Source organism: Sphingopyxis panaciterrulae (assembly GCF_014199295.1).
Lineage (GTDB): Bacteria > Pseudomonadota > Alphaproteobacteria > Sphingomonadales > Sphingomonadaceae > Sphingopyxis > Sphingopyxis panaciterrulae.
In genome coordinates this window covers 56,425-114,095 of record NZ_JACIJH010000008.1, presented here as the reverse complement: position 1 = coordinate 114,095, position 57,671 = coordinate 56,425, and the positions used below count along the sequence as shown (strand labels likewise).

The 57,671-nt window shown below is 68.1% G+C and carries 45 protein-coding genes and 1 tRNA gene (2 of these 46 only partly in view); 19 read left to right on the top strand and 27 right to left on the bottom strand.

Annotated features, from left to right (window positions below):
• Positions 1 to 1,849: the 5' portion of a TonB-dependent receptor gene (locus tag FHR21_RS12830; RefSeq protein WP_184098910.1), read on the bottom strand. The gene continues 770 nt to the left of window position 1, outside the view; the window shows 1,849 of its 2,619 coding nt (coding positions 1-1,849); the start codon lies at positions 1,847 to 1,849; the stop codon falls past the left edge of the window.
• A 172-nt stretch (positions 1,850 to 2,021) separates the two neighbouring features.
• Between FHR21_RS12830 and FHR21_RS12825 the strand changes: the two genes are divergently transcribed.
• The 3 genes from FHR21_RS12825 (at position 2,022) to FHR21_RS12815 (ending at position 4,930) form a co-directional block, all read left to right on the top strand.
• The gene (locus FHR21_RS12825; RefSeq protein ID WP_184098908.1) at positions 2,022 to 2,702 is read left to right on the top strand and encodes an HAD family hydrolase; all 681 of its coding nucleotides are present in this window, start codon (positions 2,022 to 2,024) and stop codon (positions 2,700 to 2,702) included.
• A 106-nt stretch (positions 2,703 to 2,808) separates the two neighbouring features.
• Positions 2,809 to 4,038 carry an FAD-dependent oxidoreductase gene (locus FHR21_RS12820; RefSeq protein WP_184098906.1) on the top strand — a complete coding sequence of 410 codons (1,230 nt, stop codon included), beginning with the start codon at positions 2,809 to 2,811 and terminating at the stop codon, positions 4,036 to 4,038.
• A gap of 13 nt (positions 4,039 to 4,051) precedes the next feature.
• Positions 4,052 to 4,930 (top strand): alpha/beta hydrolase, encoded by an 879-nt coding sequence (locus tag FHR21_RS12815; RefSeq protein ID WP_184098904.1) that lies wholly within the window; start codon positions 4,052 to 4,054, stop codon positions 4,928 to 4,930.
• A 170-nt stretch (positions 4,931 to 5,100) separates the two neighbouring features.
• Here FHR21_RS12815 and FHR21_RS12810 read toward each other — a convergent pair whose 3' ends face one another.
• Positions 5,101 to 5,574 (bottom strand): hypothetical protein, encoded by a 474-nt coding sequence (locus tag FHR21_RS12810; protein WP_184098902.1) that lies wholly within the window; start codon positions 5,572 to 5,574, stop codon positions 5,101 to 5,103.
• A gap of 481 nt (positions 5,575 to 6,055) precedes the next feature.
• On the opposite strand from FHR21_RS12810, the gene FHR21_RS12805 reads away from it, so the two are divergent.
• Together FHR21_RS12805 and FHR21_RS12800 are read left to right on the top strand one after the other, a co-directional pair.
• Positions 6,056 to 6,526, top strand: coding sequence for a cupin domain-containing protein (locus FHR21_RS12805; protein ID WP_184098900.1), 471 nt, complete (start codon positions 6,056 to 6,058; stop codon positions 6,524 to 6,526).
• Between the two features lie 4 nt (positions 6,527 to 6,530).
• Positions 6,531 to 8,465 (top strand): NAD(P)-binding protein, encoded by a 1,935-nt coding sequence (locus FHR21_RS12800; RefSeq protein ID WP_184098898.1) that lies wholly within the window; start codon positions 6,531 to 6,533, stop codon positions 8,463 to 8,465.
• A 17-nt stretch (positions 8,466 to 8,482) separates the two neighbouring features.
• On the opposite strand, the gene FHR21_RS12795 is transcribed toward FHR21_RS12800, so the two are convergent.
• The 5 genes from FHR21_RS12795 to FHR21_RS12775 all read right to left on the bottom strand — a co-directional run bounded on the left by FHR21_RS12795 (position 8,483) and on the right by FHR21_RS12775 (position 15,843).
• Positions 8,483 to 9,778 carry an MFS transporter gene (locus FHR21_RS12795; protein WP_184098896.1) on the bottom strand — a complete coding sequence of 432 codons (1,296 nt, stop codon included), beginning with the start codon at positions 9,776 to 9,778 and terminating at the stop codon, positions 8,483 to 8,485.
• Between the two features lie 171 nt (positions 9,779 to 9,949).
• On the bottom strand, positions 9,950 to 10,711 hold the full coding sequence (locus tag FHR21_RS12790; protein ID WP_221235163.1) for an IclR family transcriptional regulator: 762 nt from the start codon (positions 10,709 to 10,711) through the stop codon (positions 9,950 to 9,952).
• Between the two features lie 57 nt (positions 10,712 to 10,768).
• Positions 10,769 to 11,533 (bottom strand): SDR family NAD(P)-dependent oxidoreductase, encoded by a 765-nt coding sequence (locus FHR21_RS12785; RefSeq protein ID WP_184098894.1) that lies wholly within the window; start codon positions 11,531 to 11,533, stop codon positions 10,769 to 10,771.
• Between the two features lie 11 nt (positions 11,534 to 11,544).
• Positions 11,545 to 13,026, bottom strand: coding sequence for an aldehyde dehydrogenase (locus FHR21_RS12780; protein ID WP_184098892.1), 1,482 nt, complete (start codon positions 13,024 to 13,026; stop codon positions 11,545 to 11,547).
• A gap of 111 nt (positions 13,027 to 13,137) precedes the next feature.
• Positions 13,138 to 15,843: a helix-turn-helix transcriptional regulator gene (locus tag FHR21_RS12775; RefSeq protein WP_184098890.1), complete on the bottom strand. Its 2,706-nt coding sequence runs from the start codon at positions 15,841 to 15,843 to the stop codon at positions 13,138 to 13,140.
• A gap of 220 nt (positions 15,844 to 16,063) precedes the next feature.
• Here FHR21_RS12775 and FHR21_RS12770 point away from each other — a divergent pair, with 220 nt between their 5' ends.
• The 4 genes from FHR21_RS12770 to FHR21_RS12755 are packed head-to-tail and all read left to right on the top strand — an operon-like array spanning position 16,064 to position 20,911.
• A complete protein-coding gene (locus FHR21_RS12770; protein WP_184098888.1) occupies positions 16,064 to 17,662 on the top strand; it encodes a hydantoinase/oxoprolinase N-terminal domain-containing protein in 1,599 nt (532 codons plus the stop codon).
• A complete protein-coding gene (locus tag FHR21_RS12765) occupies positions 17,652 to 18,755 on the top strand; it encodes a DUF917 domain-containing protein (RefSeq protein ID WP_184098886.1) in 1,104 nt (367 codons plus the stop codon). Before FHR21_RS12770 ends, FHR21_RS12765 begins: the two co-directional genes overlap by 11 nt.
• Positions 18,752 to 20,020 (top strand): cytosine permease, encoded by a 1,269-nt coding sequence (locus FHR21_RS12760; RefSeq protein WP_184098884.1) that lies wholly within the window; start codon positions 18,752 to 18,754, stop codon positions 20,018 to 20,020. The genes FHR21_RS12765 and FHR21_RS12760 overlap by 4 nt, the downstream gene beginning before the upstream one ends.
• A gap of 18 nt (positions 20,021 to 20,038) precedes the next feature.
• Positions 20,039 to 20,911, top strand: coding sequence for an alpha/beta hydrolase (locus FHR21_RS12755; protein ID WP_184098882.1), 873 nt, complete (start codon positions 20,039 to 20,041; stop codon positions 20,909 to 20,911).
• Positions 20,912 to 20,923: 12 nt separating this feature from the next.
• Here the strand turns inward: FHR21_RS12755 and FHR21_RS12750 are convergent, their stop codons facing one another.
• Positions 20,924 to 22,660 (bottom strand): amidohydrolase, encoded by a 1,737-nt coding sequence (locus tag FHR21_RS12750; RefSeq protein ID WP_184098880.1) that lies wholly within the window; start codon positions 22,658 to 22,660, stop codon positions 20,924 to 20,926.
• A 338-nt stretch (positions 22,661 to 22,998) separates the two neighbouring features.
• Between FHR21_RS12750 and FHR21_RS12745 the strand changes: the two genes are divergently transcribed.
• Both FHR21_RS12745 and FHR21_RS12740 read left to right on the top strand, forming a co-directional pair.
• Positions 22,999 to 23,628, top strand: a complete 630-nt coding sequence (locus FHR21_RS12745; protein ID WP_184098878.1) for a hypothetical protein — start codon at positions 22,999 to 23,001, stop codon at positions 23,626 to 23,628.
• Positions 23,629 to 23,646: 18 nt separating this feature from the next.
• On the top strand, positions 23,647 to 24,318 hold the full coding sequence (locus FHR21_RS12740; RefSeq protein WP_184098876.1) for a Fe2+-dependent dioxygenase: 672 nt from the start codon (positions 23,647 to 23,649) through the stop codon (positions 24,316 to 24,318).
• Between the two features lie 407 nt (positions 24,319 to 24,725).
• On the opposite strand, the gene FHR21_RS12735 is transcribed toward FHR21_RS12740, so the two are convergent.
• Complete coding sequence (locus FHR21_RS12735) at positions 24,726 to 26,681, bottom strand: TonB-dependent siderophore receptor (protein ID WP_184098874.1); 1,956 nt, start codon at positions 26,679 to 26,681, stop codon at positions 24,726 to 24,728.
• 418 nt (positions 26,682 to 27,099) lie between these two features.
• On the opposite strand from FHR21_RS12735, the gene FHR21_RS12730 reads away from it, so the two are divergent.
• Entirely contained in the window at positions 27,100 to 28,287 is a 1,188-nt protein-coding gene (locus tag FHR21_RS12730; RefSeq protein WP_184098872.1) for a CaiB/BaiF CoA transferase family protein, read from the top strand.
• Here FHR21_RS12730 and FHR21_RS12725 read toward each other — a convergent pair whose 3' ends face one another.
• From FHR21_RS12725 to FHR21_RS12690, 8 genes are read right to left on the bottom strand one after another with little or no spacing between them, the layout of a single operon-like run.
• Positions 28,288 to 29,241, bottom strand: a complete 954-nt coding sequence (locus tag FHR21_RS12725; RefSeq protein ID WP_184098870.1) for an alpha/beta hydrolase fold domain-containing protein — start codon at positions 29,239 to 29,241, stop codon at positions 28,288 to 28,290.
• On the bottom strand, positions 29,238 to 32,447 hold the full coding sequence (locus FHR21_RS12720; protein ID WP_184098868.1) for an amidohydrolase family protein: 3,210 nt from the start codon (positions 32,445 to 32,447) through the stop codon (positions 29,238 to 29,240). Before FHR21_RS12720 ends, FHR21_RS12725 begins: the two co-directional genes overlap by 4 nt.
• A 25-nt stretch (positions 32,448 to 32,472) precedes the next feature.
• The gene (locus FHR21_RS12715; protein WP_184098866.1) at positions 32,473 to 33,522 is read right to left on the bottom strand and encodes a YncE family protein; all 1,050 of its coding nucleotides are present in this window, start codon (positions 33,520 to 33,522) and stop codon (positions 32,473 to 32,475) included.
• Positions 33,523 to 33,547: 25 nt separating this feature from the next.
• Complete coding sequence (locus FHR21_RS12710; RefSeq protein WP_221235161.1) at positions 33,548 to 34,843, bottom strand: MFS transporter; 1,296 nt, start codon at positions 34,841 to 34,843, stop codon at positions 33,548 to 33,550.
• A 7-nt stretch (positions 34,844 to 34,850) separates the two neighbouring features.
• Positions 34,851 to 35,621: a pyrroline-5-carboxylate reductase gene (proC, locus tag FHR21_RS12705; protein WP_184098864.1), complete on the bottom strand. Its 771-nt coding sequence runs from the start codon at positions 35,619 to 35,621 to the stop codon at positions 34,851 to 34,853.
• Entirely contained in the window at positions 35,621 to 36,883 is a 1,263-nt protein-coding gene (locus FHR21_RS12700) for an amidohydrolase family protein (RefSeq protein WP_184098862.1), read from the bottom strand. Before FHR21_RS12700 ends, proC begins: the two co-directional genes overlap by 1 nt.
• The gene (locus FHR21_RS12695; RefSeq protein ID WP_184098860.1) at positions 36,880 to 38,268 is read right to left on the bottom strand and encodes an amidohydrolase family protein; all 1,389 of its coding nucleotides are present in this window, start codon (positions 38,266 to 38,268) and stop codon (positions 36,880 to 36,882) included. The genes FHR21_RS12700 and FHR21_RS12695 overlap by 4 nt, the downstream gene beginning before the upstream one ends.
• On the bottom strand, positions 38,255 to 38,866 hold the full coding sequence (locus FHR21_RS12690; protein ID WP_184098858.1) for an FMN-binding negative transcriptional regulator: 612 nt from the start codon (positions 38,864 to 38,866) through the stop codon (positions 38,255 to 38,257). Before FHR21_RS12690 ends, FHR21_RS12695 begins: the two co-directional genes overlap by 14 nt.
• A 223-nt stretch (positions 38,867 to 39,089) precedes the next feature.
• On the opposite strand from FHR21_RS12690, the gene pdxR reads away from it, so the two are divergent.
• From pdxR to FHR21_RS12655, 7 genes are all read left to right on the top strand, one after another.
• On the top strand, positions 39,090 to 40,550 hold the full coding sequence (pdxR, locus tag FHR21_RS12685) for a MocR-like pyridoxine biosynthesis transcription factor PdxR (protein ID WP_184098856.1): 1,461 nt from the start codon (positions 39,090 to 39,092) through the stop codon (positions 40,548 to 40,550).
• A gap of 86 nt (positions 40,551 to 40,636) precedes the next feature.
• Complete coding sequence (locus FHR21_RS12680; protein ID WP_184098854.1) at positions 40,637 to 41,140, top strand: hypothetical protein; 504 nt, start codon at positions 40,637 to 40,639, stop codon at positions 41,138 to 41,140.
• Positions 41,137 to 42,804 (top strand): amidohydrolase, encoded by a 1,668-nt coding sequence (locus FHR21_RS12675; protein WP_184098852.1) that lies wholly within the window; start codon positions 41,137 to 41,139, stop codon positions 42,802 to 42,804. The genes FHR21_RS12680 and FHR21_RS12675 overlap by 4 nt, the downstream gene beginning before the upstream one ends.
• Before the next feature lie 172 nt (positions 42,805 to 42,976).
• A complete protein-coding gene (locus FHR21_RS12670) occupies positions 42,977 to 45,136 on the top strand; it encodes a TonB-dependent receptor (protein ID WP_184098850.1) in 2,160 nt (719 codons plus the stop codon).
• 158 nt (positions 45,137 to 45,294) lie between these two features.
• The gene (locus tag FHR21_RS12665; RefSeq protein ID WP_184098848.1) at positions 45,295 to 46,401 is read left to right on the top strand and encodes a PepSY-associated TM helix domain-containing protein; all 1,107 of its coding nucleotides are present in this window, start codon (positions 45,295 to 45,297) and stop codon (positions 46,399 to 46,401) included.
• A gap of 120 nt (positions 46,402 to 46,521) precedes the next feature.
• Positions 46,522 to 47,832: a putative porin gene (locus FHR21_RS12660; protein WP_184098846.1), complete on the top strand. Its 1,311-nt coding sequence runs from the start codon at positions 46,522 to 46,524 to the stop codon at positions 47,830 to 47,832.
• A complete protein-coding gene (locus tag FHR21_RS12655; protein WP_184098844.1) occupies positions 47,832 to 49,037 on the top strand; it encodes a carbohydrate porin in 1,206 nt (401 codons plus the stop codon). The genes FHR21_RS12660 and FHR21_RS12655 overlap by 1 nt, the downstream gene beginning before the upstream one ends.
• Positions 49,038 to 49,119: 82 nt before the next feature.
• Here FHR21_RS12655 and FHR21_RS12650 read toward each other — a convergent pair.
• From FHR21_RS12650 to xrtA, 10 genes are all read right to left on the bottom strand, one after another.
• Positions 49,120 to 49,195: transfer RNA gene (locus FHR21_RS12650), tRNA-Phe, on the bottom strand.
• A gap of 109 nt (positions 49,196 to 49,304) precedes the next feature.
• On the bottom strand, positions 49,305 to 49,499 hold the full coding sequence (locus FHR21_RS12645; protein ID WP_184098842.1) for a DNA gyrase inhibitor YacG: 195 nt from the start codon (positions 49,497 to 49,499) through the stop codon (positions 49,305 to 49,307).
• Positions 49,489 to 50,457: a ribonuclease gene (locus FHR21_RS12640; RefSeq protein ID WP_184098840.1), complete on the bottom strand. Its 969-nt coding sequence runs from the start codon at positions 50,455 to 50,457 to the stop codon at positions 49,489 to 49,491. Before FHR21_RS12640 ends, FHR21_RS12645 begins: the two co-directional genes overlap by 11 nt.
• Positions 50,450 to 51,040 carry a Maf family nucleotide pyrophosphatase gene (locus FHR21_RS12635; RefSeq protein WP_184098838.1) on the bottom strand — a complete coding sequence of 197 codons (591 nt, stop codon included), beginning with the start codon at positions 51,038 to 51,040 and terminating at the stop codon, positions 50,450 to 50,452. Before FHR21_RS12635 ends, FHR21_RS12640 begins: the two co-directional genes overlap by 8 nt.
• Positions 51,037 to 51,255: a translation initiation factor IF-1 gene (gene infA, locus FHR21_RS12630; protein ID WP_003049127.1), complete on the bottom strand. Its 219-nt coding sequence runs from the start codon at positions 51,253 to 51,255 to the stop codon at positions 51,037 to 51,039. The genes FHR21_RS12635 and infA overlap by 4 nt, the downstream gene beginning before the upstream one ends.
• Before the next feature lie 124 nt (positions 51,256 to 51,379).
• Entirely contained in the window at positions 51,380 to 52,375 is a 996-nt protein-coding gene (locus tag FHR21_RS12625) for an IS30 family transposase (protein WP_184098836.1), read from the bottom strand.
• Between the two features lie 119 nt (positions 52,376 to 52,494).
• Positions 52,495 to 53,361 carry a cupin-like domain-containing protein gene (locus tag FHR21_RS12620; protein ID WP_184098834.1) on the bottom strand — a complete coding sequence of 289 codons (867 nt, stop codon included), beginning with the start codon at positions 53,359 to 53,361 and terminating at the stop codon, positions 52,495 to 52,497.
• Positions 53,358 to 54,548, bottom strand: a complete 1,191-nt coding sequence (locus FHR21_RS12615) for a GNAT family N-acetyltransferase (protein WP_184098832.1) — start codon at positions 54,546 to 54,548, stop codon at positions 53,358 to 53,360. The genes FHR21_RS12620 and FHR21_RS12615 overlap by 4 nt, the downstream gene beginning before the upstream one ends.
• Before the next feature lie 82 nt (positions 54,549 to 54,630).
• Entirely contained in the window at positions 54,631 to 56,526 is a 1,896-nt protein-coding gene (locus FHR21_RS12610; RefSeq protein ID WP_184098830.1) for an XrtA/PEP-CTERM system amidotransferase, read from the bottom strand.
• 10 nt (positions 56,527 to 56,536) lie between these two features.
• On the bottom strand, positions 56,537 to 57,671 hold the 3' portion of the coding sequence (xrtA, locus tag FHR21_RS12605) for an exosortase A (protein ID WP_184098828.1). Its footprint extends 377 nt past the window's final position; the window shows 1,135 of its 1,512 coding nt (coding positions 378-1,512); its start codon lies off the right edge, out of view — the gene reads right to left on this strand; its stop codon occupies positions 56,537 to 56,539.

Sequence of the window (57,671 nt, the reverse complement as noted above, 5' to 3'; positions counted from 1 at the left end):
TCGCATAGGTCGCATAGACGTTGACCGTGTCGGTCAACTCGTACGCCAGCCGCGCGCTCCACGCGAGGTCCTTGTCGTGCGTCTTGCCGGGTTCGACCGCGTTCGGCACGTTGAGGAAAGGCGGCAGGAACTGGAACGCCTTCAGCCCGTTCAGCGGATTCGCCGCCGGATTGCTGTCGTTCGCATTCGCAAAGGCGACGAACTGCTGGAAGATCGCCGCCGTCGCGGGGTTGGTCGCAAAGGCCGCGATCGCCGCAGGGTCGTTCGGGTTGACGCCCGCCTGCTGGAGCGCCCCGCCGAGGATCAACTGGTTGCGGAACGGCGCATATTGCGGCGCATCGAGGTCGATGGCCGAGAAAGTATCGGTACTCACCACATCGGTCGAGAAACGCTTGCGATCCTGCGTATAGTTGGCGCCGACGGTGAAGGTCAGCCGGTCGGTAATGTCGAAATCGAGCGTGCCGAAGATCGACCATGACGTGTTCTTGAGGCGATAGGCCTCGTCGAACCCGTCGCCCGAACGGAAGAAGCTGTCGATATATTGGGCCGGATCGCCGTCACGGGCACCCAGCGCCGCCTCAAGCGTCGGAACGTTGAGCGCACCGCCGCTCGCGGCCTGGATCAGCGCATTGCCATAGGGGCGGAAATCGTCGCCGAAGAAGAGCTGGTTCTTCTGGTCGATCTTCTCGTTGAAATAATAGCCTCCGACCAGGAAATTGACCGGGCCGTCGAAATCGGAAGCGAGGCGCACTTCCTGGGTGAAGGTGTTGATCGCGACGTCGTCGCTCTTGCGACCGATCAGGTCGGCGGCGGTGAAGTCCGAATCCTGGTTGGCGAAGGAGCGCACCTCGCGATAGGCAGTGATCGAGGTCAGCGCCATATTGCCCAGATCATAGTCGATCTGCGCCGATCCGCCGTAATTCTTGATCCGGTTCTCCGACAGGAAATTATTGTAGACGTCATAGGAGAAGGGGTTTTCGCGATCGACGCTCGGCCCGCCGACCAGCGCGTCGGTGATGCCCATCGTCGGGCCGGCGACGATATTGGCCGCGATGCAGCAATTCTCGTCGATCTTGTCGTAATCGCCGATCAGGCGGATCGACAGCGCATCGCTCGGTTCGAACAGGAGCTGGCCGCGCACGCCCCAACGGTTGCGGTCGTTGACGTCCTGATCGAGATGAAGGTCGCGGGCATAGCCGTCGCGGCGGTTGTAGTTGCCGCCGATCGAGAAGGCGACGGTGTCGCTGATCGGGCCGGTGACGTCGCCCTTGACGACGATCGCGTCATAATTGCCATAGCTCGCCTCGAGCGAGCCGCCGAAGTCGAACTGCGGCTTCTGCGTGATGATGCTGATGACGCCGGCCGAGGCATTCTTGCCGAACAGGGTCGATTGCGGGCCGCGCAGCACCTCGATCCGCTCGACGTTCGGCAGGTCGCCGACCTGGGCGGCCGAGCGCGAGCGATAAACGCCGTCGATGAAGACGCCGACCGAGGGCTCGATGCCGGCGTTGTTGGCGCCATTACCGAAGCCGCGGATGATGAAATTGGTGTTGGCGCTCGACTGGAGCTGGCCGACGCGCAGGCTGGGAACCGAGGATTGCAGGTCGATCAGGTCGCGGATCTGCGAATTCTGAAGGTCGGCGGCCGAGGTAACCGAAACCGCGACCGGCGTGTCCTGCAGCGTCTGCGACCGCTTCGAGGCGGTAACGATGATCTCGTTGCCATAATCATAGCTTTCGGCGGGCGCAGCCGCATCGTCGGCGGGCGCGGCGTCCTGGGCAAAGGCATAAGCGGGGGCGGTCGCGGCGCACAGCATCGTGGCGCCCAACAAAATGTTGCGCAACGTCATTTTCTCTCTCCATACCGGCGAGCCTGGCCCGATGGCCTAAGGAGGGGTCGCTCTACCGGTGACTGACTGCTCTAATACGCCGGCCCGCCGCGTCAACGCGGGCACCCCGATATGCGGGATTTTAGGGGATATAAGTGACTAAAAAGCCACAGTTTCCGTTACGGCCTTCGCTATGAGCCCCCTTCCCCGCCCCCGCGCGCTGCTGCTCGACCTCGACGGCACGCTGATCGATTCGGCGCCCGACATCGCCCGCGCACTCGCGGAAACCCTCGCCGCATACGGCTTGCCGCCACTCGACGAAGTGGCGGTGAGGCAGCGCGTTGGCCATGGCGTCGCCCGGCTCGTCGAAAGTGGCTTCGCGGCCGTGGGGCGCCCGCTGGCCGAGGCCGACCTCGCGGCGGCGACCGCGGCGATGATGGGCGCCTATCGCGCCCGGCTGATCGACCGGACGCGATTGATCGACGGCGTCGAGGTGCTGGTCGCCGTCTGCGAAGCACGCGAAATCCGGCTCGCCTGCGTCACCAACAAGCCCGAAGCCATGGCGCGGACGATCCTCGACCATTTTGGATTGGACGCGGCGATCCCCGTCGTCATCGGCGGCGACGGCCCGCTGCCCCGCAAGCCCGCCCCCGACCCGCTGCTCGCCGCGCTCGCCCGACTTGGCGTCGCGCCAGACGAGGCCTGGATGGTTGGCGACGGCCGCCCCGACATGCAGGCCGCGCGCGCCGCCGGCGTCGCCGCGGTCGCGGTACGAAGCGATTACGGCGAGCCGCTGACGCCCGACCTCTACGATCGGCTGGCGGACGATCCCGCGGGCGTCGCCGCGCTGATCGAGGCGACCGCCCGCCGCTAGATTACCCGAATCCCGCGCAGATTACCTTTCGGCCATCTGGCGGGGGCGGCCCTTCTGCGTCATCTCCGAAACCATGGGGAAAGAAGCAGCGAGGGCCGGCAACTCCGTGCCGCGACGCCATGTGCTGGAAGGGCTGGCGGCCACCGGAGCGGCGATGACCGGCGCCGCGGCCGGAGCGCGAACGGCTGTCTCGTCCTCCGCCGCATGGGACGCCATCGTGATCGGCGCCGGCGTCTTCGGAAGCTGGACGGCCTGGACCCTCCAGCGCGCAGGGCACAAGGTCCTGCTGCTCGACGCAGGGGGGGCGGCACACAACCGCGCCTCCTCGGGCGGCGAAACGCGCCTGATCCGCACCGAATATGCGGGCAATGCGCTCTACACCCGCTGGGCCTGGGCCTCGCTCGCCGAATGGCAGGCGCTGTCGAAGCGCCACGAAAGCCCGATCTTTCACTCCACCGGCGCGCTCTATCTCTATCCGCAGGACGGCGCCGGGATCGACCACAGCATCGCGATCCAGCGCGGCCTCGGCATCCCGATCGAGAAGTTGACCGCCGGCGCGATGGCGCGGCGATGGCCGCAGGTCGATTTCGGTGGCATCGCGGTCGGCGTGATGCAGCCGACCATGGGCACACTGATGGCGCGCCGCAGCGTGCAGGCGCTGGTCGGCGAGTTCGTGGCCGCGGGCGGCGGCTTCCGGCCGTTCGCGGTCGATCCGCCGCGGTCGGACGCCGCCTCGCTCGGCTCGATCACGGGTTCGGGCGGCGAGACGCTGCGCGCGGGTCGTTTCGTCTTCGCCTGCGGCCCCTGGCTCCCCAGACTGTTCCCCGTGGTCGTCGGCGATCGCATCGTGCCGAGCCGCCAGGACGTGTTCTTCTTTGCGCCCGCCGCCGGAGATGCGCGCTTTGCGGCCGGCGAACTCCCCGCCTGGGTCGATGTCAGCAGCCCCGACCTCCACTATGGCTTTCCCGATATCGAAGCGCGCGGGTTCAAGATCGCGCTCGACGCCCATGGCCCGCGCTATGATCCCGACAGCGGCGAGCGGCGCGTGTCCGACCAGGCGCTCGCCGACGTCCGCGCCTATCTTGCACGGCGTTTCCCCGACCTCGCCCGCCGTCCGCTCGCCGAAGGGCGGGTTTGCCAATATGAGAATAGCGACAACGGCCATTTCCTGATCGACCGACATCCGCAATGGAAGGATTGCTGGATCGTCGGCGGCGGCAGCGGCCACGGGTTCAAACATGGCCCGGCGGTCGGACGCTACGTCGCCGACCGGCTGCTCGGCATCGGCGAGCCCGAACCCGCTTTTGCGCTGGCCGCGCACCGGATTCACGGCTGAAGGGGAGGCGATTATGGCAAGATCGGAACGGCCGCTGGCATCGATCATGGCGGCGGCGGCATTTTCCCTGGCGGCGCCCGCACAGGCGCAAACCGTACCGGCCTCCGCGCCGGACCGCTATGCCATGCCCGCCACCGCCGTGTGGGACATGACCTCCGAGGCCGGCCGGACCTATCGCATCTTCGTCTCCTTCCCATCGCAGGGAGAGTCCCCGGAGCGCGGCTATCCGGTGCTCTATGTGCTCGACGGCAACGCCGCCTTCGCGGCCTTCGCCCAGGCCCGCTGGGTTCAGGAACATGACGCCGTCGGCCAGTCGATCGTCGTCGGCGTCGGCTATCCGACCGATCAGCCCTATGCCGCGCAGCGCGCGGAGGATTTCATCGTGATGGACAATCCGCCGCCCGGAACACGCCTCGGACGAACCGCGGGGAGAAGCGGGCGCGACGAATTTCTGGATTTCCTGACCGGCAAGCTGCGCGCCGAAATCGGCAAGCGCTACCGGATCGACCCCGATCGCCAGGCGCTGTTCGGTCATTCCTTCGGCGGTCTGTTCGCGCTCCACGCGCTCTACAGCAAGCCGCAGGCGTTCCATTCCATCGTCGTCGCCAGCCCCTCGCTCGAACTCGACGGCGGCGTGCTTCGCGACGAACACGCCTTCGTGGCCCGGCTCGAAGGCGGAAAGATCGGCCGAACCAGCCGTCTGATGATCGTGGTCGGCGACCGCGACGTCGACGACGATCCCGAGCCCGCCCGCGCGCTGGCCGACCGCTTCGACCGCCTTTCGGGGCTGGGCCTGCGCGTCCGTTTCCAGCGCTATGAAGGGGAAGGCCATATGACCGTCCCGACGCGCGCGGTGACCGACGTGCTGCGGTTCGCATTCGCGATACGTTAGGACGGATCGCCATTCGGTCCCCGGCGGCCTGCGAATGGCGGCCTTCCCAGAGCCCGCCTCCCTGCCGCCCGCTCCCCGGCGAACCGTCGTACCTCGGCATCGCCGTGGAGTATCATCGAGCCGCAGGGAGGCGGATATCGAATGCCAGCTTTGCGCCCGCGGGAGTCCAGTTACCCGGCCGGCTTTCGCCCTGCGCGCTGGCGATCGATTTCGGCAACCCACTGATCGGCGGTCATCGGGCCCGAGGCCTCGAAATGCACATGGTCGGCCATCATCTCGCGCACGCCGACGAAATAGAGCGCGCCGGTGGGCAGGCCGAGCTCGGCGATCTTCGCGGCCATTGCCGCCTCCTGATCGGGTGTCGGCTTCGGCCGCGCGGGCTTGTAGAGCAGCACGTCCCAGCCCTCGCCCCCGGCGTGCAGGAAAAGCTGCGTCGGCGGCTGGCCGCCCGCAACGCTGACCTTGTCCCAAAGCGCCATGTCGCGAATGAACGCCTCGGTCTTCCCGGGCGCCAGACGAAACATCTCGAAGGTAGGAATGGTCATTCCGGCGGCGGCTTCGGACGCCTCCGGCGCCTTCTCCTTCGCAGCCGACGGTGCGGCGAGCGCCGCGGCGCATAGGATAAGCAAAAGACTGCGAAACATCCGATCCTCCCCTGCTCGATCGCCCGATCGTGCCGCCGTGCCTCCCTCGCGACAAGCGACGCGGTGGGTCAGACCGCGGCACAAACGGGTAACGCCGGCGCGCGCCTGATACCAAGGTGCGGTGATCTTGACCGATGAGGACGGTTTCTGGCGGTTTTCGGCAAGGAGGCTGCGCCGGGACGATGTGGTTCATCGTCCCAAGCAGGCGACGCTGTCCGAGAGCCGCCAGAAACCGCCCGCCGGGTTGCCAGTCCCGCCCGCTGGACCGCGTCGGCGCGTCGCAGCGATGGAACCACATCGCCGCTTCCGCTCCTCCTCGCCAGCAAGCGGGACTGGCAATCCTCATCGGTCAGGATCACCGCACCTTGATATTACCCTTATTCGCCGGGGTTACCCGTCTCGGCCGTTTCGGGCCGGGCAGCGCCTGCCCTATTCTGGACGCGCAGCGGCGGACGCTGCCGCGCGCTGGGAGACGCCATCGATGAAAGAGCTGGATCGCCGCACCCTCCTGGCCGCCGCCACGCTCGGCTCGATGCTCGCGCCCGCATCCTCGGCCGGTGCATCGCCCCGGAAATTCGGGCTCGAAGCCGCGTCGAAGGGTATCGCGACATTTCAGGCGGTGCATGAAGGGCTCGGCTCGATTGACGTCCGCCTCTTCGACTTCGGGGGCGCACCCGCGCCCGCTGCCTTCCTGATCTATGACATTCCGGTCGGGGCGAGCGAAGGCGTCCACCTTCATAATCTGACCGACCCGCAGCTCGGCGCCTTCGACGAATATTATTACATCCTCGAAGGACGCGGAAAGATGACGATCGACGACGAAGCGATAGCGGTGACCGCGGGCGATCATGTCCACGCCCCGCTCGACTGCTGGCGCGGAATCGAGAATATCGACGACGAACGGCGCCTGAAGATATTCCTTACCTATATCGACCGGTCGTCGAAGAGCTAGAGCCATGTCCCATCGCAAAATTGCGAGCGATCCGCTCGGCATGACGAGCGCCATCACCCGGCGCGATTTCATCAACGGCGTGGCAGCGGGCAGCGGGGCCGCGCTGCTCGGTGCGTGCAGCGGCGGCGACGGGGCGAGCGATCCGCTGTCGCCGTCGGGATCGCCGTGGACCGGCTTCGGCGGGGTGGGCGATTATCGCTGGTCCAACGGCAATACCCAGGCCGTCATGGAGGCCGCGCACCGCTTTCGCGACGGCGCCTATCCCGACGCATCGACGGTGCCGGTCGACGAAACGGTCGATCTCGTCATCGTCGGCGGCGGCTTTTCCGGCATGACGGCCGCTTATGAATTCTCCAGGCGCGCAGGACCCGGCCGCACCTGCCTGCTGCTCGAAAACCATCCGATCGTCGGCGGCGAGGCCAAGCAGAATGAATTCCTCGTCGACGGCCGCCGCCTGACCGCACCGCAGGGGTCGAACGGTGCGCTGCTTCTGAAGGACGGCTACGTCAAGGGCAGCTATGGCGGCGAACTCTACGACGTCTACACCGACTATTATCGCGAACTCGGCATCCCCGCGCACGCCGAGCTGGAGCCGGTCGCGGGCGGAGCAGAGCGCTATAATCTGACCGACTATCATTTCTCGCCGATGGCTCCGGCATCGGAGGCGGGATATGGAACCGCCTATCATTTCCCCGGTCGCGGCTGGGTCCGCGACCCGTCGAAGAATGGTTTCGCGGACACCCCCTGGCCGCCGGCCGCGCAGCGGGACATGGACGATTTCGTCCATAATCGCCGCGATGTGCTCGGCAAGATGCGCGGTGCCGAGGCCTGGCTCGATTCGATCACCTATTATGACCTTCTCGACCGGCTCGGCTATGGCGCGGAGGTCCGTCGCTATATCGACCCCTATATCGCCGTCGCGAATTTCGGCGTGTGCGGCAATGCGATCTCCGGCCTTGCTGCGCACCGGCTGGGGCTGCCCGGCACCGCGCTTCCCGGCGTCGATCACGGCGATGCGAGCCATATCGGCGTGGTTTCCTTTCCGGGCGGGAATGCGGCGATCCTGCGCATGATGCTCGCGCGGATGATCCCCGGCGCCATCGCCGGCGACGGCCGCCTCGCCGCCCTCGCCTCCGGGCCGATCGATTTCGCGAAGCTCGATCGCGCGGGCGCTCCGCTGCGCATCCGCGGCGGCGCGACGGTGACGCAAGTGGTCCACGAGGGCGGCCCCGCCGACGCCGAGCATGTGCTGGTGACCTATGCCCGCGACGGAAAGCTGCGCAAGATACGCGCGCGGTCGGTCGTCATGGCATCGGGCGGCTGGGTCAACCGCACCATCGTCGGCGACCTGCCCGACAGCCATCGGCAGGCCTATCGCGCCTTTCATTATGGCCCGGTGATGATCGCCAATGTCGCGCTTCGCAACTGGCGCTTCTTCGACAGACTCGGCTTCACTGCGGCGCGCTGGTTCGAGGGGCTGGGGTGGCAGGTATCGGTCCGGCGCAACGTCGCGCTCGGCCCCACCCGTGCGCTGACCCCCGACGATCCGACGGTGCTGACCTTCTACATCCCCTTTCTCGATGCGAGCCTGCCCGCCTCTGCCCAGGGCCCGGCGGCGCGGACGCGGTTGTTGGCGGCGAGCTACGGCGATTTCGAGTGGCAACTTCGCGAACAGATGACCGAGATGTTCGGGGCCGCCGGCTTCGACGCGCGGCGCGACATTGCCGGCATCATTCTTAACCGATGGGGTCACGCCTTCGTGGCGCCGCAGCCAGGCTTCTTCCTCGGGCGCGACGGCCTGCCGCCGCCGGCCGAGGTGCTGCGCCGGCCCCACGGCCGGATCGTCTTCGCCCATTCCGAGTTGCAGGGCCTGATGAGCATGGCCTGCGCGATGATGGAGGGCCATCGCGGCGCGCGGCAGGCGATGGCGATGCTGTGACGCCTGAGGTCAAGACCTCAGGATCGGGGTAGCATCAGGATCATCGCCGCCGCGACCAGCCCGCCGAGCCCCATCACCAGCGACACGGTGAGCAGGCTGCTGCCGCCCGCGAACAGCGCCCCGGCCACCACCGGCCCCAGCGCCGACCCACCGCGCCCGATCCCGATCACGAAGCCGGTGCCGCTCGCCCGCAACGTCGCGGGATAGGTTTGCGCCAGCACCGGATACATGCCGACGACACCGGCGTTGATGAAGAAGGCCGCAACCGCGGCGGTAATCGACAGGCGGACCAGATCGGCCCCCGCGACCCCGAACACACCGATGGCGACGAAGCCCGCAAGCATCGACCCCGCCACCAGCGGACGCAGCGCGAAACGCTGGCTCGCGAGCCCGATGACCACCGCACCCAGCAGATTGCCGACATTGGCCGCGACGAGCACCCCGCCCGCCTGCGCGGCGTCGAACCCCATATCGACGACGATCTTCGGAATCCATTTCTGGATATAATAGAAGAACAGGATCTGCGCGAAATAGGCGACCGTGAGCAGGACGGTGATGCGCGCAAAGCCGGGCGAGAAGAGTGCGGCGAGCGAGGGTTTCACCGTCTCGGCGGGCAGCGACGGCAGGTCGGAAGCGGGCGCGTGGCCGAGCCGGCCGAGGGTGCGGTTCACCTCCGCCAGCGCGCCGGCGGGACGCCGCGCGACCAGCGATTCGATCGATTCGGGCAGGAAGACGAAGGCAAGCGGGATCATCATCGTTGTGGCGATCGCGCCGAGCAGGAACACCGACCGCCAGTCGCCGGTCGCCGCCAGCAATCGCGAGGCAACCAGACCGCCCAGGATCGCGCCGGTCGAATAGCCGGCGATGTTCAGCGCGACGTTCAGCCCGCGCCGCTTGTCGTTGGAAAATTCCGCCACCATCGCGCTGGTCGAGGACAGCATGCCACCGATGCCGACGCCGGTCAGGAAGCGAATCGCCGACAGCATCGTCACCCCCGTGGCGTGAGCCGCGGCGAACATGCCGCACGCCATCAGCAGCAGGCAGCCGAGGATCGTCGGGCGGCGGCCGATGCGGTCGGCGACATTGCCGATCAGTACCGACCCTGCCGCCATGCCGAGCAGTTCCATCGACAGCACGATGCCCAGCGTCGCCTTGTCGACGCCCCATTCGTCGGCGATACCCGGCGCGGCAAAGCTGATCGCCAGCACGTCGAAGCCGTCAAGCGCGTTGAGCGCGATACAGATCGCGACCACCATGATCTGAAGCCGATGCATCGGCGCGGCGGCGATCACCGCCCGCGGGTCGTTGGTCATGGCCTATCTCCCCCGTCGGCCGCGCGCCCGGCGGAGCGCGCTGGCCCTGTGCGGATCGCGCCCGATTTTTCCAGGGCGGCGCGCATTAAATCCGCTCTCTCTCGAATCCGTTCGTGTCGAGCGAAGTCGAGACACGAACGGAAGAATGGATCAGATTGAAAGCGTGTCGCTCTATCGGAGTTGCGCGAGATGCTTCGCGACGATCGCCGCCGTTTCGGGTCGCCGCTCCAGACAGCGCGATACCGGGCCGACGACGACCACCGAAAGCCGCCGGTCGCTGCCGGGCAGCGGCAGGGCGACGCCCGCCAGGTCGGGCGTATATTCGGTGTTGCTCTGGTGCCAGCCCATCGCGGCGGCTTCCTCCAGCCGCCGCTCGACCGCTTCCGGGCTGTCGGGCGTCGTCGGCGCGTAGCGGACGAATTCGATCTTGCGATAGAGGCGCTGCCGCTCTTCGGGCGGCATCTGCGCGAGCAGGGCGCGCCCCGCCGAGGTTGCGTGGATCGGCACTCGATCGCCGACCTTGGCGAAATAGCGCACGGGCTGCGGTGATTCCGCCACGTCGATGAAGGTCGCATGGATGCCCGCGGGCGCCGACACCGCGACCGTCTCGCCAGTCGCGCGCATCAGGTCCTGCGCCAACCGCTGATATTGGTCGGGTAGCGGTTCGGCGCTGGCGACCGCCTCGGCCAGCACCAGCCAGCGCGGGCTCGGATAATAGCCGCCCCGTGCCCGCGGCTCGTAGAGATAGCCCTTCGACGCCAGTGTCCCCACCAGTTTGAAGGTGCTCGATCGCGGCCAGCCGAGATCCTCGGCGATTTCGGCCGGCGTCGCCGGCTTCAGCCGTCTCGCGAAATATTCCAGGATTTCCAGCGCATTCGCGGCCTGCCGCACGATCATGGTCTTGTTCGCCTGAAAAGGGTTGCAGACCTCCATATGGCCGAAGCGCGGCGCCCCGAAAAGCCGTCAGCATGTCGCGCCGCCGCCGCATCGTCAGCGCGCCGTGAAGCCGCCGTCGACGGGCAAGGCGACACCGGTCACGAAACTCGCCTCGTCCGAGGCCAGCCACAGCGCCGCGTCGGCCACTTCCCCCGGCCGGACGAGACGCCCCATCGGCACCGCGCCGACGATCTTCGCCTCGTTCGCGGCGGCCTCGGCCGGATCGCCGCTCCGCCCGGTGAAGCCGGCCTTCATCGGCGTGTCGGCCAGCCCGGGGCAGACGACGTTGACGCGGATATTGTCGGCGGCAAAGGCCAGCGCCAGGCTCTTGGTCAGCCCGACCACCCCCCATTTCGCCGCCGAATAGATAGGGCTCATCATCGAGCCGACGAGGCCGGAGATCGAGGCGGTGAAGATGATCGAGCCGCCGCCCCGCGCACGCATGTGCGGTGCGACCTGCCCGGCCCCAAGCGCCGCCGAGGTCACGTTGAGCGCGATCGCCTTGTCATAGGCGGCAAGGTCGAGATTCTCGACCGACGCCGGCCCCGGCATGCCGGCGTGCGCCCACAATATGTCCGCCCCGCCCAGCACCGCGACGGCTTCGTCGATGCTGCCCTTCGCTCCTTCGGGCGTCGACAGGTCGGCGACGATCGTCGACACCCGGTCGGCGCCGAAATGCGCGATCAGGTCGTCCAGTGCCTCGCGGCTGATGTCGATGGCGGCGACGCGCGCGCCTTCGCGCACGAATCGCTCGACGCCGGCGCGGCCCATGCCGGACGCGGCGGCGGTGACGATGGCGAGCTTGCCGTTCAAACGCATGGCATCGGTCCTCAGCTTGCAAAGGGGTCGGGGAAAGTCCCGGTGGTAGAGACGATGGTGGTCTTGGTTTCGAGAAAGGGGTCGAGCCCTTCGAGGCCGTTCTCGCGGCCCCAGCCGCTCGCCTTGACGCCGCCATAGGGCGTCGACCAGCGGATGTAGCGATAGGTGTTGACCCAAACCATGCCGGCTTCGATCCGCGCCGCGACGCGGTGCGCCCGCCCAGTATCGCCCGACCATAGCCCGGCAGCGAGGCCATAGGGCGTCGCATTGGCGATCGCGATCGCCTCTTCCTCGCCGTCGAAGGGGATCAGCGCCGCGACCGGCCCGAAAATCTCCTCCTGCGCGATCCGCATGGCGGCCGATACACCCGCGAACACCGTCGGCTCGACGAAATAGCCGTCCGCGAGCCCGTCGCGGTCGATCCGTGCGCCGCCGGTGACGAGTTCGGCGCCTTCCCCCCGCCCGATCGCGACATAGGACAGCGTCTTGTCGAGCTGCTGCCGGTGCGCCTGCGGTCCCATATGCGTGGCGGGATCGAGCGGCATGCCGACGCGCACCCGCCCCGCCCGCTCGCGGAACGCCTCGACCACCCGGTCATAGACCGGCCGCTCGACGAGCACCCGGCTACCGAGTGCGCAGCTTTGCCCGCACAGCGCCCAGGCCGATCCGGTCGCGGCGTTGATCGCCTGATCGAGGTCGGCGTCGGCGAAGATGATGTGCGGCGCCTTTCCGCCCAGTTCGAAGGTGCAGCGCGTCAGCGTGTCGGCGCCGGTCTTCAGGATCGTCTTCGCGGTCGCGCCCTCGCCGGTGAAGCTGATCTTGGCGACGTCGGGATGCGCGACCAGCCGGGCTCCGGCGACCGGCCCGTCGCCGGGCACGACATTGACGACGCCGGGCGGAAAGCCCGCCTCATCGAACAGGCGGGCGAGCGCGAGCGACGAGGCGGGGGTCTGCTCGGCGGGCTTGAGCACCACGGTGCAGCCCGCGGCGAGCGCCGCGCCGAGCTTCCATGCCGCCGCCATCAGCGGCACGTTCCACGGCGTGATCGCGCCGACCACGCCGACCGGATGGCGCGTGGTGAAGGCGTGAACGCTGTCGTCCATCGGGATGGTCCGCCCGCCGAGCTTGTCGGCGAGCGAGGCGAACCAGTGATAATATTGCGCGTGCATGCCGATGTCGCCGCGCGATTCGCGCACCGCGCGGCCGTTGTCGCGCGTCTCGATTTCGGCCAGCGCATCGACGCGCGTTGCATAAAGATCGGCGAATTTGCGCAGCAGTGCGGCCCGCTCCCACGGCGGTATCTTTCGCCACGGTCCTTCGAACGCCTCCTTCGCCGCGGCAACCGCGCGGTCGACGTCGCGCTCTCCGCCCCAGGCGACGTCGCCCCAGGGTGCGCCCGTCGCCGGATCGATGCTGGGCCGCACGCCTCCGTCGAGAGGCTCCACCCACTCGCCCCCGATGAAGAGGCGATCGAAACGAAAGCTGTCCGGCATGCCGCCCTCTACTATTTCTTATACGAGACTTATTTGTCCCTATATGGAAATAAGAGTCAAGATGCGGAAACGGGTAATGGCGCGGGAAGCCGGGGGGAAGCGCGGCAGACGTCAGCCGTGTGGCGACAGCGCAGCCTGCCCGCCAGCGGGAATCAGGCCCCGTTCGGCGGAGATGCGAACGGCGTCACGGCGCTTGCTGACCCCGATCTTGCGGAACACCGACTTGAGGCGATATTTCACCGTATCGGGCGACATGCCGATCAGGCGGGCGATTTCCTTGTTCGAATGCCCCTGGCTCAGATAGAGCAGCACCTCGGCCTCCGCCTCGCTGAAGACGCCGGGCATGGTCATGTTGTTGCGATAGACCGCCAGCGATTTGACGAGCGATTTCAGATATTGCGCGCGGAACCGGTCGACCTGCATGTCGGCGCGCATCGCATCGTCGAGGCAGGGCTGAGCGAACTGCCGCGCCTCGACGAACGGGCGCACGACATTCTGGAACATCGCGATCCCCACCGCCTCGTCGAAACAGCTCCGCGATTCCTCGATCGCACCCTGCCCGCGCAGCCCGGTGGCGGCGAGGATGTTGACCTCGATCAGCAGCCGCCCCGCCCCGCGCTGATCGGCCCAGCCGCGCAAGCGGGCGAGTTCCTCCAGCGCCGCGTCGCGCTCGCCTGCAAGCAGGCGAAGCTTGATCCGGCAGAGCGAGGCGGCGACGGCGACGGGGCGGTATTGTGGCGATTCGTCTGCCATCATGTCTGCAAGGCGGTCGAGCCCGATCGCGTCCGCGGCGGCCAGCACTGCCTGCGCCGGCGCACCCTGCGAAATCCGAAGGTCGATATCGCAGATGTCGGCGAGCATCTCGAGCTGGCGCAGCCGCCGCCGCGCGGCGACGCGGCGCGCGCGGGCGAGCAGGTCGCAGGCCGCATCGAACGCCCCCTCGCCGGCAAGCGCGCGCGCCTCGGTGAAATAGGCGGCGGCATAGACGTCGACCCAGCCGTCCGACTGCTCCATATGCGGCAACGCCCACGCCAGCAGCTCGCGCGCCTCCGCGACGCGATCCTGCTCGAAGAGCAGTTCAGCCTGAAAGGCCGCGCAATTGGCGGCAAGGTCCGACCGGTCGCCGAATTCGTCGACGATATTCTGCCACGCCGTCTTCAGGATCGCCTCGGCCTCTTTCGAACGCCCCTGCGCGCGCTTGATCCGCGCCTCCAGAAAGCGGGTGAACAGGTCGCTGTAGAGCGATCCGAACGCCTGATAATGATCGCGCGCGGCCAGCGTCGGCTGCAACGCGCGTTCGAGCCAGCCGCCTTCGAAATATTTGGCCCCCAGCGTCTCGCTGATATTCGCCAGCACCAGATGGTCGCTCGCCGGCAGCTTGCGGAGCAGTGCCTCGCGCGCCAGCAGATCGTCGAACGTCACCGGCTGGTTTTCATAATCGCTCAGCGTGTCGCCGACGACGCGCACCTCGGTCCGCAGATCGACGGACAGATCGCCGACGCCGCACTCGGCCAGAAAGCGGTCATATTCCACGCGCGCCGCGCCCAGCTCGCCCAGCTTGATCTGCAGATAGACCTGCGCGAGCGCCAGCCGCGGCCGCGCCCGGATCAGCGCCGGCGGCAGCTTGGCAAGGCCGCGCTCGACCACGCCCTGCAGCCCCTGCGGGATCAGGCGCCAGCCGCCGGCATCCTCCAATATTCCGGCAAGCAGCATGTCGTCGCCCGACAGGATCGCATGGCTCACCGCCTCGGCGACCAGCCCCCGTTCGGCGAACCAGCCGGCGATACGGCGCTGGAGAGCCGCGAACTGCGGCCGGTCCGACCGCTCGAAGCGGTCGCGCAGATATTCGGCGAACAGTTGATGATAGCGATATTCGCGCCGCTCCCACGTCACCGGCGACAGGAACACCCCCTGCTGCTCCATCCGTTCGAGGATCATCCAGCCGTCCTGCCGGTCGCAGAGCAGGTCGACCATCTCGCCCGTCAGCCGGTCGACCAGCGCGGTCCGCACGACGATGTCGCGCGTCTCCGGCGGCAGCGTCATCAACACCTGTTCGGACAGATAGCGCGCCAGATCGCTGCTCGAGCCGCAATATTCGTCGATCACCCGCTCGGTGCCCAGTCCGCGCTTGATCGACAGCGAGGCGAGCTGCACCGCGATCGGCCAGCCTTCGGTGCGGTCGATCAGCGTGTCGATGTCGAGCATCTCCAGCGGCCGGTCGGTCCGCGCGAGCAGGCATTCCGCCTCCTGCGCCGAAAAGCGAAGGTCGCCCGCCCCGATTTCCAGCAACTGCTCCTCGGCCGCCAGCACCGACTGGCCGAGCCACGGATAGTCGCGTGAGGCGAAGAGGAAATGGCAGTTCGGCGGCGCCAGCCGCACCAGCGATTCCAGGAAATGCCCGACCGCATCGTTGAAGGCATGATGCAGGTCGTCGAGGATCAGCACCACCGGCCCCGCCCGGTCGCCGAGTTCGTTGATGATCGCGGAGAGGGCCGCGCGCGGAGGAAGGCCGCTCGACATAGCCTGCGCTTCCCCTTCCTGCCGGTCGCGGCGCACCGCGAGCAGCAGATATTTGACGAAGCGCTTGAGGTCGCGGTCGTCGCGTTCGAGCGTCAGCCACGCGACCTTCGCCGTCCGGGGGTCGAGGCTGTCGCGCCACTGCGACAACAGGCTGGTCTTGCCGTAACCGGCCGGCGCATGAATCAGGGTCAGGCGATGGGTCAGCACCCCGTGCAGCCGCTGCAACAGCAGGTCGCGGCTGATCTGGTCCCCCATCCACATCGGCGGGTCGAATTTGGCGGCAATCAAATCCTGCATGCGGCCCAACCTCCGTACGCGCGGTCGTCGGTTCTGGTCGCGAAGGTTACGGATCGATGACGGCCCTGACAACCGCCTGTGACGCTTGGCTGCGGGGCTTACCCGTCTTCCCTTATCTCATTACCCGTTCGCATTCCGCCGCACCCGTTTTACGCGTTGCGCAGCCCCATGCCCCCCAGTGTAATCCGCCCGGCGTCACAGATGGATGGAGGATGCCCAGGTGCGAATTGGTGTCGATGTCGGGGGAACGAACACCGATGCCGTCCTGATCGATGGCCTGCGGATCGTCGCGTCGAGCAAGCAGCCGACGACGGCGGACGTCAGCGGCGGGGTTGCCGCGGCCATCCGCGCCGTGCTCGCCGACGGGGCCGCGGCGCCCGGCGCCGTCGACGCGGTGATGATCGGAACCACCCATTTCACCAACGCGCTGATCGAGCGCCGGCGCCTCGACCGGGTCGGGATCATCCGGCTGGCGAGCCCGTCCGGCGAAGCGCTGCCGCCGCTCACCGCCTGGCCCGACGCGCTCGCGCGGCAGGTCGGCGGCGAGATCTTCCTGCTGCCCGGCGGCTATGAGGTCGACGGACGCGAAATCGCCCCGTTCGACGAAGACCGGATGCGCACCGCGGCGCAGGCCTGCCGGGCGCAAGGCATCGACCGCATCGCGGTGAGCAGCGCCTTCGCCCCGATCAATCCGGCGATGGAGGACCGCGCCGCCGCCGTCATCGCCGCCGAGCATCCCGGCGCGATCGTCAGCCTCTCGCACAGCCTGGGCCGGCTCGGCCTGATCGAACGGGAAAACGGCACGATCCTCAACGCCGCGCTGTCGTCGCTCGCGGCGCATGTCATCGACTCCTTCGGGCAGGCGCTGGCCGGTCTCGGCCTTTCCGCGCCCCTCTATATCTCCCAGAACGACGGCACGCTGATCTCGGCGGCGGAAGCGGCGCGGCATCCCGTGCTCACCATCGGTTCCGGCCCCACCAACAGCATGCGCGGCGCCGCCTTCCTGACCGGCATCGACGACGCCATCGTCATGGACGTCGGCGGCACCACCTGCGACATCGGCGTGCTGGCGAAGGGCTTTCCCCGCGAATCCTCGCTGTCGATCGACATCGGCGGTGTGCGGACCAATTTCCGCATGCCCGACATATTGGCAATCGGGCTCGGCGGCGGCACGCGGATTCACCGGGACGGCGCCGACCTGCGCATCGGCCCCGATTCGGTCGGCTTCCGCATCACGCAGGACAGCTATCTCTTCGGCGGATCGACCCTGACCGCGAGCGATGTCGCGGTTGCCGCCGGTCACGCGGATTTCGGCGATCCGGCCCGCCTGCCGCCGCTCGGCGCAGAGGTGCGGGACGCGATATGGCGGCGGATACAGGCGATGGTCGCCGACGGCATCGACCGCATGAAGACCGCCCCCGGTCCGGTTCCGGTCATCGCCGTCGGCGGTGGTCATTTCCTGGTCGGCGACGGCCTGCCCGGCGTCGCGGAAATCCTGCGGCCACCCCATGCCTCGGTCGCCAATGCCGTCGGCGCGGCCATCGCCCAGGTCGGGGCCCAGATCGAACAGATCGTCGATTATGACGTCCTGCCGCGCGAAGAGGCGCTCGCCGCGATGCGGCGTGCGGCGGCCGAACGTGTCGTCGCGGCGGGGGGCGCGGCGGACAGCGTCGGGATTGTCGACATGGAGGAGATATTCCTCAGCTATCTGCCGGGCCGTTCGGCGCAGGTGCGGATGAAGGCGGTCGGCAACCTCGCCGACCTGGGTCCGCGCCAAGGCGTCGGGTCGGTGGCGATGGAGGCCCGCCATGCGAATTGAACGGTCGATGCTGGCGGACCTCGCGCGCGGTGCGGCCTTTCTGGGCTCGGGAGGCGGCGGCGATCCCTATTACAGCCTGCTTCTTGCCGAGGCCGCCATCGAACGCTGCGGCGCCTTTGACCTCGTCGCGCCGGACAGCCTCGCCGACGATGCGCTCGTCGTCCCGTGCGGCTGGATCGGCGCGCCGACCGTGTCGGTCGAGAAGCTGCCGAGCGGGCACGAGGCGCTGGCCGGGATCAGGCGGCTGGAACAGATCATGGGGCGCCCCGTCGACGCCGTGATGCCGATCGAGATCGGCGGCGGCAACGGTCTCGCCCCGCTGATCGCAGCGGCCGAGCTTGGCGTGCCGGTGGTCGATTGCGACGGGATGGGTCGGGCCTTTCCCGAATCGCAGATGGCGATCTTCAACATCCGCGGGCTGAAGGCGTGCCCGTCGGTGCTCACGGCGTCCTGCGGGGCGCTGACGGTGATCGAGACCGACGACAATCTGACCCACGAACGCATCGCGCGCGCGCTCTCGGTCGCGCTGGGCGGCATCGCGCATATGGTCGAATATCCGCTGACCGGCGCCGAAGCGCGCGCCCACGCGATCGCGGGCAGCGTCAGCGCCGCCATCGCCACCGGCGCCGCGATCCGCGAAGCCCGCGCCGCGCGCGCCGACCCGTTCGACGCGCTCGCCGAAGCGCTGCGGGCGACGGGCCTCTATCCGCATTGCGCGATCCTGTTCGACGGCAAGATCGTCGATCTGGAACGCGAAACGCGCGGCGGCTTTTCCGTTGGCCGGGTGATCGTCGACGGGTTCGGCGGCCACGGCCGCATGGAGATAGAGTTTCAGAACGAAAATCTTGTCGCCCGCGAAAATGGCGCGATAAGAGCGCTGGTTCCCGACCTTATCACGGTGATGGACCGGGAAACCGCCGATACGATCACGACCGAAAGGCTGAAATACGGCCAGCGGGTCAAGATCGTGGCGGCGGCGGCTCCCGCAATGCTGCGCGAGCCGCGGGCGTTGCGGCTGGTCGGCCCGCGAGCGTTCGGACTGGGCACCGATTTCGCGCCGCTGGAGGAACTGAACGGGATGGAAGGAACATGAGCAGCGGCGGGCATGGCGGTTCGCACGCCAGCGGCCCCTTGCCCGAGGAACTGACCGTTCCCGGCTGGCGGGTCGCGCTGATCATCGCCAGCTTCACCTTCTCCCTCCCCGGTTTCCTCAACGGCGCCCAGACGGGGCTCGCGCTCGGCCTGCATCGCGCCGTGCTGGTCGCGCTGCTCGGCGGGCTCATCCTGTGCGCGGGCGCCTGCCTGACCGCGATCATCAGCGTCCGCACCCGGCTGACCACCTATCTGCTCGTCCAGCGCTCCTTCGGCATCCGCGGCGCGGCGCTGGTCAACATCGTCATCGCGATCATCCATTTCTGCTGGTTCGGGGTGAACGTCTCCTTCTTCGGCGACGCGATGGTCGCCGCCGCGCATCAGGGTTATGGAATCCCCGGCGATTTCGGGCTGTTCGTGATCGCGGGCAGCGTGCTGATCACCCTGTCCACCATCTATGGCTTCAAGACGCTCGACCGCCTCGCCATGGTCGCGGTGCCGCTGGTCGGGTTGATTCTCGTCGCGGTCTGCATCACGGCGACGGGCGCGCATCCGGTCGATCTCGCCCCGGTCCAGGACCCGCCCGCCCCGATGACCTTCGGCATCGCGCTGTCGGCGCTGGTCGGCGCCAACATGCTCACCGTCGCGGCGATGCCCGACCTGTCGCGCTTCATCCGCAGCGAGCGGGGCGCGATCGGCGGTATGCTGCTGTCCTTTCCGCTCGCCGCGCCCCTGCTGATGCTGATCTCGGCACTGATCGCGCTCGCGACCGGACAGACCGACATCATGCAACTCGTCGTCGCCATGGGGTTCGGCGCGCCAGCGCTCCTCATGCTCCTGCTCTCGGTCTGGACGATCAACGCGCTCAACCTCTATTCGGCCGGCCTGTCGATGGCGGCGACCTTTCCCGCGGTCCGGCCGTGGATCTTCATCGTCGCCGGCGGCGCCGTCGGCTGCACCTTCGCGCTGCTCGGCATCATCGACAGCTTCGTGCCCTTCCTGATCGCGCTCGGCCTCGTCATTCCGCCGATCGCCGCCATCTATGTCATCGACGGCTTCGTGCGCTTCGGCCGCGCCGCAGGCACCGAACCGCCCGCCCCGCCGCCCATCCGCTGGCCCGCGATCGGCGTCTGGCTCGGCTCGCTGGCGGTCACGCTGCCGGCGGCGCGGATGGGCGTCACGCTGACCAGCGTCCCCGCGCTCGACGCCACCATCCTCGCGGCGGGCAGCTACGCCCTGCTGCTGCGTCTGCAACGAAATCGCTGACACAAGAGGAGAGACGCCATGCCCTTCGCCCGCGCCGTGGTTGCCGCCGCCTGCCTGCTGGGCGCCGCCGCCGGACCGGCCTTCGCCACCGAGCCGGCACCCGCCACAGCCTATGCGCTGCCCGAAACCGAAACATGGGACCTCGCGTCGGACGACGGCCAGCCCTATCGCATTCTCGTCTCCCGCCCCGCGGGCGAAGCGCCCGACGGCGGCTTTCCGATCCTCTATGTGCTCGACGGCAATGCGATGTTCGCCGCCTTCGCCGAGGCGCGCCGGATTCAGGGGCTGGGATCGAGCGGCCTCGACAAGATGATCGTCGTCGGGATCGGCTATCCCGGTGGCCAGGTCTACGACCCGCGCCGGATGTCCGATTTCACCGCCCCGATCGAGACGCCGGTGCTGAAAGCACTCTACGCCTCCGCCGGCGGCCGCGACCGCTTCGAGACCTTTCTGCTCGAAAAGCTGAAGCCGGCGGTCGAGAAACGCTATCCGGTCAACCCCTACCGCCAGACGCTCTACGGCCATTCGCTGGGCGGGCTGTTCGCGCTGCACATGCTCTACACCCGCCCCGGCGCCTTTCGGACCATCATCGCCGCCAGCCCCTCGATCTGGTGGGACAATCAGGCGATCCTGGCCGAGGAGCGCGCCTGGCGGACGCGAGTGGAGCAAGGTGCCGCCCCGACGCGCGGCACCCGCCTGCTGCTGATCGCGGGCGAGCGCGAGGAGGAGGGCGCGATAGCGGAGGACACCGCGGCGCTCGGCCGGCGGCTCGCCGCGCTATCGGGTCAGGGTCTGCGGAGCGACCTGCTCATCCTCGACGGCGAAACCCACCTCTCGGTGCCGCACCGCTCGGTCACGGCAGCGCTCCGTGCGGCCGCCCGCTGGCCCTGAAGCGGCGATTCCCTACCGACCGCTCCCCGCGTCGACATCCGCCCAGGCCCCAGCGACCGGCTTGCCCTCGAACAGGGTGAGCAGAACCTTGGTCCCCGAAATCTGATAGACCGGCAGGTCGAAGATATTCCTGTCGAGCACGACAAGGTCGGCGCTCTTGCCCGCCGCGATCGAGCCGGTGATCTTGTCGAAGCCGTTGACGATGGCGACGTTGATCGTGTGGCTCGCGATCGCTTCCTTCAGGCTGACGCCCTCGTCGGGCAGCAGCGGCCGGGCGTTCGGATCGCCCGCGGTGCGCCGCGTGATCGCGACCTCGATGCCCTCGAGCGGATTGGCGCTGCCCACCGGCCAGTCGGCCCCATAGGCGAGCTTGCCGCCCGCGCGCACGATGCTGCCCGCCGGATAGATATATTTCGCGCGTTCGGGCCCGATTGCGGCGACCGTCAGGTCCATATAATCGTACCAGGACGCCCAGGTCGGCTGGAACTGGGCAAAGGTCGACAGCCTGGCGAAGCGCGGCTGGTCCGCCGGATCGACGACGTTGAGGTGCGTCACCATATGCCAGGTCGGCTTCGCGCCATTGGCCTTGCGCGCCGCCTCGATCGCGTCGAGCGAGAGGCGGACGGCGCCGTCGCCGATCGCGTGGAAGAAACCGTGCATCCCGCGCGCGTCGATCGCGACCATCGCCTGCTTCAGCACCTCCGGCGCGATCTGCGGCGCCCCGCGCTCGTCGCTATTCTGATAGGGCGCGAGCATATAGGCGGTCTTCTGCGGGATCACCCCGTCGACATAGAATTTGACCGTGTTGGTCGGAATGCCGAGCGCATTGGCGCGCTCGGCCGCGCGCAGCAGGCTCGGCAACTGGTCCATGCCGCGCTCGTTCTTCCACTTCAGCGACACGGTGACGTGGCTCGTCAGCTTGCCCGCGTCCATCACCGCCTTATAGGCATCGACCATCGCGCTGCCGCCGTCGTCGCCGAAATCGACCCCCGCGTCGTTCCAGCTCACGATGCCGAGGCGGTTGAAATGGTCGGCGACATAGAGGATCGAATTCTGGATCTCGGCCGCGGACGGCGGCGGGATCAGGTGCCGGACCAGTTCCATCGCCGCTTCCTGCAGGCTACCCACCGGCTCGCCGGTCGCCGGGTCGCGGTCGATGGTGCCGTTCGGCGGGTCCTTCGTGTCCCGGGTGATGTTCGCGACCGCGAGCGCCTTCGAATTCAGCCAATAGGTATGCCCGCCGACCGATTCGAAGATCAACGGGCGCGTCGTCGTCACAGCGTCGAGCAGCTCCTTGCGCGGGATGCCGTTCGGCGGAAACAGCGCGTCGCTCCAGCCGACGCCATAGATCGCCCCGTCGCCCGGCGCCGCGGCGACGCATTTGGCGATCAGCGCCTGATAATCGGCGATCGTCTTGCCGTCCTGAAGCGGACAGCGCGACCGGCTGAGCCCGCCGAACAGCGGGTGGACATGCGCGTCGCCGAAGGCGGGCAGGACCAGGCGTCCGCCCAGATCGACGACCCGCGTGTCCGCGTCCCGCAGCTTGCCGACCTCCGCCGCGCTGCCGACCGCGACGATCCGGCCATCCTCGATCGCGACCGCCTCGGCCCAGGGCTGGCGCGCCTCGACCGTATAGACGCGGGCGTTGGTCAGGATCATGTCGGCCCCGGCCTGCGGCGCGGCCAGCGCCGGCGCGGCGACCGTGATGGACAGCGCCAGAACGGCGGCTCGTGCAAAGACTCTCGACATCGTCCCTCCCCGGATGAGATGAAGCGGAATTGCCTGGAATTCCGTCTATGGCTTCCCGGCGGGAATTTGCCATCCCCGCACCCGCCATAGAACAACAGCCGCCCCGGTCGGCGAACCCCCGTCGGGGGGTAAGGGACGGGGAAGACGGGTAAGCCGTCCAACGACCGACGCGACGGCCCTTTTCGTTGCCCTCGGCCGCGGCCGCTTACCCTCCACGGCGTCACCTTTACCCAACAGCCGTGCTGACCCCCCCTCCGGTTTATGGTGTCATCGGGGGATGCGGATTCGGCACCGGGGTGTCGCTTGGCTTGGTCCGCAATGGGGAGAGGTTTCGAGAGATGCAGACATTCACGATGAAGCTTTGGACCGCCGCCGCCGGCGCCGCCGCGGCCACGACGATGGCAGCGCCGCCGGCTCTCGCCCACCCGGAGGATGTGCCGACCACGGCCTCGCCGACCGATTTCGTCTATCCCACCGGCTTCGACAAGGCGCTGTCGCTGATGCTGGCGGGCGAAGGCGGCGAAAATGGCATCGGGTCGCACCGGGTATGGCCGACGCTGTCGTTTCCGGCGTTGACGACCGAACAGATTCAGAAGGCGCTCACGGGCAACACGCTCGCGATCCCCTATCATTACGCCCATCAATATGGCGCGGACGGCACGGTCGGCGGCTATAATATCCGCTACGATCCGACCGACCTCAAGAAATGCCCGAAGACGGAAATCCCCGGCGACGGCTTCCTGCTCTACGAGGGTGTTTGCAGCGCCCAGGTGAACGAGCCCGTCACCGGCAGTTGGAAGGCCGAGGATAATAAATTGTGCGTCGACATCGCCTGGGCCGGCAAGACCCAGATCACCGGCTGCTATACAGTCTTCTTCGTTATGGATAGCGTCGCGATGGTGAAGCCGGACGGAACCGTTTCCGGCAAGGCGCACGACCTCAAGAAGGGGGCGGCGCCCGACATGTAGCCACAAGAAGGACCGGCCTTGCTCATCTGCATTCCCGACATTCTGACCGGCGACCAGATCGACAAGCTGGTCGCCATGATGGATCGCCAGACATTCATAGATGGTCGCGAGACGGCCGGATGGGCAGCCGCCGGGGTAAAGGAAAACAAACAGGTCGCCAGCGATTCCAGGGACTATGCCGCAATGCAGGCCATGGTCACGGAAGCGCTGGCGGCCAGTCGCTTCTTTGCGACCGCCGCGATGCCGCGCGCGATGCGGCCGATCCTCTTCAGCCGCTACACCGCCGGCATGAGCTATGGCCCCCACGTCGACAATGCGCTGATGGGCGATGCGCCGCAGACGCGTATCGACCTCGCCTTCACGCTCTTCCTGTCCGACCCGGACAGCTATGAAGGCGGCGAGCTCGAGATCGAAGAGCCCGCGGGCACGCGCGCCTTCAAGCTGCCCGCCGGGGCGGCGATCCTCTATCCCGCCAATTCGGTTCACGAGGTAACGAAGGTGACATCGGGCCGGCGCGACGTCGCGGTCGGCTGGATACAGAGTCTCGTGCGCGGCACCGACAAGCGCCGCATACTCTTCGAGCTTGAAAATCTGCGCACGACGATGTTCGCCGAAACCGGAAAGACCGCCGCCTTCGACACGCTGACCCGCAACACCAGCGACCTGTGGCGCATGTGGGCGGAGAATTAGGCGGCGTGAACAGATTCCATGCCAGGCGAATGTCTGCTTGGAAAGAACGGGTTGGACGCGGCGAAATGGCGGGACGGGGGTGGAAACTGCCTCGCGGCCTCGTCATGCTGAACTTGTTTCAGCATCCATGGCCGGACCTCTCACCCTGCGCTGCGCCGAAGGAAACGGCAGGCCATGGACCCTGAAACAAGTTCAGGGTGACGATGATGGAAACGTCGCCTTCCGGTCGAAACCGGACGGCCCGCTTCCCATCGGGTTACAGCGAATAGCGGTCAATCGAATGTGTCCACGCCGCCCAGAGTGAGGCCCCAGCCTCTTCCTTCCTTGGCCTTCCGCATATTCAAATGAGAACGGCGGCCGGGATGCCCCGGCCGCCGCCGCGTAAAGACCGTGTCGCCGCGATCCGGTCAGAACCGATAGCTGAGCGTCCCCTGCACCGTGCGCGGTTCGCCGTTCGCGCACGAGCCGTAATAGGAACAGCCCGGATAATAGAGGTCGTCGAACAGGTTCACCGCATTCAGTTGAAGCGTCCAGTTCTTATACTCGAGGGCGGCCATGGCATCGACAAGCGTATAGCTGGGCGTCACGACCAGGAAACCGCTGAATGGATCGAACGACCGCGTCGCGCCCGTATAGCGCACACCGGCGCCAAGGCGCATCCGCACATCGTTGGCGAGTTCGATCGTCTTGGTACCGAAGAGGCCCGCAACATATTTCGGCGAACCGTCCCGCTGATAATCCTGACCCGAGAGCCGGACAGTGGAATAAGAGAAGGAGGCGGTAAGGGACAGGTCATCCCTGACGTTGTGATTGGCCTGAACCTCGACGCCCCGCGCCTTGACGGAGCCCGTCTGGATCGAATCCAGCGGATTGTCGGGATCGGGTTGAAGCGCGTTGCTTTCCTTGAGATCGTACAGGGACAGGCGCAGCATCGTCGTTCGCAGCGGCTGCCACTTGATACCGATTTCCTTCTGCTCGCCCGATAGCGGCTTGTAGGTGTTGCCGAACTGGTTGAGGCCGGAGATCGGCAGGAAGGATTCCGAATAGCTGACATAGGGCGCCAGCGTCGGCGTGACGTTGATGGTCAGGCCGGCGCGCTTGGTCGTCCTGCTGGTGACTTCCCGCGGCGCGCCGGCGTCCTGCTTCGTGTAGCGGTCGCGGCGGATGCCGAGCACCAGCGACGCCACCTCACCGAAATCGACCTGATCCTGCAGATAGAGGCCGGTCTGCTTCAGTATCTGGGTGTTGAAGAAGTCGAAAACAGGCGCGGGCGCGGTGCCATAGACCGGATTGTAGACATCGATCGAATCGGCATAGGCGACGAACGCCTGACCGGACACCTGCTTGAAATAGGAGTAGTCGATGCCGGCGAGCAGTTGGTGGCTGAGGGGGCCGGTGTCGAACTTGAACGCCAGGCTGTTGTCGGTGTTGAACGTGTTATATTTGATGTCGATCGCGAACAGGTTACGCGGAACCCTGGTGGTCCCGGGCTCGAACGGGTCCAGCGGGCCGGGGCCGTAATAGGTCGCCAGATAATATTCCGCCTGTTCGGTGTTCGCCCAGGTATAGCGGCTATTGCTGCGCAGGCTGAGCCAGTCGTTGAATTCATGCGTCGCGAGCAGGCTGAGCGCGGCATATTCCTTGTCGCCCCGGTTGATTCCCGGCTCGCCGAAGAAGCGCGAGTTGGGAATGCGTTGCCCCGGAAGCGCGAAGAGCGACCCGACGAGCGGTATGACGTTGTAGTTCGGCGGGTTATGGTCCTGCTGATAGACGCCGATCGCGGTGATGTCGGTGCGTTCGGTGGGCCGCCAGGTCAGCGCGCCCTGCGCGACGACGCGGTCGTTGCGCGTGAGGTCCATGCGCGAGTCCGAATCGCGCACGACGCCCACGAAACGCGCCGCCAGCGTATCGCCGAGCGGGCCGGTGACGTCGACGATCGCTTCCTTGCGGTCGAACGTGCCATAGCTCACGCTGGCGCTGCCGCCGAAATCGAACTGCGGGCGCTTGGACTGCATGTTGGTCAGGCCGCCCGAGCTGCCGGCGCCGTAAAGCACCGACGCCGGACCGACGAGCACCTCGACACGCTCCAGCGTCGCGATTTCGGGGCGCGGCATATAGACGAAGCCGTAATTGCGCTTCAGGCCATCGACATACAGCACCGATTCGAACCCGCGGATATAATTGAAATCGCCGCGCGAATCGTCGCCTCCATTGTAAACGCCCGCCGTGTAGTTCAGCGCTTCGCGAATATTCTGCGCGCCCCGATCCTGTATATCCTCGGACGACACGACCTCGATGGCCTGCGGAATGCGCAGGATGGGGGTGTCGGTCTTGGTCGCCGTCGTCGCCGTCGCAGTGACCACGATATCCGAGTGATTTTCCGCATCCGCCGTCTGCGCATGAGCCGGTGCGGCGCATGCGAGTGCCAGCAACGATACTCCGATCGATCCGCACCGCGCCGCTGCACGAATTTGATAGACACCAGTCATAACGCCCCCTTCCTCCATCCGTTGGTCCCGACCCTGAATTGTCTGTTCTCTCCTCTTGGGACAGGGAGTGTAATTGGACTGCACATCAGCGCTCGCTCCGATTTGGGTAATTGCGAACTTTGATGGGTGAATTTGCCTGCCGGAAGCGCAATTACCCGAGGGTTCCTGCGGCTCCCGGCGGGTGGACGTCCGCTGCGCCGACGCGTCATCCCCTTTGAAACCCTTCTCAATTCATATCCATGAGTGGACAACATCGTCTCGATATGGAAACAAAAATCCGAAGGAGAGGATGATGCTGCCGCTGCTCAATGGAATCCGGATCATAGAGATCGGCGCCGTCGTGCTCGGTCCCTATGCGGGGCAGATGCTTGCCGATCTCGGCGCCGAGGTCATCAAGGTCGAGCCGCTCGAAGGCGACATCGCGCGCCACGCCCACCCACGCGGCGAGGGCGGCGGGGCGCTGTTCGTCAACAACAATCGCAACAAGCGGATGATCGCCGTCGACCTCAAGCGGCCCGAGGGCCGCGCCGCGCTCGCCCGGCTGATCGCGGGCGCCGACGTGCTGTTTCACAATATGCGCGTCGATGCCGCCGAACGGCTCGGACTCGGCTTCGAGGCAGTCGCCGAAATCAACCCGCGCATCGTCCATTGCGCCGCGATCGGCTTTGGCCAGCGCGGCCGCTACCGCGACCGCCCCGCCTTCGACGACATCATCCAGGCGGCGAGCGGCATTGCCGGGCTGGGCGCCGCAGCCGGCGGCGATCCGCGCTTCGTCCCCACCATCCTCGCCGACAAGGTCGCCGCGCTGCACGCCGTCTATGCCATCCTCGCCGCGCTCGTCGCGCGGGCCGGCGGGCGCGAGGGGCCGATCAGGGTCGAGGTGCCGATGTTCGAGGCGCTGGCCGCCTTCCTGCTCAACGAGCATCTCGCCGGCGCGACCTTCGCCCCCGACGGCGCGGTCGGCTATCCGCGCATCCTGTCGCCCGACCGCCGCCCCTTTCGCACCGCCGACGGCTGGATCGCGGTGCTGCCCTATACCGAACGCCAGTGGCGCGCCTTTCTGGACGAGATCGGCCGCGCCGACGTCGCGCGCGAACCCTGGTTCGACGACCCGCGCGAGCGCGCCGCCCATATCGACGCCCTCTACGCGCTCGTCGCGGCCAGCCTGGCCGAACGGACGACGGGGGCGTGGATCGCAGCGCTGTCGGCCCGCGACATCCCCTGTTCCAAGGTTCCGGGCCTCGCCGACATGCTGGACGATCCGCATCTGGAAGAGATCGGCTTTTTCGACGTTCCCGCCGACTATCCCGAAGGCATCGTTCGCGCGCTGCCCCAACCGGTGCTGTTCGACGGCATCGCCCCCCGCCCCGACACGCCGCCCCGCGCGCTGGGCGCCGACAGCCGCGCGCTGCTGCGCGAAAGCGGCATGGCGGAGGGCGAGATCGACGCGCTGGTGGACGCAGGCGTTATCGCGGCCTGATCAGCCGAGCCGGGCGGCAACGAACGCCGCGCCGTCGCGGATCGCGTCGCGCGCCACCTGCGCGACCGACATCGCCTCGAGGAAGCTGTGGGTCGCGCCGGGATAGATGGTCGTCGTCGTCGCGACGCCCGCCGCTTCGAGCCGCGCTTCCATCGCCAGCGACTGTTCGGCGAGCAGGTCGCATTCGGGAACGACGAGCAGGACCGGCGGCAGGCCGGTCAGATCGGCATGGATCGGGCAGGCGAACGGATCGAGCCGTTCGCGCTCCCGGTCGGTGAGATAATTGTCATAATAGGCCTGCGCCTCGGCGCGGTCCATGATCGACCCCGGCCCGCCGAAACGCTCCTCGGCGCGATCCGAAACCTCCGGCGTGAAATAGCCGTAATTGGACAGGATGGCGCGGACCACGCCCACCTCCCCCCGGTCGCGCAGCCGCAAGGCAGCCGCAAAGGACAGGTTGGCGCCCGCCGAATCGCCGCCGACCGCCAGCCGCGCCGGGTCGATCCCCCACCCGGCGCCATGAACGGAAAGCCAGCGCATCAACGCCTCGATGCGGTCGAGCGCGACCGGATATTTATGCTCGGGCGACAGCGGATAATCGACGCCGATCACCGCGAAGCCGCCCGCCGCAGCCAGCTCGCGCATCAGCCGGTCGTGGGTGTCGATCGAGAAGAGGGTGAAGCCACCGCCGTGGAGATAGACGAGCGCCGGCGCGGGCACCGCCGCGCCCACGGGGCGATGGATGCGAAGCCGCAGTTCGCCCGCGCCGGGATCGAAGCGCAGGTCTTCGCTCGCCGCCATCGCCGGCCCGCCCGCCGCCCAGCGCCCGCGCACCTCTTCGCACACGGCGCGCTGCCCCGGAAAGTCCAGTTCGGCAAAGGGCGGATGCGCCGCCCAGCCGGCTTTCATCTCGGCCAGGAACAGTGCGATTTCGGGGTCGAGCACCGCGGTCACTCGCCCTCCACCGGTAGCCACCTCGCCCGCGGCTCGCCACCCGCGAACCAGGGCGGCGGCAGCGCCCGCGCCTCCGGCCACAGCTCATCGAGCGTGTCGGCATCGAACAGATGCCCGCCGCGCATGACCAGCGACAGCGATCCCGTGTTGCGGATATCGGCCAGCGGATCGCGGTCGAAGACGATCAGGTCGGCATATTTGCCGGGCTCGAGCGTTCCCATGTCGCCGAGCCGCCCGATCGTTTCTGCCGCGCCGGCGGTCGCCGCGTGCAGCACCGCCATCGGCGCCATGCCGCCCATCACATGCGCCTCCAGCTCGTAATGATAGCCGATCCCCGGATCGTCGCCGTGCGATCCCATGCCGAGCAGTCCGCCGTTCGCCGCAATCGCGCCCGCATCGGCGGCAAGCGCCGGCAGGCGCGAGGCGTCGAGCGACCCCCATTCGCGATGCGCGAGTTTTTGCGCAATCGTCGTCGGCGGCCAGAAACGCCGCACCTTGGCATCGCGCGCCGGGTCGCGCGTCGCGACGAAATAGTCGGCGCCCGCCGGCCCGCTGGTGTTGACGAGCAGCGTCGCCACATAGCTGGTGCGCATCAGCCGCCACAGCGTCAGCACATCCTCCCCGAAGGGCGCGGTCGGCAGCGCATGTTCGTTGCCGGCATAGCCGTCGAGCGTCTGGGTCAGGATCAGCTTGGGGTTGTGGCTGCCCTCGTTGGTCGGCAGCAGCCCCAGTTCGCGTGCGGCGATCGCGATCCATTGCCGCACCCGCCGGCTTTCGCCCCGATATTGCTTGATATTGCGCAGTCCCCAGGCGTGGCGATAGCGGCGCAGCACCGCGCGCACCTGATCGAGCGAGGTGAAGCGTTCCTTGGAAAAGAGCGCCGGCCCGGTCGAACGCAGCCGCGGCCCGACCATCAGTCCCGCGTCGATCAGATCCTGATAGGCGATCTGGTCGATACCGAGCGTCGAGGGATCGAACGCCGTGGTGACGCCGAACGCCAGCCGCGCGCGCAGCCCCCAATCCTCATAGCCGATGACGTTGCGCCGGACGCTGCCGATATGGTCGTGATCGTCGATGAAGCCCGGCATCACGGTGCGGCCGCCGAGGTCGCGCACCGGCGTGCCCGCGGGCACCGCGAAGCTGCCGCGCGGCCCGATCGCGGCGATGCGGTCGCCCTCGACCAGGATATCGGCATCGGCGATGACCCGGTCGCCGCCCGCCATGGTCAGCGCTCGCCCGCCACGCAGCAGCAACCGGCCCTGCGGCACCGCGCGCGGCAGTTCGGCGACCAGCTCGACATGGTCCGCCGGCACCCGCGCCGCCGTGTCGGGCAGGGTCTGGAGGTAATTGCCGACGGTCCAGATCAGGCTGCCGTCGGCGCGCCAATCGAAGAAATCGGCCCCCATGTCGGTGACCCGGCGCGCCGGATTGCCAGGCGCGGTCAGGTCGACCACGGCCGCCGGATCGGCGGGACGCGGCAGCAGATAAAGCTGTTCGCTCGTCTGCGCGGCGATCCACCGGCCATCGGGGCTCAGTCGCATGTCGTCGACCGGCACCGGCTTTTCGGTGAAATAATAGCCCTGTGCCTTGACCGTCGCGACCGGCCGGCGGCCGCCGCTGGCCAGGTCGACCGCGATCAACCCCGCATCGCTCATCAGATAGGCGGTGTCGGGCTCGCCGACGACGAAATGGGGCCGCTGTCCCAGCGTGCCGCTGGTGACGACGCGCGCGGCTCCGCCCGCCGCCGGAAAGGCGACGAGATCGGCGGCGCGCACCGTCCCGAACTCGAAGCTCGAATGCTGCCGCGCCGCCGCGGGCGAGCGCACCGCCAGAATCCGCGCGCCGTCGGGCGTGAACACGGCATGGCTGTAGAAGGCCGGGATATCGCTGATCTTCACCGGCGCCGCCGAGCCATCAGCAGCGATCGTCCAGATCGCTCCGCCGCCCTTCTCGCTCCACGTCACATAGACGAGGCGCGTGCCGTCGGGGCTCCACCCGGGCAGCGAGGGCGGATCGCCGGCGATCGGCAACCGCCGCGCCGCGCCGCCATCCACGCCCTGCACATAAAGACTGCCGAGCGCCGCATAGGCGACGCGCGCGCCATCGGGCGACGCGGCAGTGCCCTGGAGCAGCTTCGCGCGTACCGGTCCGCGCGGTTCCTCGATCGCGACGCGCGTGCTCGGCCCGACCGCGAGCTGCAGCCGCGCCGTGAAGGGAATCGGGGTCGCCGGCGCACCGTCGAGCAGCCGCCGCTCGATCCGTCCGCGCCAGGCGATCAGGATCGCCTTGCCGTCAGGGGTGAAGGCATAGCGCGGGATCAGGTCGAGCCAGGCCGCGCCGTTCATCAGGTCGAGCGGCGCCGGGCCGAGGTCGCGATCGACCCCGGTGGTCAGGTCGCGCACGCGCAGCCGCGTTTCGGCCAGATGCCGCGTCGCATAGGCGAGCATCCGGCCGTCGGGCGAGATGGCGGGCCGGAAAAAGGTTTCCGATTCCGATCCGCGCCCGCCCGAGCTGCCGATCACCGTCTCTTCGGCGCCGGTCGCAAGGTCGCGGCGCACGATCGTCCAGGCGACGGGCGCGTCGAACGACAGGTCGCCGACGTGGCGTGCATAATAAAGCCATCGCCCATCGCGCGACGCCGCGGCGCCGAGCGTACTCTGCCATGCCGCGCGCGGCGCGTCGGCGGTCGCGCGGGCCGGGGCGACCAGTTCGCCCGGCCCGCCGTCGACCGGATGCCGCCACAACTCGTAGCGGTCGAGCCGGATGCGGTAGCGACTGACATAGATCGACTTGCCGTCGGCGCTCCATTCGGGCGAGGTACGCACCGCGCCCTCGTCCTCGTCGGTGATCCGCCGCGCCTCGCTGCCGTCGGCGCGCGCGATCCACACATTGTCGCCGCCCGACCGGTCGCTGACATAAGCGATCCATTTCCCGTCGGGGGAAAAGACCGGCTGCACCTCGAAGGCGATCCCGGTCGCGATCGGCACGGCGCGGCCGCCGGTCGCCGGCACCGCGTAAATCTCTCCCAGCATGTCGAACAGGATCGTCCGGCCGTCGGGTGACACGGCGAGCGAGGTGAAGGTCCCGCCCGACACGGTGAAATCGAGCGTCCGCGCCGGTTCGAGCGGCAGTCCATCCTGCCCGGCGGCGGGCGCCGCGAGCAAGGTCAACGCCAGTGCCAGCAGGCCGCCCAGTCTCGGCTTCATCTCTCTCCCCCTTCGGCTGCGGGCATCAATTCGGCTGCCATGTTTCGACGCGGAAGCTGTCGGGATGATAGCGGGTGACCGCTTCCCCGCCATCCCGGCCCGGAAACTCGGTCGCGTCCGCGTTGACCAGGTACAGGCGCCCGCTGCGATGATCGATATCCATCATCCGCGCGCCCGGCGAGGTGCGGATGGTCGCGACGTGCCGCAGCGCGCTTGCGCCGTCCCACCCAATCACCGTCATCGTCCCCTCATGGTTGCTGGTGACGATGCGGCCGCGCGCCGCGTCGATGGCAAGCGCGTCGAGCCCCTTGCCGATCGCGACACGCGCGCCGACGGTACCGGTCGCCGGGTCGAGCAGAAAGACCGAGGGCTTGTCGCCGACGCAGGCGCCGAGCAACTGGTCCGTCTTCGCCAGATATTTCATCTTCGACACATTGCAGCCGACATCCCAGCGCGCTTCTTCCTTCAACGTGCGTGAATCGAGCTTCAGCACCACCCCGTCGAGCCGCGCAGGGGCGTAGAGGTGGCCTTTGCCGTCGGCGGCGGGGTCGTCCATCTTGCGAAACGGAAAGCGGGTCGTGGAGAGCAGCTTGCCGCTCGCGGCGTCGAGCGTGAACCAGGTCGCCTCTGCCCGCCGCGTGCCTGTAATCATGTGGAGCCACCCGGTCGCCGGGTCGAAGGAACCGCTGTTGAGCCCGCCGTCGTCGGCAAGCTTCGGACGCGCGATCGGCTTCAGTGTCTTAAGGTCCAGGATCAGCAGCGATCCATCGTCCATCGCGACATAGCCGCGGCCGAATTGCGGCAGCAGTACCGGGCCGTTGGCGCCGATCGAATTGGGCACCGTCGCCACCGCCGCGCCCTTGTCGACGTCGAACAGCGTCAGCCCGTCGTCGAGGCGCGCCATGAACAGCCGCGCACTCCCCGGCTCGAACTTCACATAGTCCCAGCCGGTGTCGGTGCTGGGCAGCGTGACGCTCGCGGTCTTCACATAGGGAAGATCGGGCGCGCTGTCCTGCGCCGCCGCCGCGCCAGTGCCGAGAAGAACGGTCGCGGCAAGGAGGCTGATCATTTTCATAGGGAAAACTCCGCAGTGCGTGGGTTCAGGTGAGATGACCGTGCGCGCGGGGCTCGCGCATCGTGAACGCAACCAGAAAGGCGACCGCGCAGATCGCCGAAACATACCAGCCAAAGAGGCCCTCATGTCCCCATTGCTTCAGCAACAGCGCGACATATTCGGCGGTGCCGCCAAAGATCGCCGAGGCGATCGCATGGCCGAGCCCGACGCCAAGCGCGCGCACCCGCGCCGGAAACAGTTCGGCTTTGAACAGCCCCGACACCGAGGTGTAGAAGCTGAGGATGGTGAGCGCCGCGAAGACCAGCAGCACCGCCGCGAGCATCGTCTGCACCCGCGCGAGCGCCCCGAACAGCGGCACCGCGAACAGCGTCATCCCGCCGCTGAAGATCAGCAGGTTGGTCCGCCGCCCGATCCGGTCCGACAGCGTCCCGAGCAGCGGTTGCAGCAACAGGAAGGCAAAGGTGGCGATCAGCATCGCCCGGCTGGCCGTCGTCACCGCCATGCCCGCGGTGTTGACCAGATATTTCTGCATATAGGTGGTGAAGCTGTAGAGCGTCACCGCGCCCGCCGCGCTCAGCGCCATCACGGTCAGCATCGCGCGCGGGTGGCGGGCCAGCACCTTCAGCGACCCCGCCTCCTCGCCCTCGCCCAACGGCTCGGCGGTTTCGTGCATCAGTTCGCGGCAGAGCAGGAAAGCCCCCGCCAGCGCGGCGCCAAGCAGGAAGGGCAGCCGCCAGCCCCACTCGCGGATCGCCGCCTCGCTCATCGCCGCCTGCAAAGCGAAGATGACGAGCAGCGCGAACAATTGCCCGCCGATCAATGTCACGAACTGGAAGGAGGCATAGAATCCACGCCGACCCGGCTCGGCAATCTCGCTGAGATAGGTCGCCGCCGCGCCATATTGGCCGCCGGTCGAAAAGCCCTGCATCAGCCGCGCGACCAGCAGCAGCGCCGGTGCGGCAGCGCCAATCGTCGCATAGGTCGGCAGCACCGCGACGAGCAGCGACCCCGCGCCCATCAGGATCACCGAGGCGATCATCGCCGCGCGCCGCCCGTGGCGGTCGGCATAGCGGCCGAAATACCAGCCGCCGAGCGGTCGGATCAGGAAACCCGCGGCATAGATGGCGGCGACGTTGAGGAGCTGCGCGGTGCGGTCGCCGCTCGGGAAGAAGGCCGAGGCGAAATAGAGGGCCGTATAGGCATAGGCGTAGAAATCATACCATTCGATCAGATTGCCCGCCGACCCCGCAATCGCCGCGCGTGCCCGCGCCTTGCGATCGAGCACGAGCGGCGCCGCACCCATCTCCGCCATCCGCGTCATCGCCCCCTCAGCCCGCCAGCGCGCGCGAACGCGCCGCCGCGGCCGCCACGACTGCACGCGCCAGATCGTCGATCGCGTCCATTTCGGCGAGCCCGGCCGCGGTCGTCCCGCCGGGGCTCGTCACCTGCCGCCGCAGGTCGGCGAGCGGCGCGGCATCGGCATCGGCGAGCGCCGCCGCCCCGGTGAAGGTCGCGCGCGCGAGGCGCATCGCCAGCGCGGGCGGCAGCCCCTCGGCCGCGCCCGCCGCGGCGAGCGCCTCGGCGAAGCGGAAGAAATAGGCGGGACCGCTGCCCGATACCGCGGTCACCGCGTCGATCTGACCTTCGTCGTCTATCCACACCAGTTCGCCGGTGGGGGCGAGCAGCCGGTCGACCGCGGCGCGATCCGCGTCGGCGACATCCGCTCCCGCCACCGCCGCCGTGATCCCCCTGCCGATCGCCGCCGGCGTGTTGGGCATCGCGCGCACGATCCGGCCGCTGCCGCCGAGCGCGGCACCGAGCCCGGCCAGCGCGATCCCCGCCATGATCGAAAGGAAGAGCGCGCCGCGATCGGCCAGCGGACGCAGCGCCTCGCCGAGCGACCCGAAGACCTGCGGCTTCACCGCAAGCACCACCGCCAGCTCCGCGCCGCCCGCGACCGTGCCCGGCGTTTCGACCCGCTCGGTCCCCTCCGGCACCGCGTCGACCATCGGATCGAAGACGAGCACCGGCTCCGAACCGCGCCAGCCGCGCGCCATCGCGCTTCCCATCCGCCCACAGCCGATCAGCAGCACCTGCATCAGCGTGCGTCCCTGTAGCGTTCGGCCAGCAGGTCCTGCCGCGACCGCGTCGAGGCTTCGCGTCCCTCGACGATCACGCTGACCGCATTGGTCGAGGGCTCAAGCGGGTCGCCGTCCCAGACGACGAGGTCGGCATCGGCGCCCGGCGTCAATGCGCCGCCGCCGCGCCCCCAGATGGCGAGCGGGTTGACGGTCACCGCGCGCAGCGCTTCGATATAGGGCAGCCCGTTCGCGACCGCGATCCCCGCGCCTTCGCGCAGTCCCATACCGGCGTTGTAATTCGCGTGGATGGCGCCACCGGCCTGACCGACAGCGACGCGCACCCCCGCCTTGACGAGCAGCGCCGCATTGTCCTGCCGCGCGCCGAGTTGGTCGAAATTGAAGGGCAGGTTGACGAGCGGATCGAGCACCACCGCCACCTTCGCCTTCGCGAGCGCGTCAGCGGCGCGCCATGCCTGCGCCCCGCCGACGACGATCACCCGGATGCCGAAATCCTCGGCCAGCGCTACCGCCTGCCGGATATCGGATTCGCGGTGCGTCTGGACGGCAAGCGGAACCTCGCCCGCGAGTACGCCGCGGATCAGTTCGGCACCCGCGTGCCTCCCGCCGCCCGGCGGGCCGTCGCCATGGCCCTTCTTGCCCTTTCGCCCGGCATCGCCGTCGTCCATGCCCCGGCGCGCCTCTTCGAGCGCATGGCGCAACGCCGACCATTGCACGGCGCGCGAGCCCAGCCGGTCCCACGCTCCGCCGCCGATCACCGCATAGACGCCGACATTCGCGACATCGAGGATATCGACCCCGTCGCGCAGCCGGGCAAAGGCCGGCTCGCCGCTGAAGGGCGCGTGGCGCGAGGGCGAGGGATAGACAAGCGCGCGGGTGATGCCGTCGGCCCGTGCCAGGCTGACCAGCGTCGAATTGCCGTTGAGCGCCCGGCTGACGTCGTCGCCCGCATTTCGCTCGTCGCGCGAGGCGGTGTCGACGGTGTCGTCGGAACCCGAAATCTCGACCAGACCGATCTGCGTCGCGCCATTGACGAGGCCGGGCGTCACGGGCTTCCCCTGCGCGTCGATGGTCCGGACCCCCGCCGGCACCTCGCCGCCCGCCTTCACCGACAGAATCCGGCTGCCGTCGACGAGGATCGTCGCATCGTGAACGGGCGTATCGCCCTCCATCGTCCAGGCCTCGGCATGGACGATCGCCAGCGACTGCGCCGACGCCGGCGCAGCGATGGCCAGCGCGATCGCGCTCGCAAGCATCCTCATGGCTCCACTCCCCCGCGTCCCAGCTCGAAGTCGGAAACCGGGCGGCTCGGGGGTCGGGCACGGTCCCACGCCACGGCGCCGTCGATCAGCACGAGGTCGGCGCGGCTGTAGACGCTGAACGGATCGCCCGACCACAACACCACGTCGGCCTGATATCCCGGCGCGATCGTCCCGATGCGCTTGTCCAGCCCCAACAGCTTCGCCGGGTTGCTCGTCGTCCATTTGATCATGGTCTCGGGCGGCGTGTCGATGCCGATCCGCCGCCCCGCCGCCGCCGCCTTCGCCGCGGCGATATTGAGCCGCTGGCCATCGGCCGGCGAGTCCGAATGCATCATCACGCAGACCCCCGCCCTTTCGAGCAGCGGCGCCTCCGCGCGAACGGCATCCTGCGCCTCCAGCTTGAATCCCCACCAGTCGGCCCAGACCGCCGCGCACGTCCCCGCCTCGCGCAACAGGCCGGGAATCTTGTACGCCTCGGTCGCATGATGGATGGCGCCGACGCGAAAGCCGAACTCCCTGGCGATGGTCAGAACCGCCGCGATGTCGCCCGCGCGATAGCAATGGACGTTGACGCGGATATCGCCGGAGAGAATTCCCGCCAGCGCCTCCAGCTTCAGGTCGCGCGGCGGCATGGCGCCTGTGCCGGCGCGCGCCTGCTCGACCGCGCGCTTGTAGCGCCGGGCGTTCAGGAACTGCTGCCGCATGTAAGTGACGACGCCCTGCCGGCTCGTCGGCCCCTCATTGTCGTCGTCGGCGCCCCAGCTCTTGGGGTTCTCGCCGCAGGCCATCTTGAAGCCCTGAACGCCGCCGGTCGCCTTCATGCCCCACACGGTCGGCGCGCGAACCGGCTTCACCACCACCGAATGGCCGGCAAAGATCGGCGTCGATCCGGGCAGGATCTGGATCGTCGTCACCCCGTTCGACAGCGCGCGGTCGAACGCCATGTCCTGTGCGTTGACCGCGGTCTCGATCCAGGTGTCGGCGCTGTTCGGCGACGCGACCTCCGAAACGTCGGACGCCTCGCGATCGATCGAGGTCAGCGGCAGGACGAAGGTGCCGTCGTGGCTGTGGACGTCGATCACCCCCGGCGTGACCCAGCGGCCGGCGGCGTCGACCTCGCGCACCCCCGGATTGGCGAGCCCCTTGCCGACCGCGGCGATCTTTCCGCCGCGGATCAGCACGTCGCCGCCGTCGATCCGCCCGCCCGCGCCGTCGAGGATCGTCGCGCCGCGCAGCAGCATGTCGTCGGGCGGCGGCGTCTGATAGCGGCTCGGAAACGGATCTTCCTGCCATGGCAGCGGCGCCGCGCGCTGCGCGCCCGCCGGCGCCGCGAGCGCAAATACGGCCGTCAGAACGGCCGCCAGGCCGGCTCTATTTCGCATCATCCCCTCGCCCCTCGTTGAACCGCCGCATCCACGCCACCGTCTCGGCGTCGGAAAGCGACGTCAGGATCGACGCCCGTGTTTCCGGGCTTTCATCCTGACCCAGCTTGAACTTGCCCGACAGGCTCGTCACCTTTGCGCGAAAGCCGATGATCCGCTGGAGCATGCCCTGATACCGCTCGCCCAGCTCTTCGACCCCCCAGGGATTCGCCCGCTCCGACTCCATCGCGTCGATCAAAAGCTGCAGCGACCATTCGGTCAGCGCCTCGTCGACCCGCACCTCGGCTTCGACCTTGATCTGCGCATAATTCCATGTCGGACCCCAGTCGCGCACGCCCGCATGTTCGGGGCTCACATAGGCGTCCGGCCCCTTGAACAGGATCGTCGCGCGCCCGCCGGTCTGCAGGGCCGGGCAAAGGGGATTGGAACGCATCAGATGGCCGACCAGTTCGGTCAGCCGACCGTCGGCGTCGAACAGTCCGACGAGAGGCAAAAGACTCGCCTCGACAGCGCCCGGCGCGCCGGCACACACCCACGCCAGCGGATAGGTCTCCACCAGCGCCCGCACATCGGCATCGTCAAATTGTTCGAAGAGCCCCACATCACCCCCGGATGCAAATCGTGAAATCGAGCGGACCCGCGCCGGTCGCCGCCCGCGCGGCGGGCCGGAAATCGGGCTTCCGGCCTCTCTTCTTCCCCAGCACTGGCACGCCGACAAGCACCAAAATCGAAAAGTGCATGGGACCAGTCCCGGTTGCAGTCCGGAATCGATCGCGATAAGATTGGCCCGGAAAACAAGTCAAATACTCATCCGGAGAGGTCCAATGTTGCGGCCATGGCAGGTCAGTCTCGGCGAGCGGATCGACCCCGCGCGCGATGTTCCGATCTATATGCAGATCATTCAGGCGCTGATCCGGGATATCGAGCGCGGACGGCTCACCTCGGGCACCTATCTTCCCAGCAGCCGCCAGCTCGCCAGGATACTCGGCGTCAACCGCAAGACCGTCGTCTTCGCCTATGAGGATCTGATCGCGCAGGGCTGGCTCGATTCGGCCGGGACGCGCGGCACGATGGTCGCGGCATCGCTGCCCGACCCGGTCAACCGGCATCAGGGCGAAGCCGAAGCGACGATGAGCGATGCGGTGATCGACTATCGCTTCGCGCTGCCGCCCGAACGGCCGATCGCACTCCCCTCGGGCCCCGGCCTCAAGGTCGACGAGGGCGCACCCGACGGGCGGCTGTTTCCCGTCGAGCTGCTGGCCCGCGCCTATCGCGTCGCGGTGCAGCGGGCCTCGCGCGACAACGGCTTCCAATATCGCGACCCGCGCGGATCGCCCGCGCTGCGCGAAGCGATCGCGACGATGCTCAAAAGCCAACGCGGCCTGCCCGTCGCGGCGGAGAATATCTGCATCACCCGCGGCAGCCAGAACGGCATCTTCCTCGCCGCGCAGGTCCTGCTCGGGCAGGGCGATTCGGTGATCGTCGAGAAATTGACCTACGAACCGGCCGTGGCCGCGTTCCGGGCGCTCGGCGCCAATATCGTTCCCGTCGGCCTCGACGAGGACGGGATCGACGTCGAGGCGGTCGAGCATGCCTGCCGCCGCAACGCGGTGCGCGCGGTGTTCGTGACCCCGCATCACCAGTTTCCGACCACCGTTTCGTTACGGCCCGAACGGCGCCTGCGGCTCCTCGATCTCGCGCGGCAGTTCGGCTTCGCGATCATCGAGGATGATTACGACCATGAATTCCACTTCGAATCGCAGCCGTTGCTGCCGCTCGCGGCCTATGGTCCCGGCCATGTCCTCTATGTCGGGTCGATGTCGAAGCTGCTGCTTCCCGCACTCAGGATCGGCTATGTCGCCGCGCCGCCGGCGGTCATCGACGCGATCGCGCACCGGGTGTCGCTGACCGACGGCATGGGCAATGCACTGACAGAGGACGCCGCGGCCGAACTGATCGAGAATGGCGAACTGCGCCGGCACGGCCGCAAGGTGTTGCAGGTCTATGCCAAAAGGCGCGAGGATTTCGCGGCGGAGGTCGACCGGACGCTCGGCGATCTCGTCGATTACCGCCTGCCCGACGGCGGCCTTTCCTTCTGGCTGCGCTTCGATACCGATCTCGACCAGATGGAAGCGCGCGCCGCGGCGATGGGGCTGCGCTTCGCCTCGTCGCGGTCGTTCATGACGGCCGCCGACGCGCCGCGCGGGCTGCGGATCGGCTTCGCCAGCCTCAACGCGCACGAGGCCCGCACCGCGCTCGCCGCGCTACGCGAGGCGGCGGGGTGATTGCTGGTCCCCTCGGGCCGTCCAATGTTGGATGTTCTAATATCCACGCCGCGGACGGAACCTTCGACTCGTCCAGGAGGGAAATCATGACATATCGTTTCGCATATCTGCTCGCCGCCGCGGCCCTGCCGCTCGCGCCCGCCGCCCAGGCGCAACAGGCGCCGGCGGCCGCTCCAGCCGCCGCCGACGCGCCATGGCCGGAGGCCTGGTTCGAGATCTTCAAGCTCGCGCCGGGCAAGCAGGAGGAATTCATCCGTCGCATCGCCCAGGCCGACGAGGTCGCGGCGGCGGGCGGTTTCCCGCCGATCCAGCTCTTCTTCCACGAAAACGGCGCCGACTTCGACGTCATCCTGTTCAAACCCGTGACCGGCATCGAACCAACGCCCGAACAGGCCGCGGCGATGGACCGCAAACGCAAGGAACTCGGCATGCCGAGCGGCCCGGCCTATTTCGTCAACATCCGCGAACTGGTTGCAGAACATAGCGATTCCAAGACCTATGGTCCGCTATCGGCGGCGACATGGCTCGCCAAACTCGACAAGTGGCGCGCCGAAAATCCGCCGCGCAAGCCGACGGGTGCGGCGCAATGATCGCCCGGCGGCGCCTTCTGGCCGTTGCGGGCGGCACCGCGGCGGCGGCGGTCGCGCCCGGCGCCTTCGCCGGCGCCGACGAGCCGCTCGACATCGCCTATATCAACGCGCGCGTCTGGACCGGAGCCGGCCCCGACACGCGCACCGACGCGATCGGGATCAAGGGCGACCGCATCGCCGCGATCGGCGCCGACGCGGTACGCGCGCGGACGGGCAAGCGGACGCAGGTCGTCGATCTGGACGGCGCTTTCGTCACCCCGGGTTTCATCGACGCGCATGTCCATTTCGTCAAAGCCGCGACGATGCTGTCGCAGCCTTCGCTGCGCGACGCGGAAAACCCCAGGGAGTTCATCGCCCGCATCGCCGCCGCCGCGAAGGCGCTGCCCAAGGGACAATGGCTCGAGGGCGGCAATTGGGACCAGGATCGCTGGGGCGGCGAAATGCCGAACCGGTCGTGGATCGACCCGGTTACCCCCGACACGCCGGTCGCGGTGATCCGCTACGATCTCCACATGCTGCTGCTCAACTCGCTCGCGCTGCGGCTGGCGGGGATCGACCGCAACACGCCCGACGTGCCCGGCGGCGTGATCGAACGCGACGCACGGGGCGAGCCGACCGGCATCATCAAGGACGCCGCCAAGGATCTGGTCCTGCGCGCGATCGGGGAGCCGACTCCGGACCAGATCGACGCGGTGACGCGCGAAGGGATCGCGGTCGCGCTCAGCAAGGGCGTGACCCAGGTTCATCCGACCGAGCTCGAATCGATCAGCTTCGATTCGACCCGCCGCCTGCGCGCGGCGGGGGAGACCGGGCTGCGCTTCCGCCATTATCTGCCGCTCAAGGACTGGGAGGCGCAGGTCGATCTGATCGCGCGCGAAGGCCGCGGCGACGACTGGGTGCAATGGGGCGGCTGCAAGGTCGTGTTCGACGGCTCGCTCGGCTCGCGCACCGCGCGCTTCTACGAACCCTATGCCGACGATCCGACGACGCGCGGCATCATCGTCACCGATCCCGCCGACCTCCGCCGCTGGATGGAAGGCGCCGACAAGGCGGGATTGCAGGTCACCGCCCACGCGATCGGCGACGAGGCGAACGACATCGTCCTCGACACCATAGCCGCCGTCGCCGCCGCCAACGGCCCGCGCGACCGCCGCTTCCGCGTCGAGCATGTCCAGCACATGAAGCCGCACGCGCTGCCGCGCTTCGCCCAGCAGGACATCATCGCGTCGGTCCAGCCCTATCATGCGATCGACGACGGTCGCTGGGCGGTGCGCCGGATCGGCGAGGAACGGCTGAAGACCAGCTTCGCCTATGGATCGCTCGTCCGCTCGGGCGCGCATGTCTGCATGGGGTCCGACTGGCCGGTGGCGCCCATCGACCCCCTCACCGGGCTCGACGCCGCGGTCAATCGCGAAACGCTCGACGGCAAGAATCCCCATGGCTGGCATCCCGAACAGCGCATCACTCTCGCCCAGGCGATGCGGGGCTATACGCGCGAGGGCGCCTATGCGGGCTTCAACGAGACGCGCCTCGGCCTGATCGCTCCCGGCCTGCTCGCCGATCTCGCCGTCTGGGATAGCGATTTCTTTGCTATTGATTCTCATTCTCTAACAAAGATAAAAGCGCTGCGGACAATTGTCGGCGGCATTCAACGCTTTGGCTGACGATGGTTCCCTCGACCGGACTCTGATGGATCATCTGGACCCCAGCAACTGCGCAAACTGGATGTTTTAAGGCCCAAGCGGGTCAAACATGTTGCAGTTCCAGTTACAGGCTTGGTGCCCGATCCCGTTCGTACCGGAAGAAGATTTGGTGCCAATAATGGGGGTAAAAATCATGGTTGCATGCCGCACTATCGTTCCGGGAACAGGTCTCGCCGCGCTCGGCGCCGCGCTCGCGGCGGCCACGCCCGCGCTGGCCCAGCAGGTCGCGCCCGAGGACGACAGCATCGTCGTCACCGCGCAGCGCGAGAATGAAACGCAGGTCATCCGGCAGGGCTCGCTCGGCGCGCTCGGCGAGAAGGACGCGATGGAGGTGCCCTTCGCGGTCAAGGCCTACAGCGAAACGCTGATCCTCAACCAGCAGCCGCTGACGCTGGGCGCAGTGCTTGAGAACGACCCGTCGGTGCGCACCTCGCTCGGCTTCGGCAATGCCTCGGAGCAGTTCGTGATTCGCGGTTTCCCGCTGTACGGCGAGGATATCGCGATCGACGGTCTCTACGGCGTGACGCCGCGCCAGCTCGTCTCGCCCGAACTCTATGACCAGGTCCAGGTATTGAACGGCGCCAGCGCCTTCCTGTTCGGTGCCGCGCCCGGCGGCTCCGCGCTCGGCGGCACCGTCAACCTGCAGCCCAAGCGCGCCAGGGACAAGGATACGAACCGCGTCACCGTCAACTATCTGTCGGACTCCCATATCGGCGGCGCCTTCGATTTCGGGCGCCGAATGGGCGCCGACGGCTCGGTGGGCATCCGCGTCAACGGCGCCGGTCGCTGGGGCGACATCGCCATCGACGACGAATATCGCAGTTCGATCGTACTCGGCGCCGCGCTCGACTGGCGCAGCGACCGCGCCCGCCTGTCGCTCGACCTCGCCTATCAGCGCGCCAAGGTTCAGCATATGCGCCCGATGGTTCAGCTCGATGGCGGCGTGACGGCGGTTCCCGACGCGCCCAGGGCAGGCTCGAACTATGGCCAGGACTGGAATTATACGACGCTGCGCGACATCTTCGGCATCCTGAAATTCGAATATGACATCAGCGACGATTTCCTCTTCTATGCCTCGGCGGGCGCGCGCGACGCCGCGGAGCGCGGCGTCTATCAGGGCTTCCACGTTACCGATGCCGCGACCGGTGATGCCTATGTGACCGGATCGAACATCCCGCGGAACGACAATAACGAGGCCGCGCAGGTCGGTATCCGCGGCAAGTTCGCGACCGGCCCGATCAGCCACGAAATCAACCTGGGCGCATCCCACAGCCGCTACATCAACCGCAATGCTTATGAATTCGGGCCCTTCGGGCCAGACGGGACGAACGAGAGCAATCTCTATGATCCGGTGCAGATTACGAAACCCACCTTCAACGTGTTCTTCAACGGCGATCTCGACGATCCCAATCCGGCGAACCGCACGCGACTGACCAGCTTCTTCGTCTCCGACACGCTCGGCGCGTTCGACGAGAAGGTCGAACTGACGCTCGGCCTGCGCCGCCAGCAAATCTTCTATCGCGCCTACGACATCACCGCCGGCGGCGAAACGAGTCGCTACAAGGAAAGCGCCACGACGCCGGTGATCGGCCTCGTGATCCGGCCGAGCGAGCGCTTCTCCATCTATGCGAACCGGATCGAGGGCCTTGTGCAGAGCCCGTCCGCTCCCGCGGGGGTCATCAATCCCACCGAGGTCTTCCCGCCCTACAAGACGAAGCAATATGAGATCGGCGGCAAGGTCGCGCTCGGCCGCTTCAACGCTTCTGTTGCCCTGTTCCAGACCGACCGGCCGCAGACTCTCGTCGAGTCCACTCCGGACGGCAATGTCTTCACCCTCAATGGGCAGCAACGCAACAAGGGCATCGAATTCAGCCTCGACGGCGAACCGGTGAAGGGACTGCGCGTCATCGCCGGCCTGTCGCTCACCGACGCGAAGCAAAGGCGCACGCAGGGCGGCGCGACCGACGGGCTCGATGCGATCGGCGTTCCCGACTATACCGCCAACGTCAACGTCGAATGGGATCTCGGCTTCCTGCCGGGGGTCACGCTGACCGGCCGCCTGATCCAGACCGGCAAGCAGCAGGTCAACCTGACCAACACGCTCGAACTCCCCGAATGGACGCGCTTCGATCTCGGCGCGCGCTATGTCGTCGCGGCGGGCGAAACGCCGATCACCTTCCGCTTCAACGTCGATAATGTCGCGAACAAATCCTATTGGTCCTCGTCGCTCGGCGGCTATCTGGTCCAGGGGTTGCCGCGAACCTTCAAGGCCTCGGCGACGGTCGAATTCTGACCCGCCACTCGCTTGCTTCCAGGAGCCCGGCTGGCAACAGCCGGGCTCTTTTCTTTTGCGCATCGCCGAGGCGTTTGACCGGCCCCGCTCGGTTGGTCCCCTCGCCCGGCGACAAAGTGGATGTTTTTCGGTCCTCCCGGACACGCCAATGCGGTCGGATGAGCACGAAGGTCCAACAGGGGCGCCCGACGCTGCGCCGCAAGATTCTGTCCATTCACCGATGGCTGAGCCTCGGCGCCGCCCTCTTCTGGCTGCTTCAGGCGGCCACCGGCATCCTGATCGTTTTCCATTGGGAAATCGCCGACGCGTCGCTTTCGACTCTGCATCGCCCGACCGACCTTGCCGCGATCGAACGGCGAATCAACACGCTCGCCCCAGCCGAAAGCGGCGCGAGGGCCACGGGGATCTGGACGACCGCCGGCCTTCCCGATCGCTATAATCTCTATTTCGAGGACGGCGCCGGCAACAGCCGGTCGGTCCGCGTCACGGGCGATGGCACGATCATCGATATGCCGCGCGAGGACGAGACCCGCATCATGAGCTTTCTCGTCGGCTTCCACCACGACCTGCTCGGCGCGTGGGGCAGTTGGATCGTGTCGATCAGCGGCCTCCTCCTCTGCTCCAACCTTCTCCTGGGCCTGATCGCCGCCTGGCCGCGGCGCGGGACCTGGCGGACTGCGCTCCTTCCCATACGCAAGGGTCCCGCCGCCGCGCGGCTCTATTCCTGGCACCGGGCGGTGGGTCTGTGGGCGGTGCTGCCGGCCTTCGCGATCGCCGCGACCGGCACCATGCTGAAATTCGAACAAGGCGTCGGAACGCTGGTCGGGACGCAGGATGTTTCCCTGCCCGCCAATCCGCCCGCCGGCCCGCCAATCGGTTTCGCGGCTGCCGCCGGCGCAGCCCTCGCCGCCGTTCCCGGCAGCAGCCTGACCAATGTCGCCTGGCCGGAGGGAGAGGATGCGACTTATCGCATTCTGGTCCGTGCGCCGGGCGAAATCCGCCGCGCCTATGGGGGCAGCATCGTCCTCGTCGACGCGAACGACGGCACGCTGCGCGGCGTCTGGCCGATCGCGGAAGCGGAACCGGCCCGCGCCTTCATGAGCGCGCTGTTCCCCATCCACACCGGAGAGGCCGGCGGGCTGATCGGGCGCCTCCTCTCCATCGCCATCGGCCTCTGGCTCATCACCATGATCGTCGCCGGCTTTCTGCTCTGGCTCCGACGGCGCAGGCCGGTCGCCAGGGCGCGGGAGGGGCGGAGTGCCTGACGATGCCAGCCGGAATCCGCGGCTATCAGTTTGTCGTCAGTCTCCAGCGCTAGGGTGACGACCGCGCGGGGGCCGGCCATCGGCTCCATCGCCATAAATCAAGCAAGGGGATGCTTCATCATGCCAATTCGCCATCTGCTTCTAGCGGCAACGGCGCTCAGCCTCGTACCCGCAGCCCACGCGCAGGAAGACCGGCTCGAAGCGCTCGAACGCCGGCTCGCCGAACAACAGGCGCGCATCGATCAGCTCGAAGCGATGGTCGCGAAGCAGTCGCGGATGCTGGAACAGGCACCGGTGACGGCGCCGCCCTCTCCCCCCGATGTCGCAGCATCTGTGCCGGCATCGCCTCCCGTACCGGGCGCTGCCCCGGCCCCGGCGCAGCTTGCCGACGCAACGCCGCAGGCCGATGGCGCGTTCCGCATCCCCGGCCTCGACGTCAGCGGCGACGTGCGGGTGCGGCAGGAATGGAATTTCGTCCCGGGCCGCGACCGGTCGCGCTCGGCCGTCCGTGCGCGGCTTCGGGCGAGCTATGCGATCGACGATCATTTCTCCGTCGGCACCCAGATCGCCACCGGCGACCCCGACGATCCCAACTCGACCGACGTCACCCTTGGCAGCTTCGTCGACGATTTCGCGGTGTCGCTCGACCAGGCGTGGGTGCGCTACAGGAACGGCGGCTTCACCGCCTATGCCGGCAAATTCCCCCAGGTGTTCCAGCGCACCGACATGCTGTGGGACGGCGACGTCTCCCCGCAGGGCGCGGCGCTCGCCTATGGCGCCGATCTCGGCGGCGCAAAGCTCGACGCGCGCGGCATCTATTTCGTGATCGACGAGGCCGCCGTGGCGCGCGACAGCGACATGCTCGGCGGCCAGCTCGCCCTCGCCGCCCCGCTCGCCTCCGATTTCAAGGCAGGGATCACCGGCAGCTATTATCACTACCGGCTCGGGTCGGTCGCGGGCGCCGACGCCGGCGATTTTCGCGGCAATCTCCTTTCGGGCGGCCGCTACCTCTCCGACTTCCACCTGGTCGAAGGGATCGGCACCCTCGGCTGGGCCGGCCCGTCGCCCCGCTGGCCGGTCAGCTTCACCGCCGACTATGTGAAGAATCTCGGCGCCGCCGTGTCAGGCGACACCGCCTTCAACCTCGAACTCGCCGCAGGACGGACCGCCGAGCCAGGCGACTGGCGCCTGTCCTATAATTATTCGGAGGTCGAGGTCGATTCGGTGCTCGCGGCTTTCAGCCACGACAATATCGACCTGTCGACCAACTACCGCCTCCACGGCGTCGGCCTCTCGCATGTTCCGGCGCGCAACCTGCAGCTCGACCTGCTCTGGTATCACTACCGGCCGCTCGACCCCCTCTATGCGGGCAGCTTCGCCTCGTCCGAGTGGCTCGACCGCATCCGCCTCGCCCTCATGCTGAGCTTCTGATGCTGCTCGCCGCTGCCACGCTCGGCCTTGCCGGTCTGCCGGCGGACGCGGTGCCCGCCGAGCCCGCCCTTCCCGCCGACCGCCCGCACAGCCATGTCCATGCGCCGGGCGAGATCGAGGAAACGCACGGCCCCTTGCTCCTCCAGATCACCTATACCGGCGAAGTGATGGGCAATGTCGCAGGCGGACGGCGGCGCGGCGCGCGCTATCTCGACAACCTCGACCTCGTGCTCGAGGCCGATCTCGAACGGATCGCGGGCTGGACCGGCGCCCAGCTCCATGTCTACGGCCTCTATAACAACGGTCGGTCGATCAGCGATCTCGCCGGCGACGTCCAGGCGGTCAGCAATATCGAAACCGGCGTCCGCGCGTTGCGGCTCTACGAGGCGTGGATCGACCAGAAGATCGGCGACGCGGCTTCGATCAAGCTCGGGCTCTACGACCTCAATTCCGAGTTCGACGCGCTGGACACCGCCGGCTTCTTCGTCAGCAGTCCGAACGGCATCGGCACCGATATCGCACAGAGCGGCCGGAACGGCCCCTCCATCTTCCCATCCACCTCGCTCGCGGTGCGCGTCGCGATCGCGCCCGCCGAAGGATGGACGCTCCGCGCCGCGTTGCTCGACGGCGTCCCCGGCGACCCCGACCATCCCGCGCGCACCGCGATCCGGCTGGGCCACGGCGACGGCGCGCTCGCCATCGGCGAGGTCGAGGCGCCGCTCGGCCAAGGCAAGCTCCTCCTCGGCCATTGGCGCTACACCGCGCAATTCGATCGCAACGACGGCAGCGGCAGCGCCAAGGGCAATGCCGGCACCTATGTCCGCGCCGAGCTTCCCCTCCTCGCGCACGACGATCGCCGCATCGACGCCTTCGCAAGGCTCGGTACGGCAAGCGACCGCTTCAACATGTTCGACCGCTTCGCCGGCGGTGGCCTCAAGTTCGGCGGCTGGGTTCCCGGCCGCCCCGAAGACGAATTCGGCATAGCCTTTGCCGCCGCCTTCCCCTCCGACAGTTGGCGGCGCGCGACTGCGGCCGGCCCCGCCGAAATCGCCGTCGAGGCCAGCTATCGCGCCCAGATCGCGCCCTGGCTCTCCGTCCAGCCCAGCGCCCACTATATCCGCAACCCCGCCGCCGATCCCGCGCTGGCAGACGCTTTCGTCCTCGGTCTCCGTTTCGAGGCCACGCACAGTTTCGCAGGGTTGTAATAATCCACAGAGACAGAGGGTTACCCACCCGACCCACGATCGGGTCTTCCGCGTGCCGCGGAAAGAATCAGGCGCGGGATAATGGTGCCCGGGGGCGGGATCGAACCACCGACACTACGATTTTCAGTCGTATGCTCTACCAACTGAGCTACCCGGGCACGGGCTTCGCGAGGCCGATCGGCCTGCTGGCGAGCGGCGGCTATAGGCAGGGCGTTTCGTCCTGTCCAGTGGCTTTGTCGCGCCAGGGTCGGGACCTGTTTTCGCGCGTCAGCCCTCGTCGAAACGATCGTCGTCGAGGGTGCCGTCGGGCGGCTGGTCGACGGGCACGCGATAGCCCTCGTCGAACCAGCGGTTGAGGTCGCGGTCGCGGCAGCCGCGGCTGCAGAAGGGCTTGTATTGCTCGTCGCGCGGCTTGCCGCACAGCGGGCAGCGGCGCGGCCTCGCGGGGGCGCTATTGGGCATGGCCGGCTCCTTTCATTTGCGCATCGCCGACCAGTTCGACCGGCCGGCCGATGCGGCGGCCGAGTTCGGCGACCCAGCCGGGATGCGCCGCGATATGACCGACAACGGCCGGACGCGCGGTCAGTTGCAGCGCGCCGGTGCCGACCGCGCGCTCGGCCTGGCGCAGCAGCAGCGCGGCATCGGTCGCCACGGGGTCGAATCGCACCTGCTCGATCAGCGACGGCCGTTCGCGGCGGCGCACGATCTGGAGGAATCCGAAGCCGTTGACTGCGGTGCGCTCGAAAGGCTGCGGCAGCAGCGTGTCGATCAGCGCGTCGATCGCCTGCCGTTCGGCCCGGCCCGGCAGCGACGGAAAGTCGATGCCGATCGACCCGCCGACGTCGCAGCAGCGCACGACATGCACCGCCGCCGCCGCCCCCGCCTTCGCGAGCGCGAGCGGATCGCCCTCGCCGTCGATGTCGATCAGCAGCATCGCCGGTGTCGCGTCGACCCACAGCGCGCCGCCGGCGAAAGGCCAATGACCGGTACGGACATGGTCGATCAGGTCCGACCAGCCCGCCGCCTCCAGCCGGTCGGCATCCCCCATGCGCAGGTCCGTCACCGGCACCCCGCTCGCCGCGATGCGCGCGGCGAGGTCGGGCCCGCCCGCCAGCGCGGCGTCCGCTTCGGCGAGCCGCGCCCGCGCCGGCTTGTCGCGCCCGCGCTCGCGCAGCGCCATGCGGGTGATCTCGACGGTCAGCCGCGCGCCCAGCGCCAGCCCCGGCGCCGCGACGGTCGCGATCGGTTCGCCCGGTGCGTCGAGAAGCACCCGGCCCGGCTCGACCAGCCGCGCCCCGAGCACGGCGCCGACCCGCGGCCCTTCGCCCTCGCGTTCTATCCGCGCCTCGACGATGCGCCCCGCCTCGACCAGCGCCGCGCGCGTTTCGCCGATCCCGGCTTCGATAAGCCACTCAGCCAAGCGACACGCCGGCCGCGCTCAGCAGCGCGCGGGTTTCGAAAATCGGCAGGCCGACGACGTTCGAATGGCTGCCCGACAGGAAACGCACGAAGACTTCGGCGCGGCCCTGGATCGCATAGCCGCCCGCCTTGCCCATCCCCTCGCCGCTCTCGACATACCAGTCGATCTCGGCATCGGTGAGCCGCTTGAAGGCGACGACGGTATCGGCGACCCGCACGCGCGGGCGCCCGTCGGCGCCCACGACGCAGACCCCCGACAAGACATGATGCCGCCGCCCCGACAACAGGCCGAGCATCCGGCGCAGATCGGCCTCGTCGGCCGGCTTTTCGAGGATGCGGCGGCCGACCGCGACAGTCGTGTCGCCCGCCAGAACGACCTCATTGCCCGTGCGTTCGACGGCCCGCGCCTTGGCCTCGGCAAGCCGGGCGACATAGGCGCGCGGCAATTCGCCTTTCAGCGGCGTCTCGTCGATATCGGGGGCGGCGATGCGCGTCGGCGTCACGCCGATCCGCGCCAGCAATTCGCGCCGCCGCGGCGAGGTCGAAGCAAGCACCAGCGCGGGGGGTGTCGCCGCGCCGCTCACTTGAAGCGATAGGTGATCCGACCCTTGGTCAGGTCATAGGGGGTGAGTTCGACGAGCACCTCGTCGCCCACCAGCACGCGGATGCGATTCTTGCGCATCTTGCCGGCCGTGTGGCCCAGAATCTCGTGGTCGTTTTCCAGTCTGACGCGAAACATCGCGTTGGGCAGCAACTCGACCACCTGGCCGCGCATTTCGAGAAGTTCTTCCTTCGCCATCTATCCTCTATGGGCTCGAAAATATGGGATGCGCGCCCATAGCTCCAAATGCGCGGAATGGAAAGCGATCTGTCATGAAAGGGGGAGACGCCGTTTGGTTGTGCAGGACTCGTGTCCCCTCTCGTCACCCCGGACTTGATCCGGGTGTGGATTCACATTTGAAGTGCAACGGTCTGAAGGTTTCGGCTGGAGTAAGGAAGCCGAGGCATTTTCTGGGTGTGTTGTTGTAGTTTTTGATGATGGTGTCGATGGCTTTGGGAGGCAAGTCGTCGAGGTTGGTTTTTCGGGGGAGGTTTCGGCGTAGCCTGCCGATGGCGTTTTCGACGCCGCCCTTCTGCCATGGGGCGCGAGGGTCGCAGAAGTAGGCATCGAGTTCGAGTTGGTTGGCGATGCGCTGATGGCGATTGAACTCGGTTCCATTGTCGAAGGTGATCGAACGCCGTAGCGCTGCTGGCATGGGCCCCAGCATGTGGACAAGAGCGGCAGCGACGGGATCGGCCTTGAGGCTGTTCTGCCGGAGGGCGATGGTCAGCCTGGAGTGGCGCTCATGCGCGATAAGGACCGCCTGTCCTGTGATCGAGAAGAGCATGGCATCGGCCTCCCAATGGCCTGCCTGCGTACGGGTGGCGATGATCGCGGGCCGGTCATGGATCGACCTTTTGCCCGTCTGCCGGGGCCATCCGCCCTTGGTGCGCCATCCGCGCTTATACTTGGCGCGTGGGAGATAGAAGCGCCAGCGCCGGTCGTTGCTGCGCTTCAACTGGGCATGGACGAAGCGGTAGATGGTCTCATGGCTGATGACCTTGTGTCCAACATCGCGCGCGAGGCGCCCCGCCACCTGCTCGGGCGACCAGCCCTGCGCGAGCCGGTCGAGGACAGCCTCGCGCAAGGCATCGTCGCGCTCCAGCCGGGTTCCGGTCCAGCGCCGGGCATTGGCCTGCGCCTGCGCATAGGCGGGCTGGTAGCCCACCTTGGCGCCGCTGTTGCGCTTCACCTCGCGCGCGATGGTCGACGGCTGGCGATCCAGAGCTGCAGCGATTTGCCGGATCGATTGCCCGTCTTCATGAAGACGGGCAATCGAACAGCGTTCCTCGATCGATAACTGGCGGTATCTCGACATGGCAGCACCTGTGTGAGGTGTTGCACTTCGTTTGTGAACTCAGTGGGGTCCCGCTCAGCGACGCCTGAAAAGCGGGACCCCGGATCAAGTCCGGTTGACGATGATGCGGGCGCGCGACCTCAGACCACCAGCCGCAATTTCCGCAAAATCCGCCAGCCGACGGTCTTCGCGCGCGCATGATCCGGCCAGCGCGGCGGCATCGCAGGATTCATTCCCATCCGGCGCAGCAGGGCGTTGGCGGCATGCGCCTCGGACTCGCGATAGCTCCATTCGCTACGCCAGGTGATCGACAGCGAAATCGACGGCGCATCGCCGTTGGCGACGAAATGCGGCGCCATCACCGGCATCAGCACCGCATCGCCGGGCGCCAGCGGCACGCGTTGCTGTCCGCCCTCGAAAGCGTCCTGCCACGGCAGGTTGCGGTGGCCGCCGGTGTGATAGCGCTCATGCTGGGTCCGGTGCGCGAACCGCTCGTCGCCCGCGGGCCAGACGTTCATCACCTTGGTGCCGCGAAGCTGGAGCAGGATGTTGTGCTCGGGATCGAAATGATAGGGGGTGATCGAGCCCGGCGACGAAATGAAGAGGAAGCCCTGCGGCGTCAGCATCGCGCCGGTGCGCGGTTCGACCACCGGCTTCAGCTCGCCGAGCAGGCCGAGCAGCAGGTCGCGATAGGCGGTTTCGCTCTCGATATTCTTGAGCACCGCCCAGCTCCGGTTGCTGTCGATGGTGCGGATCGTCTCGCCGATCAACAGGCCGTTCGAGGGCACGTCCTCGGGCCGGATGCCGACGGGCAGGTCGCCCGGATTATATTCGACCTGCGCGGCCGGCAGCCGCTCGCCGAGATCGGCCAGCGCCGCGAGCGACAGCAGCGGATGGTCGGGCAGGCGGTGATGAAGCAACCCGGCCTGCAACGGATAGAGGCGCTCCATCGCGTCGAGCGTCTCGGCGGGAAAGACGGGGCGGTCGATGGTCTGATGCGCGGTCATGGCTGGTCCTGAACGGGAAGGGAGTGGGGGCGCTTCCAGCGCCGCCACAGGGTTTCGACCCTGCGGAGCGCCGCGAAGCGCAGCCGGTCGGAGGCGCTGGACAGCGGGACATTGACCCAGACCAGCGCGCGGCGCTCGCGCCAGACGCTGTCGATCATCGGGTGGCCCGACGCGGCGCAGCTATCGACCCAGGCGATGCGCGGGTCGCCCAGCAGGTCGAGATTCGCCTGCTGGAGCAGCACGCCGGGGGAGAAGCGCGCATAATCCTCGTCGAAGGCGGTCTTGAACGAGAAGCCGCCCGGCGGGCAAAGGAAATGGACGAGCATCGCAAGCGGCCGCCCATCGAGGTCGAGCGCGCGCAGGTCGAGCTTTCCGGCCGTGGCCGCGGCGGTCACGATGGCGCGGAACCAGGCTTCGGTCTCGCCATGGCTCGCGAGCGCCGATCCCGCCTGCCCTTTCCAGCCGCGCGCCTCGAGGTCGAGAAAGGCGTCGAGCCACGGATCGAGCGCGTCGCCCGCACGCCAGCGGCGGAACGCCACCGTCCCCTGTTCGGCGAGGCGGTTGGCCTGACGGCGCAGTTCCTTGCGCTTCTTCGCGCGCACCGCGGCTTCCCAATAGGCGGCGGGCGACAGGTCGCTGTCGAGCAGCGCGCGTTCCTCGCGGTGAACCGTCTCGGCCGCCCCGCCCCGTGCCTGCGCGACGTCGACCAAAGCGCGATGCAGCGGCCCATCCTCGGTCAGCCGCGGCAGGTGAACGAGCGTCTTCGCCCAGGGCGCCGCGTCGCACCAGCCGAGCAGGATCGACCAGAAAAGCCGTTCGAACCCGGCGCGGACGAGCGGCAGGCCCAGGAAATGATTGGGATGCGCCCACCCCGTCACATGGCGCAGCGGCAGGCGGCCGTAATGTGTCGCCGCGGCGAGCGGCATCACGCCGATCACCGGCCCCGCGCTGCCGTCGCGGACCAGCACCAGCCGCGCCTGCCGCTCGGGGTCGAGCAGATGCAGCGCCGATTGCAGGCACCAGCGCTCGACGAAGGGATTGGGCTCGCTCGCCTCGGCCGCGAGCGCATCCCACGCCGCCGCCAGCTCGTCCGACAGCGACAGCGGGTCGACCACGCGCACCGTCAGCGGCGCGGACGCGGCCGGCGCGGGGGCGCCGTCGACCGGAAAGGCGGGATGCACCGTCATCGGCGGCGAGCGTAGCCGACAAGGGTTAAGATGATGTGGCGATTCCATGAGGCCCCTCCCGCTTGCAGGAGAGGAAACGCGTCTAAATCCCGAACAATCTCGCCAGCGACTTTTCCAGCATGAAATATTGCCAGATCAGCCGCCCGTGGTCGCGGCGGCCCGACTGGTGCGCGGCGACGATGCGCTCGATCTCCGCCATGTCGAACCAGCCCGAGCGGGCCAGCGTCGAGGAGGTGGCGAGCGCGCGCGCCTGGTCGGTGAGCGGCCCGCGGAACCATTGCGACACCGGCGTCACGAACCCCATCTTGGGCCGATAGAGGATGTCGCGGGGCAGATAGCGTTCCATCGCCTGCTTCAGGATCGCCTTGCCCGTGCCGCCCCTGACCCGCATCGCCGCCGGCAGGCTCGCCGCGAATTCGACGAGGCGATAGTCGAGCAGCGGCTCGCGCGCCTCGAGGCCGACCGCCATGCTCATCCGGTCGGTCTTGGTCAATATGTCGCCCGGCAGCCAGATTTTCAGGTCGGCATATTGCGCCCGGTCGAGCCGCTCGCGCGCCGGCGCCTCGGCCATCGCCTTCCAATATCGCGCCTCGGCGACATGCTCGCCCAGCGCGCGCCGCGCGGCGTCGTTGAACAGGCGCGCGCGCTGCGCCGGACCGGTGACGCCGACAGCCTCGGCATAGCCCTCGGCCCCGCTTTTCGCCAGGCTGGCCAGCGTCGCGCGCGCGCGCAACGGACGCGGCGCCCAGTCCATCTGCGGCCAGACGCGCGCGAGCGGGCCGAGCAGGCCGCGCCGCAGCACCGCGGGGATCATCGCGCGCAGCCGTTCCTCCTGATGCTGGAAGACGAGGCGACGATAGCCCGCGAACGCCTCGTCGGCGCCGTCCCCCGACAGCGCGACCGTCACCTCCTCGCGCGCCAGCTCGCAGACGCGGTAGGTCGGCAACGCGCTCGCGTCGGCGAAGGGCTCGTCGAAACTGTCGGCGATCCGGTCGATCAGCGCGAAATCGGCGGCGGCGACGGTGCGGGTACGGTGATCGGTGGCAAAGCGTTCGGCGATCTGCCGCGCGTATGCGGTCTCGTCCAGCGCCGCCTGGTCGAAGCCGATGGTGCAGGTCTTGACCGCCTTGGCGCTCGCCTCCGCCATCAGCGCGACGACCGCGCTCGAATCGACCCCGCCCGAAAGAAAGGCGCCAAGCGGAACGTCGGCGACCATGCGGTCGGTCACCGCGGCGCGCATCAGGTGGACCAGATGCTCGGCCGCCTCGCTCTCGCTGGCGCGGATGCGGCGCGAGAAATCGGGCGCCCACCAGCAGACCGGCTCCGGCACCGGCTTGCCGCGTTCGAGCAGCAGGAAATGCCCGGCGGGCAGTTTCTCGACCCCGGCGACGATGCTGGTGTCGTCGGGGACATAGCCGAAGGCGAAATAATCCTCGACCGCCGACAGGTTCGCCTCGCGCCGCAACAGCGGGTGGCGGAGCAGTCCCTTGAGTTCGGACGCGAAGGCGACCGACCCGTCCGACAGCCGGACATAATGGAGCGGCTTCACGCCCAGCCGGTCGCGCGCGAGGAACAGGCAGCCGCGGGCGTGATCGTGGATCGCGAAGGCGAACATGCCGTTCAGCCGCGACAGGCAGTCCGGCCCCCATTGCCGCCACGCCGCGATGATGACCTCGGTATCCCCGCTGGTGCGGAACCGGTGGCCGCGATCCTCCAGTTCGGCGCGCAGCTCGCGGAAATTATAGATTTCGCCGTTATAGGTCAGCGTCACCATCTCGTCGTCGCTCGCCATCGGCTGCGGGCTGCCCGCAATGTCGATGATCGAGAGGCGGAGGTGCCCGAGACCGACGCCGGGCGCCGTCCACTCGCCCGAGCCGTCGGGCCCGCGATGCGCCATCGGGTGCAGCATCGCGCGGACGCGCGCCGGATCGACCGGCTTCGCCGTTTCGAGGTGATAGAGGCCTGCTATACCGCACATGTCCGTGCGCTTAGCCTGTTTCGAGGGCGCGGTCAGCCATCGCCTGCGCGCCGCCCGACGCCGCGACGAAATCGGCGATCGCCTGCGCCCCGCCCTGCCCCTCCTCGCTCGACACGATCAGCGACAGCGCGCGCGGATCGCCGCCGAGCAGCCGCGCCTTCAGCCCGGCGAGTTTCGCGGCGCGGGGGTTTCCGGTCGCTTGGCCGGCGACGACATACCAGGTCGCCGCATCGCGCAGCACCGGCCCCGGATGGAGCAGCCGCTCGGTCCGGCCGCCGTCGATGACGGGCAGCGCGGCGCTCCACGCCCATCTGCTATCGGGATCGACCGCGCCCTGCCCGAAGGCGACGACCTCGCGCCCCTCCGCCTGCCGCTCATAACCGCCGATCGCGACCGCCACCCGGCGCCCCGCCGCGTCGACGAAATCGCGCCGCAGCCGCTGGTCGGCGCCATCGAAGCGCGGGAGCCACGGCGTACCCGCTGCCCGAACGTCGCTCCACCCCGCCGGCGCGGCCACCGCCATGGTCGCGGGCAGCGGCGCGGCGCGGCCGCCGGCCAGCGCCGCCCAGCCGGCGAACAGCAGCGGCAGCGCCAGCGCCGCGGGCAGCACCGCCTTCGCCGGGGCGGCGAAACGCACCGCGCCGCCCAGCCCGCGCACATCGACCGCGGCATCGTTCGCCGGCCGGTCGAACCAGCGCCGGGCGACCAGCATCACGATCAGGATGACTAGCCCGAAGAAAACCCAGCCATAGACGATATGGTCGATCCCCCCGGCGCGCTCGATGCCCCAGATCTCGGCGGCGACCATCGTCCCCCACGCCCGCAGCGCATTGGCAAGGATCGTCGCGGCAAGCGCGAGCAGGACGAAGACGGTCCGCCGCCGCCAGTTCCGAAAGCAGAGATGCGCCGCGAACACCGAATAGGCGAGCATCGCGATCAGGAAGCTGACCCCCGAACATTCCTCGGCCACCTCGAAAAAGCCGGCGCGGGTGGTGATGAACACGCCTTCCAGATGCGCTTCCAGACCCGAGACATGGAGCAGCGCGATGCTGATCCGCGCCGTCAGCGTCTGGAGCAGCGGCACCAGTTCCTCGCCAAAGGGAACCAGCAACAGCGCATAAGCGAGCGGGAAGAGCAGCGCGCGC

What these genes read in the sequence shown, in the direction of transcription:
- FHR21_RS12800 (WP_184098898.1), top strand. Translation starts at nt 6,531, where the DNA reads ATGTCCCATCGCAAAATTGCGAGCGATCCGCTCGGCATGACGAGCGCC.
- FHR21_RS12765 (WP_184098886.1), top strand. Translation starts at nt 17,652, where the DNA reads ATGCGAATTGAACGGTCGATGCTGGCGGACCTCGCGCGCGGTGCGGCC.
- FHR21_RS12710 (WP_221235161.1), bottom strand. Translation starts at nt 34,843, where the DNA reads ATGACGCGGATGGCGGAGATGGGTGCGGCGCCGCTCGTGCTCGATCGC.
- FHR21_RS12620 (WP_184098834.1), bottom strand. Translation starts at nt 53,361, where the DNA reads ATGACCGCGCATCAGACCATCGACCGCCCCGTCTTTCCCGCCGAGACG.
- FHR21_RS12700 (WP_184098862.1), bottom strand. Translation starts at nt 36,883, where the DNA reads ATGAGGATGCTTGCGAGCGCGATCGCGCTGGCCATCGCTGCGCCGGCG.
- FHR21_RS12825 (WP_184098908.1), top strand. Translation starts at nt 2,022, where the DNA reads ATGAGCCCCCTTCCCCGCCCCCGCGCGCTGCTGCTCGACCTCGACGGC.
- FHR21_RS12755 (WP_184098882.1), top strand. Translation starts at nt 20,039, where the DNA reads ATGCCCTTCGCCCGCGCCGTGGTTGCCGCCGCCTGCCTGCTGGGCGCC.
- FHR21_RS12790 (WP_221235163.1), bottom strand. Translation starts at nt 10,711, where the DNA reads ATGGAGGTCTGCAACCCTTTTCAGGCGAACAAGACCATGATCGTGCGG.
- FHR21_RS12780 (WP_184098892.1), bottom strand. Translation starts at nt 13,026, where the DNA reads ATGCCGGACAGCTTTCGTTTCGATCGCCTCTTCATCGGGGGCGAGTGG.
- FHR21_RS12655 (WP_184098844.1), top strand. Translation starts at nt 47,832, where the DNA reads ATGCTGCTCGCCGCTGCCACGCTCGGCCTTGCCGGTCTGCCGGCGGAC.
- FHR21_RS12695 (WP_184098860.1), bottom strand. Translation starts at nt 38,268, where the DNA reads ATGATGCGAAATAGAGCCGGCCTGGCGGCCGTTCTGACGGCCGTATTT.
- FHR21_RS12715 (WP_184098866.1), bottom strand. Translation starts at nt 33,522, where the DNA reads ATGAAAATGATCAGCCTCCTTGCCGCGACCGTTCTTCTCGGCACTGGC.
- proC (WP_184098864.1), bottom strand. Translation starts at nt 35,621, where the DNA reads ATGCAGGTGCTGCTGATCGGCTGTGGGCGGATGGGAAGCGCGATGGCG.
- FHR21_RS12760 (WP_184098884.1), top strand. Translation starts at nt 18,752, where the DNA reads ATGAGCAGCGGCGGGCATGGCGGTTCGCACGCCAGCGGCCCCTTGCCC.
- FHR21_RS12720 (WP_184098868.1), bottom strand. Translation starts at nt 32,447, where the DNA reads ATGAAGCCGAGACTGGGCGGCCTGCTGGCACTGGCGTTGACCTTGCTC.
- FHR21_RS12805 (WP_184098900.1), top strand. Translation starts at nt 6,056, where the DNA reads ATGAAAGAGCTGGATCGCCGCACCCTCCTGGCCGCCGCCACGCTCGGC.
- FHR21_RS12795 (WP_184098896.1), bottom strand. Translation starts at nt 9,778, where the DNA reads ATGACCAACGACCCGCGGGCGGTGATCGCCGCCGCGCCGATGCATCGG.
- FHR21_RS12815 (WP_184098904.1), top strand. Translation starts at nt 4,052, where the DNA reads ATGGCAAGATCGGAACGGCCGCTGGCATCGATCATGGCGGCGGCGGCA.
- FHR21_RS12625 (WP_184098836.1), bottom strand. Translation starts at nt 52,375, where the DNA reads ATGTCGAGATACCGCCAGTTATCGATCGAGGAACGCTGTTCGATTGCC.
- FHR21_RS12680 (WP_184098854.1), top strand. Translation starts at nt 40,637, where the DNA reads ATGACATATCGTTTCGCATATCTGCTCGCCGCCGCGGCCCTGCCGCTC.
- pdxR (WP_184098856.1), top strand. Translation starts at nt 39,090, where the DNA reads ATGTTGCGGCCATGGCAGGTCAGTCTCGGCGAGCGGATCGACCCCGCG.
- FHR21_RS12750 (WP_184098880.1), bottom strand. Translation starts at nt 22,660, where the DNA reads ATGTCGAGAGTCTTTGCACGAGCCGCCGTTCTGGCGCTGTCCATCACG.
- FHR21_RS12785 (WP_184098894.1), bottom strand. Translation starts at nt 11,533, where the DNA reads ATGCGTTTGAACGGCAAGCTCGCCATCGTCACCGCCGCCGCGTCCGGC.
- FHR21_RS12610 (WP_184098830.1), bottom strand. Translation starts at nt 56,526, where the DNA reads ATGTGCGGTATAGCAGGCCTCTATCACCTCGAAACGGCGAAGCCGGTC.
- FHR21_RS12730 (WP_184098872.1), top strand. Translation starts at nt 27,100, where the DNA reads ATGCTGCCGCTGCTCAATGGAATCCGGATCATAGAGATCGGCGCCGTC.
- infA (WP_003049127.1), bottom strand. Translation starts at nt 51,255, where the DNA reads ATGGCGAAGGAAGAACTTCTCGAAATGCGCGGCCAGGTGGTCGAGTTG.
- FHR21_RS12775 (WP_184098890.1), bottom strand. Translation starts at nt 15,843, where the DNA reads ATGCAGGATTTGATTGCCGCCAAATTCGACCCGCCGATGTGGATGGGG.
- FHR21_RS12745 (WP_184098878.1), top strand. Translation starts at nt 22,999, where the DNA reads ATGCAGACATTCACGATGAAGCTTTGGACCGCCGCCGCCGGCGCCGCC.
- FHR21_RS12665 (WP_184098848.1), top strand. Translation starts at nt 45,295, where the DNA reads ATGAGCACGAAGGTCCAACAGGGGCGCCCGACGCTGCGCCGCAAGATT.
- FHR21_RS12615 (WP_184098832.1), bottom strand. Translation starts at nt 54,548, where the DNA reads ATGACGGTGCATCCCGCCTTTCCGGTCGACGGCGCCCCCGCGCCGGCC.
- FHR21_RS12810 (WP_184098902.1), bottom strand. Translation starts at nt 5,574, where the DNA reads ATGTTTCGCAGTCTTTTGCTTATCCTATGCGCCGCGGCGCTCGCCGCA.
- FHR21_RS12660 (WP_184098846.1), top strand. Translation starts at nt 46,522, where the DNA reads ATGCCAATTCGCCATCTGCTTCTAGCGGCAACGGCGCTCAGCCTCGTA.
- FHR21_RS12670 (WP_184098850.1), top strand. Translation starts at nt 42,977, where the DNA reads ATGGTTGCATGCCGCACTATCGTTCCGGGAACAGGTCTCGCCGCGCTC.
- FHR21_RS12645 (WP_184098842.1), bottom strand. Translation starts at nt 49,499, where the DNA reads ATGCCCAATAGCGCCCCCGCGAGGCCGCGCCGCTGCCCGCTGTGCGGC.
- FHR21_RS12675 (WP_184098852.1), top strand. Translation starts at nt 41,137, where the DNA reads ATGATCGCCCGGCGGCGCCTTCTGGCCGTTGCGGGCGGCACCGCGGCG.